At 34.0% G+C, this 50,828-nt stretch carries 48 protein-coding genes; 29 read left to right on the plus strand and 19 right to left on the minus strand.

The features are described from left to right. Positions 1-4: 4 nt before the first annotated feature. The 4 genes from HAW63_01680 to HAW63_01695 form a co-directional block, all read right to left on the minus strand. Positions 5-2,074: a hypothetical protein gene (locus HAW63_01680; GenBank protein MBE8162680.1), complete on the minus strand. Its 2,070-nt coding sequence runs from the start codon at positions 2,072-2,074 to the stop codon at positions 5-7. Between the two features lie 141 nt (positions 2,075-2,215). Then, positions 2,216-3,268, minus strand: a complete 1,053-nt coding sequence (locus tag HAW63_01685) for an aspartate-semialdehyde dehydrogenase (GenBank protein ID MBE8162681.1) — start codon at positions 3,266-3,268, stop codon at positions 2,216-2,218. Further along, positions 3,259-4,011, minus strand: coding sequence for a CDP-diacylglycerol--serine O-phosphatidyltransferase (gene pssA, locus HAW63_01690; protein MBE8162682.1), 753 nt, complete (start codon positions 4,009-4,011; stop codon positions 3,259-3,261). Before pssA ends, HAW63_01685 begins: the two co-directional genes overlap by 10 nt. Before the next feature lie 15 nt (positions 4,012-4,026). Further along, positions 4,027-4,641 (minus strand): hypothetical protein, encoded by a 615-nt coding sequence (locus HAW63_01695; GenBank protein MBE8162683.1) that lies wholly within the window; start codon positions 4,639-4,641, stop codon positions 4,027-4,029. 301 nt (positions 4,642-4,942) lie between these two features. Here HAW63_01695 and HAW63_01700 point away from each other — a divergent pair, with 301 nt between their 5' ends. Continuing rightward, positions 4,943-5,614: a thioredoxin domain-containing protein gene (locus tag HAW63_01700; protein MBE8162684.1), complete on the plus strand. Its 672-nt coding sequence runs from the start codon at positions 4,943-4,945 to the stop codon at positions 5,612-5,614. Between the two features lie 105 nt (positions 5,615-5,719). Here HAW63_01700 and HAW63_01705 read toward each other — a convergent pair whose 3' ends face one another. Next, positions 5,720-6,544 (minus strand): DNA/RNA nuclease SfsA, encoded by an 825-nt coding sequence (locus HAW63_01705; GenBank protein ID MBE8162685.1) that lies wholly within the window; start codon positions 6,542-6,544, stop codon positions 5,720-5,722. Positions 6,545-6,628: 84 nt separating this feature from the next. Between HAW63_01705 and lipA the strand changes: the two genes are divergently transcribed. The 4 genes from lipA to lipB are packed head-to-tail and all read left to right on the plus strand — an operon-like array spanning position 6,629 to position 11,034. Then, positions 6,629-7,537 (plus strand): lipoyl synthase, encoded by a 909-nt coding sequence (lipA, locus tag HAW63_01710; protein ID MBE8162686.1) that lies wholly within the window; start codon positions 6,629-6,631, stop codon positions 7,535-7,537. A 9-nt stretch (positions 7,538-7,546) separates the two neighbouring features. Continuing rightward, complete coding sequence (locus tag HAW63_01715; GenBank protein ID MBE8162687.1) at positions 7,547-8,863, plus strand: 2-oxo acid dehydrogenase subunit E2; 1,317 nt, start codon at positions 7,547-7,549, stop codon at positions 8,861-8,863. A 54-nt stretch (positions 8,864-8,917) separates the two neighbouring features. Continuing rightward, a complete protein-coding gene (lpdA, locus tag HAW63_01720; GenBank protein MBE8162688.1) occupies positions 8,918-10,339 on the plus strand; it encodes a dihydrolipoyl dehydrogenase in 1,422 nt (473 codons plus the stop codon). 5 nt (positions 10,340-10,344) lie between these two features. Further along, entirely contained in the window at positions 10,345-11,034 is a 690-nt protein-coding gene (gene lipB, locus HAW63_01725; GenBank protein MBE8162689.1) for a lipoyl(octanoyl) transferase LipB, read from the plus strand. A gap of 33 nt (positions 11,035-11,067) precedes the next feature. Here the strand turns inward: lipB and HAW63_01730 are convergent, their stop codons facing one another. From HAW63_01730 to HAW63_01740, 3 genes are all read right to left on the minus strand, one after another. After that, a complete protein-coding gene (locus tag HAW63_01730) occupies positions 11,068-11,889 on the minus strand; it encodes a hypothetical protein (protein ID MBE8162690.1) in 822 nt (273 codons plus the stop codon). Positions 11,890-11,986: 97 nt separating this feature from the next. After that, positions 11,987-13,393 (minus strand): sigma-54-dependent Fis family transcriptional regulator, encoded by a 1,407-nt coding sequence (locus HAW63_01735; protein MBE8162691.1) that lies wholly within the window; start codon positions 13,391-13,393, stop codon positions 11,987-11,989. 194 nt (positions 13,394-13,587) lie between these two features. After that, positions 13,588-14,553 (minus strand): hypothetical protein, encoded by a 966-nt coding sequence (locus tag HAW63_01740; GenBank protein ID MBE8162692.1) that lies wholly within the window; start codon positions 14,551-14,553, stop codon positions 13,588-13,590. A 66-nt stretch (positions 14,554-14,619) separates the two neighbouring features. Here HAW63_01740 and glmU point away from each other — a divergent pair, with 66 nt between their 5' ends. Beyond that, positions 14,620-15,990 carry a UDP-N-acetylglucosamine diphosphorylase/glucosamine-1-phosphate N-acetyltransferase gene (glmU, locus tag HAW63_01745; protein MBE8162693.1) on the plus strand — a complete coding sequence of 457 codons (1,371 nt, stop codon included), beginning with the start codon at positions 14,620-14,622 and terminating at the stop codon, positions 15,988-15,990. Between the two features lie 8 nt (positions 15,991-15,998). Further along, positions 15,999-17,858, plus strand: a complete 1,860-nt coding sequence (glmS, locus tag HAW63_01750) for a glutamine--fructose-6-phosphate transaminase (isomerizing) (GenBank protein ID MBE8162694.1) — start codon at positions 15,999-16,001, stop codon at positions 17,856-17,858. 99 nt (positions 17,859-17,957) lie between these two features. Here glmS and HAW63_01755 read toward each other — a convergent pair whose 3' ends face one another. Beyond that, positions 17,958-19,331, minus strand: a complete 1,374-nt coding sequence (locus HAW63_01755) for a methylenetetrahydrofolate--tRNA-(uracil(54)-C(5))-methyltransferase (FADH(2)-oxidizing) TrmFO (protein MBE8162695.1) — start codon at positions 19,329-19,331, stop codon at positions 17,958-17,960. A 77-nt stretch (positions 19,332-19,408) separates the two neighbouring features. Between HAW63_01755 and HAW63_01760 the strand changes: the two genes are divergently transcribed. From HAW63_01760 to HAW63_01855, 20 genes are all read left to right on the plus strand, one after another. After that, positions 19,409-19,831 carry a DUF721 domain-containing protein gene (locus tag HAW63_01760; GenBank protein ID MBE8162696.1) on the plus strand — a complete coding sequence of 141 codons (423 nt, stop codon included), beginning with the start codon at positions 19,409-19,411 and terminating at the stop codon, positions 19,829-19,831. Positions 19,832-19,981: 150 nt separating this feature from the next. After that, positions 19,982-20,626, plus strand: coding sequence for a hypothetical protein (locus tag HAW63_01765; protein MBE8162697.1), 645 nt, complete (start codon positions 19,982-19,984; stop codon positions 20,624-20,626). Positions 20,627-20,641: 15 nt separating this feature from the next. Continuing rightward, positions 20,642-21,646, plus strand: coding sequence for a 6-phosphofructokinase (locus tag HAW63_01770; GenBank protein MBE8162698.1), 1,005 nt, complete (start codon positions 20,642-20,644; stop codon positions 21,644-21,646). Positions 21,647-21,894: 248 nt separating this feature from the next. Then, on the plus strand, positions 21,895-23,202 hold the full coding sequence (locus tag HAW63_01775) for a sigma 54-interacting transcriptional regulator (GenBank protein MBE8162699.1): 1,308 nt from the start codon (positions 21,895-21,897) through the stop codon (positions 23,200-23,202). A 58-nt stretch (positions 23,203-23,260) separates the two neighbouring features. Then, the gene (kdsB, locus tag HAW63_01780) at positions 23,261-24,016 is read left to right on the plus strand and encodes a 3-deoxy-manno-octulosonate cytidylyltransferase (GenBank protein ID MBE8162700.1); all 756 of its coding nucleotides are present in this window, start codon (positions 23,261-23,263) and stop codon (positions 24,014-24,016) included. An 8-nt stretch (positions 24,017-24,024) separates the two neighbouring features. Further along, positions 24,025-25,734 (plus strand): CTP synthase, encoded by a 1,710-nt coding sequence (locus HAW63_01785; protein ID MBE8162701.1) that lies wholly within the window; start codon positions 24,025-24,027, stop codon positions 25,732-25,734. Then, complete coding sequence (locus HAW63_01790) at positions 25,731-26,750, plus strand: KpsF/GutQ family sugar-phosphate isomerase (protein MBE8162702.1); 1,020 nt, start codon at positions 25,731-25,733, stop codon at positions 26,748-26,750. Before HAW63_01785 ends, HAW63_01790 begins: the two co-directional genes overlap by 4 nt. A 104-nt stretch (positions 26,751-26,854) precedes the next feature. After that, on the plus strand, positions 26,855-27,604 hold the full coding sequence (locus tag HAW63_01795; GenBank protein ID MBE8162703.1) for a hypothetical protein: 750 nt from the start codon (positions 26,855-26,857) through the stop codon (positions 27,602-27,604). A 9-nt stretch (positions 27,605-27,613) separates the two neighbouring features. Next, complete coding sequence (locus tag HAW63_01800) at positions 27,614-28,327, plus strand: outer membrane beta-barrel domain-containing protein (protein ID MBE8162704.1); 714 nt, start codon at positions 27,614-27,616, stop codon at positions 28,325-28,327. Between the two features lie 3 nt (positions 28,328-28,330). Next, positions 28,331-29,827, plus strand: coding sequence for a tetratricopeptide repeat protein (locus tag HAW63_01805; protein MBE8162705.1), 1,497 nt, complete (start codon positions 28,331-28,333; stop codon positions 29,825-29,827). Then, the gene (locus tag HAW63_01810; GenBank protein ID MBE8162706.1) at positions 29,817-33,506 is read left to right on the plus strand and encodes a hypothetical protein; all 3,690 of its coding nucleotides are present in this window, start codon (positions 29,817-29,819) and stop codon (positions 33,504-33,506) included. The genes HAW63_01805 and HAW63_01810 overlap by 11 nt, the downstream gene beginning before the upstream one ends. Continuing rightward, positions 33,506-33,760, plus strand: a complete 255-nt coding sequence (locus HAW63_01815) for a hypothetical protein (protein ID MBE8162707.1) — start codon at positions 33,506-33,508, stop codon at positions 33,758-33,760. Before HAW63_01810 ends, HAW63_01815 begins: the two co-directional genes overlap by 1 nt. Further along, positions 33,760-35,256 (plus strand): AgmX/PglI C-terminal domain-containing protein, encoded by a 1,497-nt coding sequence (locus HAW63_01820; protein ID MBE8162708.1) that lies wholly within the window; start codon positions 33,760-33,762, stop codon positions 35,254-35,256. Before HAW63_01815 ends, HAW63_01820 begins: the two co-directional genes overlap by 1 nt. A 62-nt stretch (positions 35,257-35,318) precedes the next feature. After that, positions 35,319-36,014, plus strand: a complete 696-nt coding sequence (locus tag HAW63_01825) for a MotA/TolQ/ExbB proton channel family protein (protein MBE8162709.1) — start codon at positions 35,319-35,321, stop codon at positions 36,012-36,014. Positions 36,015-36,047: 33 nt separating this feature from the next. Further along, positions 36,048-36,506 (plus strand): biopolymer transporter ExbD, encoded by a 459-nt coding sequence (locus HAW63_01830; protein MBE8162710.1) that lies wholly within the window; start codon positions 36,048-36,050, stop codon positions 36,504-36,506. Between the two features lie 23 nt (positions 36,507-36,529). Then, a complete protein-coding gene (locus HAW63_01835; GenBank protein ID MBE8162711.1) occupies positions 36,530-37,039 on the plus strand; it encodes a hypothetical protein in 510 nt (169 codons plus the stop codon). 61 nt (positions 37,040-37,100) lie between these two features. After that, on the plus strand, positions 37,101-37,904 hold the full coding sequence (locus HAW63_01840) for an LPS export ABC transporter periplasmic protein LptC (GenBank protein ID MBE8162712.1): 804 nt from the start codon (positions 37,101-37,103) through the stop codon (positions 37,902-37,904). 42 nt (positions 37,905-37,946) lie between these two features. Further along, the gene (gene lptB, locus HAW63_01845; GenBank protein MBE8162713.1) at positions 37,947-38,669 is read left to right on the plus strand and encodes an LPS export ABC transporter ATP-binding protein; all 723 of its coding nucleotides are present in this window, start codon (positions 37,947-37,949) and stop codon (positions 38,667-38,669) included. A 71-nt stretch (positions 38,670-38,740) separates the two neighbouring features. Next, complete coding sequence (gene rpoN, locus HAW63_01850; GenBank protein MBE8162714.1) at positions 38,741-40,135, plus strand: RNA polymerase factor sigma-54; 1,395 nt, start codon at positions 38,741-38,743, stop codon at positions 40,133-40,135. A gap of 52 nt (positions 40,136-40,187) precedes the next feature. Next, a complete protein-coding gene (locus tag HAW63_01855) occupies positions 40,188-40,778 on the plus strand; it encodes an N-acetylmuramoyl-L-alanine amidase (GenBank protein ID MBE8162715.1) in 591 nt (196 codons plus the stop codon). 32 nt (positions 40,779-40,810) lie between these two features. Here HAW63_01855 and HAW63_01860 read toward each other — a convergent pair whose 3' ends face one another. The 10 genes from HAW63_01860 to orn all read right to left on the minus strand — a co-directional run bounded on the left by HAW63_01860 (position 40,811) and on the right by orn (position 49,740). Then, complete coding sequence (locus HAW63_01860; protein MBE8162716.1) at positions 40,811-41,896, minus strand: RluA family pseudouridine synthase; 1,086 nt, start codon at positions 41,894-41,896, stop codon at positions 40,811-40,813. A gap of 1 nt (position 41,897) precedes the next feature. Continuing rightward, a complete protein-coding gene (tsaB, locus tag HAW63_01865; GenBank protein ID MBE8162717.1) occupies positions 41,898-42,695 on the minus strand; it encodes a tRNA (adenosine(37)-N6)-threonylcarbamoyltransferase complex dimerization subunit type 1 TsaB in 798 nt (265 codons plus the stop codon). 12 nt (positions 42,696-42,707) lie between these two features. Further along, the gene (rseP, locus tag HAW63_01870) at positions 42,708-44,450 is read right to left on the minus strand and encodes an RIP metalloprotease RseP (protein ID MBE8162718.1); all 1,743 of its coding nucleotides are present in this window, start codon (positions 44,448-44,450) and stop codon (positions 42,708-42,710) included. Positions 44,451-44,493: 43 nt separating this feature from the next. Beyond that, positions 44,494-45,330: a phosphatidate cytidylyltransferase gene (locus tag HAW63_01875; protein ID MBE8162719.1), complete on the minus strand. Its 837-nt coding sequence runs from the start codon at positions 45,328-45,330 to the stop codon at positions 44,494-44,496. Beyond that, the gene (gene uppS / locus HAW63_01880; protein MBE8162720.1) at positions 45,331-46,092 is read right to left on the minus strand and encodes a di-trans,poly-cis-decaprenylcistransferase; all 762 of its coding nucleotides are present in this window, start codon (positions 46,090-46,092) and stop codon (positions 45,331-45,333) included. Positions 46,093-46,099: 7 nt separating this feature from the next. Then, positions 46,100-46,657: a ribosome recycling factor gene (gene frr / locus HAW63_01885; protein MBE8162721.1), complete on the minus strand. Its 558-nt coding sequence runs from the start codon at positions 46,655-46,657 to the stop codon at positions 46,100-46,102. Positions 46,658-46,670: 13 nt separating this feature from the next. Beyond that, positions 46,671-47,381, minus strand: coding sequence for a UMP kinase (locus HAW63_01890; protein ID MBE8162722.1), 711 nt, complete (start codon positions 47,379-47,381; stop codon positions 46,671-46,673). Positions 47,382-47,384: 3 nt separating this feature from the next. After that, positions 47,385-48,014, minus strand: a complete 630-nt coding sequence (gene tsf, locus HAW63_01895; protein ID MBE8162723.1) for a translation elongation factor Ts — start codon at positions 48,012-48,014, stop codon at positions 47,385-47,387. 36 nt (positions 48,015-48,050) lie between these two features. Beyond that, a complete protein-coding gene (gene rpsB, locus HAW63_01900) occupies positions 48,051-48,953 on the minus strand; it encodes a 30S ribosomal protein S2 (protein MBE8162724.1) in 903 nt (300 codons plus the stop codon). Between the two features lie 250 nt (positions 48,954-49,203). Next, positions 49,204-49,740 (minus strand): oligoribonuclease, encoded by a 537-nt coding sequence (orn, locus tag HAW63_01905; GenBank protein MBE8162725.1) that lies wholly within the window; start codon positions 49,738-49,740, stop codon positions 49,204-49,206. A 122-nt stretch (positions 49,741-49,862) separates the two neighbouring features. Between orn and HAW63_01910 the strand changes: the two genes are divergently transcribed. Both HAW63_01910 and HAW63_01915 read left to right on the plus strand, forming a co-directional pair. After that, positions 49,863-50,426: an NADH-quinone oxidoreductase subunit B gene (locus HAW63_01910; protein ID MBE8162726.1), complete on the plus strand. Its 564-nt coding sequence runs from the start codon at positions 49,863-49,865 to the stop codon at positions 50,424-50,426. Positions 50,427-50,468: 42 nt separating this feature from the next. Further along, positions 50,469-50,828, plus strand: a 360-nt coding sequence (locus tag HAW63_01915; GenBank protein MBE8162727.1) for an NADH-quinone oxidoreductase subunit C, incomplete at its 3' end; no start/stop codon positions are given.

Consider the following 50,828-nt stretch of genomic DNA (forward strand, 5'->3'; position numbering starts at 1 on the left):
CGTTTTAAAAACCCAGAGTTAATCCAGCACTAATCATGTTATTAGAAAGATCAAACTTTTTAGATAAACTTTTATACACTTTATATTCGGCAAAAATAAAAAAGCTATGCATGTTATAGTCATTTTTTAATTCTTTTTTAGAGCTACTCCAGTTCATCATATTAATGCCTAGGCCAGCAGCAATATGGCTGGCAGGGGCTAAGGCTAATTTTATTTTTGCGCCACTACTTTGTGGGCTTTCTACTATTCCAAAGGCAGTGATACCTCCCTTAATATAGGGGCTGATAACTGGGTTAGAACTGTATTGAAATCGATAAATTAAAGAAGCGTGGTTAGGAATTAAAAGAAATAGTAATTTTTCGTGCGACCTTTCTGAGCGGGTATTTTCTTTAAGGCCAGGGGCGGTGGTTGCCATAAAACCACTGCCTATGTCAAAGGACAGTAAACCAAAAGAGGAAGAAATATTTTTTTCATAACTAAGCAACAGCATAAAATGTTTAGAAGACCCGTAAACGTCAGAATAAGAAGCTTTGTCTCCTCTTAATTTTAAAGGTGTGAAGGGGCCTATTTGAAAAGAGTAAAATTCATATTTAGCAGAGGGGTACTGCGAGCTAAGTTTTAAATAATTATTTTTTTTTTCGTAAGTGGCTGTTTGTGCTTTAACTTTTTGCAAGCCTTGGGTAAAAAAACAAGTAAATAGTAATAAAGATAGTATCGAGCTTGTTTGTCGGCGTTTAAAAAAACGGGTTGCAATAATTAGTAATAAAAAAATACCAATAAAAAATAAGAAATAAGAAAGGTGTAAACTAATCCAAGCTAAAACAGCTAAAGGCGTAAGAAGTAAGCCAGTAAATATTTTTAATACAGGGTATTTTTGTAAAACTAAACTCCCTTGAGACCCCCACTTATAATATTGCTTAGTTAGCCAAATACCAGATTTAAATTTTAATAAAACAGCATTTCTAAACTCTCTAAATAGTTTAACTAACATGGCTTGGTTAGACCCATAGGTGGCGGTAGTTATAAAACAGTTTAAGTCTTTACTTAATATTCCCACCACTCCAGAAGGTTTAGTGCAGTAGGGGCAAGAATCACACTGGCTAGCAGTTAATTGACCAGTTCCTCCACAGGCCTTTTGAATTTGTTCATCAGAGGTAATAAATGCAATATTTTTTGCCTCGTCCATTACGGCTACTCTAAAATAGTATTGAATATTATTTTTAAGTGGGCCGATAATAGACTCTTCTTCTACCGTAGTGCTAATAGAAACCTCTACATTATTAGATAAGGGGGTAACTTTTTGAAAGCCTTCAGAAGAGTAAAACACTTTTAATGTATTAAAAACACTGCCTTTCCAATTAGGAAATTGGCTACTCGATTTAATGTGACCGATAAAGACTTTTTCATTTCCTGAAAATACTTTAAAATCACAAACTCCCGCCTTAGAACAATCTATGCTGCTAAGGTTGGCCTCTTGATCTTTGTTGGGGTTTTGAATTTTAATAGTAACAAAACCACCTTCTTGATTATTTATTTTTCCATCTTCATTAGAATCAATTCCTACTTTTATTAAAATAATTCCTGGCGATTCGTTACAAAACCCAGTTCCGCTAATAGCACATAGTTCGGTCCAATCTATGTAAACCTTTGTCAGTTGATTGGGTTCTACAAAGGCATTTGTATTTTCACGAAAAGCGCTTTGTTCAATTTCGACTCCATGTTCTGTAGTTACCAGTATAGGCCCTGGTGCGGGAGCGCTATTGACATAAAAAGCAATACCCAATAGTAAATTGTCAGAAATACGATTAGCATTGCAAGACTGCAAGGATGCTGTGCAACTGTTACAGGTGTTTAGTAATTCTCCAAAGCTATTGCCACCGTCGCTGTCGTCGTCATTTTGAGTAACACACTCCGACCCGCTATCGCTATGATTAAAGGCGGTGCCACCAAAAATAGTAACATTTTTATTTTTATCAATCAGAAGGCTAGAGGCTCCGGTAGTATTTTTCGTTACAAATAATTGTGCCTGAGCTATTTGCGGAAATAACAAACAAAAAAACCATAAGAGTTTCATAGTTTATTATGTGCATAGAGGGGTAATTTTGTCAAAAAAAGTCAGCGAAGTTAGAAGGGAAAAGTAGCCCTATTGCTCAGGCATCCCTTTCTGGGGGGTGAGGGGTTTTTTTGGTAGGGTGAGGGCTGAGTCGCAATAGGGCTACTTTGCCCTTCTAACTTCACTGATTTTTTTTGCTATTTGTACTGCATTTAAAGCAGCGCCTTTAAGGGTGTTGTCGCTGGTGATCCAAAGTAGCCACGAGTGGGGGTTGTTGGGGTTTCTTCTAATGCGGCTAATAAAAATGTTTGGTTTTTGATGGGCAAGATGGGTTAGAGGAATGTTTTTTTTCACTATGCTTATGTTTTTGTCTTTGCTGAGCATTTTTAACAGCTGTGCTTTGGTTATTTTTTTATTTAGTTCTATCCACACAGCTTCGCCGTGAGTATTTAGCGTGGGTACTCGAATGGCAAAGGCGCTAATGTTTAAGCGGGGGCTTTGTAGTATTCTTCGACTTTCGTTAATGATTTTTTCCTCTTCCTCAGAAAAGTTTTGTGCGTTTACTTTTCCGATACTGGGTAACAGGTTAAATGCTAAAGCGGTTTTTTTTGGAAAGCAAATATCACTTAATTTTAAATGGGCTTTGTGTTGCAAAAGGTTTTTTGTAATGGCGTAGGATTCAGTAATTAATTGCAACAAATATTTTTTTCCAGCACCACTAATGGATTGGTAGGTGGCCACTTGTAAAGATTTTATTCCCACTTGTTTTTTTAAGTGATGAATGGCGGCAACTAATTGTATTGTAGAGCAGTTAGGGTTAGCAATAATGTTTTTTTTATTAAGGTTTAGTTGATGAAAATTTACCTCGGGAACAATTAAGGGAACACTGTTTTTTTTGCGAAATGCCGAAGAATTATCAATAACCCATGCACCATTTTTTTTAGCAACAGGAGCCCATGCCTTACTTATTTTAGATCCTGCAGAAAAAAATACAAAATCTAAGTTTTCTAAATTTTTTTTTGATAATTGGTAAATAGGGTAGTATTTTTTATTCCAAAGTATTTTCTTTCCTGCATTTTTTTTTGATGCAAATAATTTTAGTTCTGATATGGAAAATTTTTCATCTTTCAATACATTTAAAAAACTATTTCCCACTAAACCAGTGGCTCCAACTAAGCCTACACGATACAAAGGTTGTGATTTTTTTAATGACATTCGGTTGTGGTTGGCTTTGTTTTATTTTGTAATATTTTTTTCCCCGTGTGCAGGGCCCCAAAAACAATTCCTAAAATGGTGTACAGTAAAAAAAAGCAAAAAAGCATAATTTCCGGAGAATAACTAATAGCAATAATTAAAAGAATAAAAAAGGCTAAATAGCGTGCAGGCCATTTTTTTTTAAAATCTACATCTTTAAAATTGCGATACTTGATATTGCTAATCATTACCACTCCCAACAGAAAACATAATATTAAACTAGGAATAGCAGTATTTAACTGTAGAGCAAAGTCCATAGTGAGTTTGTGGTAGGCTAGCACTGCACTGGCCACAATTCCTGCAGCAAGAGGAATGGGCAATCCTCGAAAGTGTTTAGAGCCTTCGGGCTCTTCTTTTACATTAAAACGAGCTAGGCGAATAGCTCCACAAGCCACTAAAAAAAAACAGCTTAACCAGCCAAATCTTCCTATTTGATGTAAGGAAAGTTGATACAAAAGTAAACTAGGGGCAATGCCAAAGCTAACTAAGTCGCATAAAGAGTCGTACTCTGCTCCAAAGGCCGATGTGGACTTGGTAAGCCGTGCTATTCGACCATCCAATAAGTCAAAAAAAGCGGCTACAATAATAGCATAAGCAGCAACAACAAAATGATTTTGTATAGAATAAATTACCGATAAAAAACCGGCAAATAAATTTAAAGTGGTTAAGGCGTTTGGAAGTATATATAAAGTTTTAGAATTCATTTTTATTTTTACCCATTAAATATTAAACAAGGAAAATATTCCCCATAAACCTACAGAGCTTAACACAGGAATTACAAAATTATCATCTATTTTAAAGTTTAAGCTTTCAGAAAGAGTAGCTACTAAAGCCGAAAGAATACTAACTATTAATAAGCGATCTAGCATTAAAGCATTTACGGAAAAATAAAGAAGCGATAAAAAAAAAGCAGATAAAAAACTGGCAATGCACCCGTGCAGGCTAGCGTTGGCAGATATTTTATGGTTTTTTCCATATAAAATACCAAAAAAACTAGCGATGGGGTCTACAAAAGCTAAAAATAATATGGCCAGTGTGTTTATTTGGTGGTTGAACAAGCTAGTAGAGATAAGTATTCCAAAGAGAGTGTAGCTAATACCCGAAAGTTGTGTTTGTTCATAATCTCTAATAACAGGTTTAAAAAAAACGATGCCAATTTTTTGTAATTTTTTAGAGTAACGCTTACAAAAGTCTACACTGATAAAAAGAATGGTAGCGGTAAATAAATACTGCGCAAATACAGGGTAGCGAAGGTACTCATACCCTGCTAAAATTACTAATGTTCCAAAAAGATGGAAAAATTTTCTTTGTATTCCGAGTTCTGTTCTATTCATACATACACACTAAATTAAAAGTTCTTTTTTAACTTTATATAGGCAAAAGAGTTCTTAAGCCACAGTAAATATTGCAACGCATTAATTGCTGTGAATTTTGAAAAGCATTGAATAAATTGAGTAAGTAGAAAACTTTTGACTCTTTTTTTAAAAAAGGGTCTACTTTCAAGGTATATTAATAGGCCGTAAAGTGAGAATAAATACAGGAGAGATTATGAAATATGGAATTTTAGCAATAGCTTTATTTTTAGGAGCTTGTAGTGGAATAGTAGAAAACACTTTAAAAAATAACCCAGAAATCGTGTTTAAAGTTATTGAAAACAACCCTAAGCAATTTATGGATTCGGTAAACAAGGCGGTTCGTTCTGCAAGAGCTGTGGCTCGAAAAGAAGCAGAGGGCAAGAAAGCCAATCAAAAAGCAAAAGAATTTGCTAATCCTAAAAAACCAGTATTAGGCAAGGATAGAGTTTATTTTGGAAACCCTTCGGCGCCGATTACTATTGTTGAATATTCTGATTTTCAATGCCCTTACTGCTCTAAAGGTTATAGAACTATGAAAATTTTAGAAAAAAAATATGGAAAAAAATTGCGCATACTATACAAGCATTTGCCTTTAGACGAATTACATCCTCACGCGCGAATGGCGGCTCGGTTTTTTGAAGCTATTGGAATGCAAAGTGCAGCAAAGGCGGAGAAGTTTCATGACACTTTGTTTGCCAATCAATCTAGTATTAGAAAGGGAAAATCTTATTTAATAAAAGTGACCAAGCAAGTGGGTGCCAATGTGGCTAAAGTGTTAAAAGATATTAATTCTAATAAAGTGAAAAGCCGAATTAAAGCAGACATGGCAGAAGCTCGTAAGTTTGGTTTTGGAGGAACTCCTGCTTTTGTAATTAATGGAGTATCTTTAGCAGGAGCTTACCCAGCCCCTGCGTTTATTTCTATTATTGAAAAACATTTAAAAAGCAAATAGTCGCTGATTAAAAGTTATTGGCTATAAAAATAAAAGCCTCAGATGCGTTTGCCCCAAAGGGCGTCAGCATCTGAGGCTTTTATTTTTATAGCCACTTTTAAACCACTACCAAATTATTTTTAAAGGCTTTGTGGTGTTTAGGCAAATTTCATTTGGGTTTAATAGGCAGGGAAAAGCGCTTACTTTTAAACATTGGTCGTAAGCAGCTTTTAAGGCTTGGCTGTACTGAGGGTCAATGTCTTTAGCCGGCTGAAAAGAATGGCAATCACTGCGCTGAACCACAAATACCATTTCTACAGTGTGCCCTTGTTTTTGTAATTCTAATAATTCTTTAATATGTTTTAGTCCCCGGGTGGTTTTTGCATCAGGAAAACTGGCAATACTATTTTTTGCCATGCTTACATTTTTAACTTCAATAAAATGAAACTTTTCTTCGTGTAACCATTGTTGTTGCCAAGGTATTTTTTCTAAAAGTATTTTTTTAGATAAATTTTTGGTTAGTTTTAGTAAGCGCTCTTTATTTTTGTGAAAAACAAAATCTATTCTTGTGCCTTCGCTGACCTTTACTTCTCTTTGCCCCCATTGATAAGGGTAAAAAAAATCCATCTTGATTGGCTTTTGTTTTTGGTAGTTTTCCCATTGCTCCCATAGTAGGGAGTTAGCTAGGTGAGTGTTTACCCCCACCCAAGTGGCTTTTGCCTTTATCATTTGTAGGCTATATTTTAATTTTCTTTTTGGATCTTTAGAGTAAGAAAGTAAGGCCTTTTGAGGGCAAGCTTCCTTTTGTGTAAACACTTCCTTTAAACTTCCTGTATTAGCTATATGGGCGGTAACGGGAGTTTTTTGAGAGTCTAACAAAGTGCAATCCATAAAAAAGCGTTTGTATCTTTTTAAGCATTGTGCGGGGATTAGTGGGCTAAAAAATTTCATAAATAAAGGTATATAGTAAACCTACAAACTGGTCTATACAGTTTGTTTTGACAACTTGGCAGAAAGTCCTTTAGGGTAGCAAATATGATTAAAAAAACTCTTAAAAAACCCAATTGGCTTAAAGTTCCCATCCCTTCGGGAGAGCGATTTTCTAATATTAAAAAGTTAGCAGGATCTTTAAGTTTAGCTACAGTTTGCCAAGAGGCTCGTTGCCCTAATATCGGGGAGTGCTGGCAAGAGGGCACGGCGACCTTTATGGTTATGGGAGACACTTGTACTCGCGGTTGTCGTTTTTGTTCTGTTAAAACAGGTAACCCTAAGGGAGTTTTAGATCAGCAAGAGCCCCAAAAATTAGCTTATGCTATTCAAAGCATGGGGTTAAATTATGTAGTAGTTACTAGTGTAGATCGTGATGATTTAAATGACGGTGGTGCTCAACATTTTGCAAACTGCATTACAGAAACCAAAGCCTTAAACCCTAAAACATTAGTAGAAGTATTAACTTCTGACTTTGCGGGTTTTGAAAATAGTTTAAAAACAGTATTACAAGCAAGGCCAGATGTTTATGCCCATAATGTAGAAACAGTGGAACGCTTGCAGTCCGCTGTGCGTGACCCTAGAGCAAATTATAAACAATCTTTGCAGGCCTTAAAGTTTGCAGCAAAATTTAATAAAGGTCAGTTTACTAAATCTTCCATTATGTTAGGATTAGGAGAAACCGATGAAGAAGTGTTGCAAACTTTAAAAGATTTAAAAGCGGTTGGCTGTCAGTTTGTAACTTTAGGGCAGTATTTACAGCCAGCAAAACATAAATTATCTGTTCAAGAGTATGTTAGTGTAGAAAAATTTAATCACTGGAAGAGTGTTGCCGAAGATATGGGATTTTTATATGCAGCCAGTGGCCCGTTAGTAAGAAGCTCGTATCGCGCGGGTGAATTTTTTATGAAAAGTTTATTAAAGAAACAAAAAAAAGATTTAAACTGTTTGGTTTAAGGGGATAAAATGAGCAAAGAAAAAGTATTACTACCCGACTTAGGAGAAGGTGTTGAAGAGGGAGAATTGGTTCAGTGGTTGGTAAAGGTAGGAGACTCTATTGTGGAGGATCAAACTATTGCCGAAGTAATGACCGACAAAGCCACTATGGAAGTTCCCACAGCAGTGGCAGGAGTGGTAACTTCTTTAAATGCTAAAGAAGGGGATGTTTTGCATGTGGGTTCTTTGATGATAGAATTAAATGGCTCTGCAAAAGCCACTACTAAAACATCTACATCAAAAAAAGGAACAGCTACTGCTTCTGCTGTAGTGGATCATCAACCAAAAGTGGTTAACTCTGTTAAAGGTATAGAAGAAAAAAGCAAAGATGCTGTGATGGTTAACGAAAGCCCATCTTCGGTTATCGCCCAAGAAGAAAGAAAAGGTATTTTTCCTCCTCCTGTTGCAGGGCATGTGTTAGCAGCGCCCTCTACTCGAAAATTAGCCCGTGATAATAATGTAGATTTAAATAAAGTTGTGGGAAGTGGTTTGGCAGGAAGAATTACTCGAGAAGATGTAATAAACTTTTTTAGCGCGGGCAAAGGAGCGGCGACTTTTAAAAGTGTAGACTTGTCTCAAGCGGTAGAAGCAGAAGAGCGAGTTCCTTTGCGAGGCATTCGTCGTAAAATTGCAGAGCAAATGCAAAAAACCAAACACACAGTTCCTCACTTTACTTTAATGGATCAGGTGGGAGTAGATTCTTTAGTGTCTTTAAGAACCGAGTTAAAAGATTGGGGATTAAAAAAGCACGCTACAAAAATTACTTACCTGCCCTTTGTAATAAAAGCTTTAGTGGCTTCTTTAAAAGCTTTTCCTGAATTTAACGCTTCTATTGATGATCAAAAAGAAGAAATTGTTTACAAAAAACATTTTCATATTGCTTTTGCGGCCGACACACCTAATGGGTTACTAGTTCCAGTTATTAAACATGCCGATAAAAAAAATATTGTGCAGTTAAGCCAAGAAATTACTACTTTAGCTGTTAAAGCTCGCGAAGGAAAATTATCTAGAAGCGAAATGACAGGGGCTACTATGACGATCACTAATATTGGTTCGGTGGGGGGCACTTATGCTACACCCATTATTAACCACCCCGAAGTGGCTATCTTAGGAATGTATAAAATGACCGATCAGCCCAAGTGGGAAAATGCTTCTTGGGTTAGAGAAAAAGTCATGAACTACACAATTACTTGTGACCATCGTTTAATTGACGGAGCAAAAGCGGCACAATTTTTAAAATTTTTCTTAGATAAAATAGCCTCGCCAAGCAGTTTATTATTAGAGTAAAGGCTGTTTACTTAAAAACATTTTTTAAGTAAGAATAGTAAAGGAGATAAAACAGTGAAAGAAAAATGGGATGTATGTATTATTGGTTCAGGCCCTGGCGGATATGTGTGTGCTATTCGTGCAGCACAATTGGGGCTGAAGGTTGTTATAGTAGAAAAATCTGCTGTGGGAGGAGTTTGTTTAAATGTGGGTTGCATTCCCTCAAAGGCCATGATTACAGCCGCGCATTTTTTACATCGCGCTAAACACGATGCTCCGCAAATGGGTTTTAATATTCCAAAAATAGATTTAAATTTTAAAAAATTAAAATCTTGGAAAGATTCGGTATGCGACAGAATGTCTAAAGGGGTTAATCAATTACTTTCGGGAAACAAAGTGACTCTTATTAAAGGAGAAGCTAGTTTTACAGACTCTAAAAAATTAAATGTGAAAATTTCTAAAAAAGAAACAGTAACTATTACTGCAAAAAACTTTGTAGTAGCTACAGGCTCAACTCCCATAGAAATACCAGGTTTTTCCATTGATGAAAAAAATGTTTTATCTTCCAGCGGAGCTTTGGATTTAGAAAAAATTCCAAAATCTTTAGTTGTTGTTGGAGGTGGGTATATTGGTTTAGAAATTGGTTCGTATTTGCAAAAATTAGGAACCAAGGTTTCTGTTTTAGAAGCAGGCGATGTACTTTTAAAATCTGTAGCCGATAAAGACTGCGTAAAAGTTTTACAAAGAAGTTTAAAAAAATCAGGAATAGATTTACATTTAAGTGCTTTTGCAAAATCTTTTAAAAAACAAGGAAAAGACTTAGAAGTTTCTTTTTCTCAAGAGGGAAAAACAAAAAAAATTAAAGCAGAAAAGATTTTATTAACTGTGGGAAGAAAACCTAGAGTGAATGAAATGAATTTAAAAAAAATAGGTTTATTAATAGCCGACCATGGCGGATTAGCGGTGGACTCTCAGTGCAGAACAAACATCACTAATATTTTTGCCATTGGTGACATTTCTCAACCCCCTTTGTTAGCTCACAAAGCGTCTTATGAAGGAGTGGTAGTGGCCGAAGTTTTAGCAGGAAAAAACAGCATTTATAATCCAAAAGTGATACCTTCAGTTATGTTTGTTTCGCCAGAAATTGCCTCGGTAGGCATGAGCGAAGCAGAAGCTATACAGAAAGGTTACGAAATTACCGTGGGAAGTTTTCCTTTTGCAGCTAATGGCAGGGCGGTTTCTTTAATGGAAACAGAAGGTTTGGTTAAAATGGTATCAGAAAAAAGCACGCATATTATTTTGGGTGTGCATATTGTTGGCCCCGAAGCTAGTCAGTTAATTTCCGAAGCCAGTATTGCCATAGAAATGGGAGCTAGAGTAGAAGACTTTACACAAACTATACACCCTCACCCCACTTTATCAGAACCCATCATGGAAGCTGCAGAAGCTAGTCTTGGGCACGCTATTCACATTATTCAAACCCCTTTAAGAAAATAAGTCTTTTGAATCCGGTTAATTTTAATAAAGAAGGTTCACAGGCTCTTTTGCATTTTGAGGATTGGGGGTTAGTTAATTACGACACTGCGGTTAATCGACAATTACAATATGTTGAAGAAATTCTTTTAGGAACTCGCCCCGAAACCATTATTTTTTGCTCCCATCCTCCTTTAGTAAGTTTAGGAAGGGGAACGAAAAAAGAAGATCTTGTGTCTTGGAAGGGGCAAGTGGTGCAAAGCTCTCGAGGGGGGCGGGCCACTTATCACGGCCCTTCGCAAATTATAATTTACCCTTTAATTAATTTAAATAAAAAAAGACCGCATTTAAAAGAAAAAGATATTCATGCGTACTTAAGGTTGCTAGAAAAAATTTTAGTTAGCTCTTTAGAAAGCTTAGGCTATGTTGGTTTTTGTGGAAAGCTAGCCTTAAAAAAAAACACAGAAGGTTTAGAAAAAACGGGTTTATGGAAGGGGGAGTTAAAAGTGGCCTCCATTGGTATTGCTATTAAAAAATGGGTAAGTTATCACGGCATTGCTATTAACTACACAAAAGATAAGCAGGCCTTTACAGGAATTAAGGCTTGTGGCTATTTGTCAGACACAATAACCTCTTTAGAAGAAATAGAATCTAAGCTGGTTACAAAAGAGAATTTAATTAAAGCCTTGTCAGATAATTTTAATACCTTTTTACAATAACTATTTTTTAAGAAAGCTTGGGGTTTAAAATAATTAAGAAAGCTCGGGGGTTAAAAAAAAGTTTACTCTTAGTTGGTTAGGGGTAGATTGGTCGCATTTTTTTTTAAGCTGGTTAGCGCGCTCCCGCAAAGCATCGCGGTCTCTAGGGTCAATTCTATTTAAAGCGTCTTGGTAGTCTTTTTCTACTTGTTCTTTACACAAGGCTCTTGCTTGGTCGTCTTGAAAAACAGGAGACAAAGCAAGGGCTTCTTCGTCGCACAGGGGAGCGTTAGAGTTTTGTTCTTGGCGCCCATCATAAAGAGCTAAAATATTATAAGTTTCTGTTTTATATTTTTGCGTAGCACTATGAATAGAAAAACGGATTTGGCAAATTTTTTCATTGTCTACTAAATTTACTGTGGCGGTGTTTGTTGTTTGGTCGGGATGCAAAATTATTGCCGTTAAAGAGGTTTCTGTTTTTTTACTAAAAACCACTTTTTCTATGTCTAAGCCTGGGCAAGTTATAAAATTGTCTTGCTCGTCCAAGCAATCCACGGCCTCGGGGTATTTAAAAAAATTAGACTGTAATAAAACACTGCCAGAAACGTCAGGGTCATAGTCATTATAAAAATACAAGGATTGTCCCACTAAACGCTTAAAGGATTTTTTACAATCAATATTAGATTTATTGGGTTGTGAGGGTTCTCGAATAGGCCAATTTACTTTGCCTTCATTTAATGGACGACATTGAGCGGGTTTGTTTAAAAGGGATTTTAATGCATTTAACTGCTCGCTGTTAATTAGCGAAGCATTAAAGCTTTGCTGAGAGCAGGCTTGAAGAAAACAGAAAAAAATAGTTAGTGTAAACAGCTTCATCACAAGGTGATTTTACCATATATCGATAAATAATAATAAAATTTTAAAAAAGACTATAAAAAATACAATTTGTTTTATACAAAAAATACCAGCGAGATTACAATGATTTTGAGGGCGATATTAAGGGCGGTTTCGAAATTGAGGTATTAATCTGCATTTTTTTTATTTTTTCAATTAGGGTAGTTCTGTTCATCTGTAACAATTTTGCAGCTTGGTTTTTATTTCCTTCTGTCATTTTTAAAGCTTGGATTATCCATTGCGTTTCGTAATGTAAAATATGATTTTTTAAATCAAGACCTTCTTTGGGCATATTAATTTTTATACTACAGTATTCGTTTTTGTTTAAATATTCTGAGGGAAGGTGTTTTAGTAAAATCACAGAAGTGTTTTGTAAAACCACTAGCCTTTCTATTAAATTTTCTAGCTCCCTAATGTTTCCTGGCCAATGATGAGTCATTAGCTGTTTGATAACAGAAATGTGAATTTCTGTTTTAGGCTTATCGTACTGTTTTGCAAACTTAGTTAAAAAATAGTGAACTAAAAGGGGGATATCTGAGGTTCGTTTTTTTAAACTAGAAATATGTATAGGAACAACATTTAGTCTATAATATAAATCTTCTCTAAATTTCTTTTGTTTAATTGCTGTCTTTAAATTTATATGCGTGGCTGTTAAAATTCGTAAATTGGTTTTTATTTTTTTATTAGATCCTAGTGGTGAAAATTCTTTTTCTTGTAATACTCTTAGTAACTTTACTTGTAAGTTTAAAGGCATGTCTCCTATTTCATCTAACAATAGCGTGCCCCCTGTGGCTAACTCAAAAAGCCCTTTTCTGTCACGGTCCGCTCCTGTAAAGCTGCCTTTAGCGTGACCAAATAAGTTGCTTTCTAAAAGGTCTGGAGGAAGTGATGCGCAGTTAATAGCATAAAAATTTTTAGCTTTAAGGTTTTCGGGGTTATGAATATAACGAGCAATAAGTTCTTTTCCCGTCCCGTTTTTTCCAGTAATTAAAGTGGTGGTATTTACTTCAGAAAGCTTTTTAGCCAGCTCTAATATTTGCAAAATTTGAGGGCTATTACCAATAATAGGAATACTATTATTTTTTAAACTGGCTGTTAATTTGGTATTTTCTGTTTTTAAATCAATTTGATTAATTGCTTTATCAACAAGGCTAAGTAGCTCTTTTAAATGAAAAGGTTTTTTAATAAAATGAAAAGCTCCTCTTTTGGTGGACTCTATGGCTGCATCAATATCGGCATGCCCAGAAAGCATAATGCTTAAAGTGTTTGTGTTTTGAAGGTCAGATAAAATTTGAAAGCCATCATTGTCGGGTAAAAAAAGATCCACAAGGGCTAAGTCAAAATGCGTTTTTGTATAATTTTCTTTAGCCTCTTTATAGGTGCTAGTGGCGACAATTTTATATTGAGGGTTTTCTAAAGCTCTTTGTAGGGCAACAATTAAACTAGGGTCATCATCTACTAATAAAATGTGATACTGTTTCTTCATAGGCCCTTTGTTTAATTTTCTATTTTGTATAGAGGAAAAGTATTTTTATAGTAACGGATTTATAGTATTTTCTCTAAAAAAAAGTAAGAGACTGGACTGAAAAAAACCCATTGTCTAGTTTTTACAAATTAGTAATCTTTGCTTTGGCGTTTAAGATTTTTTTATATAAGACTTTGGTCTCGTTAGCGTTAAATCTATTTTTTCGCAAAAGACAGTAAATGTTTTATAATTTCTGAACATTTTAAAATGGCTTTTCGTATTTCTAATAAATCTTCTTTTAAAGGCGAAACTTCTTCGATTTGCTGTAAAACTAAATCGATATAAATTAACATACTACCCACGGGGTTATTAAGTTCGTGAGCAATGCTGCTACTAATTAGCCCTAACTCTACTTTTTGAGATTGTGTTAAAAGTTCTTTTTCTATTTTTTTTTGCTGACTAATATCACGAAAAAAATATAGCGAAATATCTTCTTGCGAATGAGTATTAATTTTAAAGTTTTGATTTAAAACCTCATAGTAATAAGTGGTGTTTTTTTCAAAATTAGTGTTTGTTTTATTTTTAACTCCCTGTATTTCAAAAACATTAAAATTGTTTTTCGCACTTTTGTTAATTATTTTATAATGTGCAAAGTGCGCTTTAAAAAACATTTCGAAAGCATCTGCTCCAATAAGTAAATCTTGAGTTTGTTTGCTATGCTCTAAGTATTTTTGATTAGCGGTATAAATTTTAGCCGTTTTATCGGTTAAACATAAAGGGGTAGATATACTATCAAAAATTAACTTCCATTGGTTAAATAATTCTTTTTTTTGCGACTTACTAAAAACTTTGGCAATAACAACATTAATTGATTTTTTTATTTTTTTTAAATGAAAAATATTTTCTTCGCTAAAGCCATTGCGTTTTAAAAATTTTAATCGTATTTTTTGCTTAGAATTTTGCAGGCTAAGATTAATGTAATAGGTAGACTTGGTATTTGCCAAATTATGCCCATCTAAAGAAATAGAAAAATTATCTAATGCAAAATAGTCGCAAAATACCTTATGAAAAGAAACCTCTAATTGTTTAAGGTTGCTTTCTGTAAAGCCAAGCAAAAAAAGGTTTTTTTCTAATAAAAACAAAGGGGTGAGGGTATAATCATTGTTAATATCGGCTGTCATGCTAGTAGGTTAGCAAAGAACTGCTTGTTTGCCTATAAGACAATTTTTTGTTATGAGTAACGGCATATGTCAAAAGTGGATTATAGCAAAGTGACCGTTATTATTTTAGCTGCAGGCAAGGGGACGCGAATGAAGTCTAACCTGCCGAAAGTATTGCATCCTGTAGCGGGGCTTCCTATTTTATATAGAACTTTAAACCAAGTAAAATCTTTAGGGGTAACCGATATTCGCGTAGTGCTTGGCTATGGCCAAAAATTAGTAGAGCCATTAGTAAATAATTTTAGAGCTAAGGTTTGTATACAAAAAGAACAAAAAGGAACAGCCGATGCGGTAAAGTCTGCTAACTTAAGCACTGCTCAAAAGACAGTGATTATTTTAAATGGAGACCATCCGTTTATTAAAGCACAAGAGTTAAGTGCTTTAATGAAAAAACACATTCAAGAAGAATCCGAATTTTCTGTTATTACTTCCATAGTAGACCAGCCTGGCGACAGAGGGCGCATGATTTATTTTGAAAATAAACCTAAAGCCATTGTAGAAGCCAAAGATGCTAGTGCAGAAACTTTAAAAATTAAAGAAGTAAATACAGGAATGTATATTACCCAATTAGCTATATTAGAAAAATTTTTACCAAAACTAAGCCTCCACGCAGGCTCTAAAGAATGGTACTTTACAGAAATTTTAAGTTTAGTTGTAGAAGCTAATCATAAAGTGGCTTTTTTAAAATCCTCTGAAGACTTAGCTTTTGGAGTAAACAGCCAAAAAGACTTAGCCATAGCTACTGGCAGAGCCTTTGAAAATAAAAACAAAGCTTTGATGGATAAGGGAGTGGTTATCTTAAATCCCGCCACTACTTTTATAGAAGAATTAGTGGAGGTTGGGGCAGGAACTGTTATTTATCCAGGGGTGCACTTAAAAGGGAAAACGGCCATTGGCTGCTTTTGTGTATTAGAGCCCAATGCTTTTATTCATTCTTCGGGTATTGAAAACAGTGTGCAAATAAAAATGGGGTCTTATATTGAAAGATCTTTAGTAAAAGAAAAAGCGATTATTGGCCCTTATGCTCACTTGCGCCCAGAAAGTCACATTGGAAAAGGGGCAAAGGTGGGAAACTTTGTAGAAACTAAAAAAGCCGTGTTGGGAGAAGGGGTAAAGGCTTCGCACTTAAGTTATTTAGGTGATGTTAGCATAGGTGCTAATACTAATATTGGTTGCGGGGTTGTAACTTGCAATTATACTTTAAAGAAAACTAAAGAAAAAACGACTATTGGAAGCAATGTATTTGTGGGTAGCAATACGCAATTAATTGCACCAGTTAATTTAGAGGACAATTCGTGTACGGCAGCAGGGTCTGTAATTAATAAAGATGTACCCAAAAACGCTTTGGCAGTAGCTAGGGCAAAACAAATTAATAAAGAAAATTTTAAAAAAAAGTAAAGGTTAATATGTGTGGAATTGTTGGCTGCCTTGGGGTAGAAAACTCTAAACAAGTTTTACTAGAAGGTTTAAAAGCTTTAGAGTATCGAGGTTATGATAGCTCGGGCATTGCTGTTTTTAATCACAAAGGTAGTCAGGTGGTAAGGGCCGTTGGAAAGTTAAATCAATTACAAAAAAAAGTAGCAACACAAGAAATATTGGGCAGTTATGGTATTGCACATACTCGCTGGGCCACTCATGGAGGGGTAGAAGAAAAAAATGCACACCCTCAAGTCGTGGGCTCTATTAGTATTGTGCATAATGGAATAATTGAAAACTATCGCCAACTGAAAGCCGATTTACTAAAAGAGGGTGCTGTATTTCAATCAGACACAGACACAGAGGTGATTGCACATTTACTAAATACTTATTACGAAAAAGAAAAATCTTTATTAATTGCCGTGCAAAAAGTAAAATTACTTTTACAAGGTTCGTTTGCATTATTAATTTCTTCTACTAAAGAGCCAGAAACTTTAGTGGCCTTAAAAAGTGGCCCACCTTTATTATTTGCTCAATCGGATAAATCGTATTTTTTTTCTAGCGACAGCTTAGCTTTTCAAAACTATGCTACTCAATTTTTCCCACTAGAGGATGGAGAAATTATAGAAGTTAAATCGGGTCAATTTTCTGTATTTCGCGACACCGATAAAAAGCTTAGCCAAAAAATAGATAATAAAAGTTTAAATTGGCTTCCTGTTTCTAAAAACCCACACTCTTTAAGCAAGCAGTCTTATAAACATTTTATGTTAAAAGAAATTTTTGAACAACCACAGGTAAGTGTTCAGGCCATTTCTCAATATATAGATCAAGATAAATTACAATTACTTTTGCCTTGTGATAAATTGCAAGAAAAAATAAAAGCCACTAAAAAAATTTTTATCATTGCTTGTGGAACTAGTTTTTACGCAGCCATGGAAGCTAAGTATTATATAGAAAAATTGGCAAAAATTTCTGTAGAGGTAGACACAGCTAGTGAATTTAGATATCGCCACACCCCAGTGGATACCAGCGATTTGGTTTTGCTTATTTCTCAAAGTGGAGAAACTGCAGATACTTTGTCGGTATTAAGGTTGCTAAAGAAAAACGGAGTTTCGGTTATTAGTTTATGTAACACAAAATCTTCTAGCATTGATCGAGAAAGTGATTTTTCTTATTATATGAATGCAGGTGTAGAGGTGGCAGTAGCTAGTACAAAGGCTTTTGTAAACTCATTAATTATTTTAAATATTTTTTCAGGGCAAATTGCAAAATTAAAAAATATTTTAAATGCTAAAGAAGAGGAATCTTTTGTTCGTTCTATGTTATCTTTACCTCGATTGCTTAGCCAAACATTAGATGCGGCAACGGCTATCAAAGACAAGGTGCAGTTTTTTAATAAACATAAAGGCTTTTTGTTTATGGGAAGAGGTTTTAGCTTTCCCATTAGTTTAGAAGGAGCATTAAAATTAAAAGAGCTGGTTTATTTACACGCAGAAGCGTACTCCTTTGGCGAAATGAAACATGGCCCTTTGGCGTTGATAGATAAAGACATGCTGGTTATTGCCCTTATTCCACAAGATGAATTTTACGAAAAATCTTTAAGTAATTTAGAAGAAGTGTGTGCTAGGGGAGCCGCTGTTTTTGGCATTGGTTCTGCAAAAGATACAGAGTTAATTCGCCTGTCTTGCGAGCATTTTTTATTACCCACTATTAAAGCCGATGCTTGCTGGTCTTTAAACCCTATTTTAGCTAGCATCCCTATGCAGCTGTTAGCCTATTATTTTTCTGATTACTTAGGCCACGATGTAGACCAGCCTAGAAATTTAGCAAAATCGGTTACTGTAGAATAAATAGAATAGCCATTTTTTTTAAGAGACATTTTTATACAATGCACTTCTTGCATATGCGCAATAATTTTCATAAAATTTTTTTACACTACAAAAAGGTTGTTATAAATTTTTTGCCCATTGATTAAAATAGTATTGTGCATTTTTAATTTGTAAGTCTCTTCGGGCTTGTTTATTTTTTCGTCCCTTTAGTTTTTGTTCTGTACTAAGTAAATTGCCTTGTAAACGAGCAATATCTTTTTCCGTAAGAGGTTTAAATAAAGAAAAATTAATGTTTGTAGGTTGAAAATGATCTTTATCTTCGGTAATTGCATTTAGTAATGCACCAAAGGCAGATTGTGGAGGAGGTGTGGTAAAAGAGTTTCCTTGGTCAATGGACAGGGCAGCTAGCAAACCCATGCAAGTGGATTCAAAATAGCCTTCTACTCCTGTAATTTGTCCTGCAAAAAATAATTGTGTGTCTGCCTTACTGCTTAAATTGGTATTTAATTTTTTAGGGCTGTTAATATACAAGTTACGATGAATACTTCCCAGTTTTAAAAAGTCGGCATTCTCTAAGCCAGGTATCATTTTAAAAATGCGTTTTTGTTCGGGGTAATTCATTTTTGTTTGAAAGCCCACCATGTTGTAAGCTGTTTTGTCTTTGTTTTCTGTACGCAGTTGTACTACAGCAAAAGGTTTTTCTTTGCTATGAGGGTTTGTTAAGCCTTTAGGAGAAAGGGGGCCAAAGCGCAAACTAAGGTCACCTCTACTAATAATAACTTCAATAGGCATGCAAGCGTCAAAGTAAGGTGTGTTTTCTATTAATTTTAAATCTTCTTTTTCAAAATTTTTAAAAGCTAAGGTGTCTGCTTTTTTAATTTCTTCAATAAGGTTAAAATATTCCTCTTTATTTAGGGGGCAATTAATATAATCTTTTTCTATGTCATCAAAGCGGTTTGCCAGCCAAACTTTATCCCAATTGATAGACTCTGCATCGACGATGGGGGCAATAGCATCAAAAAAATAAAGAGAGTCGGTGTTAAAGTGCTGGCTTAAAGCGGTTGCTAAATGCTTATTGGTTAGTGGGCCAGAGGCAATAACGGCGGGCCTTTTTAGCTCTTGCAAAGAAGAGATGGTTTTTTGCACAATAGTTATATTGGGATGTTTGTTTAGTTGGTTGGTAATTTCGTTAGCAAATTTTTGTCGATCCACGGCCAAGGCCATTCCTGCGGGAACTTGATGTTTTTTTGCAATTTTTAAGAGTAAAGAGTTTAGTTTTTCGGCTTCCCACTTTAATTGACCAGGGGCCGAATAGGTGGTTTGGCTACCAAAGGAGTTAGAGCAGACAAGCTCTGCAAAGTATTTAGTTTGATGAGCGGGGGTCATCTGTTGGTCTCTCATCTCATATAAGGTAACCTTGTAGCCTTTTTGGGCTAATTGAAAGGCACACTCACTGCCAGCAAGGCCTGCTCCCACTATGGATACTGTTTTCATGCCCATTCACCTTGTTTTATGGTTTTTGCATAGCAATAATTATTGATTTACTTACTTTGTATGTCACACCTATATGTATGTCTAATAAAAAACCAACTACAGCAACACCTAATACCTCTTTAGCATTTAAAAAGCCATTTAGACCTTCTAGAGTATCCCGCTTAGAAACATCTGCCCATGTTTTAGAGTCCACTTTTAAGGGCAAAAGTTTTTTTTCTCAGGGTTTTATTCGTTGGAGAGTTTGGGGGTCGTGGTCTAATATTGTGGGCGAAGAGTTGGCAAAACACACAGAACCAGTGTTTCACCGCGATGGGTGTTTAAGTATTTGGGCCGATACACCGGCCCTGGCTCAAGATTTGTCCTTTTCTTCAGAGCTTTTAAAGCAAAAAATTAATGAATTTGTAGAGTCAGAGTGGGTTAAAAGCCTGCGCATCACCTCTTATAAAAAGCAAAGCTCTGTTAAAAAAGAGATGATAAAAAAACTACAGTCACTTTTTTAGTTTCATTGTTAAGCAAGAGTATAATAAAAATGTCTATTTTCTAGTCATTTTTTATAAGCAGTACAATTTTTATAGCCTTTTCCTTTTAGTTATCTTTAGTCTAGCTAGACTCTGGCCGAGTAATTTTACAGTAATAGAAAGGGGAAAATTATGAAAACCTTATTTTTGAAATTATTAATGGCTAGTTTATGTTTAGGGACTGTTGCTTGTGGGCAAATAGAGTTGATGTCATTAGACGAAGCAGGCTTTGTAGCTTCTTCACCAGAAGCTAGAGTAAAAGCTACTGAAGCTAGTGCAGAAAATTTTATTGGAGCTCATAAACTGGTAAATAAAAAATTTGGAAAAAAGCAGATGACACTAATTAAGTCTTTAGCTAATTCTAGTAACCCTTTTGCTTTAGCTCAATTGATTTTGGATAAAAAAACGACCTTGTCCGAGTTACTCACTTGGGCAGATACATTAATAAATGCTATTAATGCGGTGAGCTCTCCAAATACTGCTAAAAAAATAGCAGAAATTACCGCTTTAAGAAATGCTACAACTGACAGAGACATAAGAAGAAGGTACACAGAGATTATAGTAAGAATGACAGCCGCAAGCTCTGTAACTAGAGTAAATGTTACCTCTTTAAAAAGACATGTTGAGGGAGGGATTCGCTCTACGAAAAGAGCTCAAGAATTTATGGTAGGTGGAAGTATTTGGGTGACTGCATTTTTCTTACTATTTGCCACAGATATTTATGACAAAGTTATAGATATAGAAATCACTTTACAGTATTTAAAAGAAAATTTATAGACAATGTAGTAAAACATGAAAAATAAAGTTTTAGGAGTATATACTAGTGGAGGAGATGCTCCAGGAATGAACGCTAGCTTAAGAGCGGTTGTGCGAATGGCTTTGCATTACGGTTGGAAAGTGATTGGCATTGAACAGGCTTATAAGGGCATGGTAGAAAAACAATTTAAACCTTTAGGTTTAAGTGATGTTGCACAGATTATTCAAAGGGGCGGAACGGTTTTACAAAGTTCTCGTTATCCTGATTTTTTAAATAAAACGGTTAGAGAAAAAGCTTATAATAATTTAAAAGAGCAAAACATTTCCTCTTTAGTTTGCATAGGAGGAGATGGGTCTTTTAAAGGCCTTTCTGCTTTACACAAAGAGTTTAATATAAATGTGGTGGGTATTCCTGCTACCATCGATAACAACATTTACGGAACCGATTTGTCTTTGGGAGTAGATACCGCTAGTAATGTGGTGCTAACGGCCATAGATGATATTCGAAACACAGCCGACAGCCATGGAAGAGTTTTTTTAGTAGAAGTTATGGGAAATAATTGCGGCTTTTTAGCTTTACATACTGCCTTGTCGGGAGGGGCAGAAGATGTTTTTTTACCAAAAGATAACTTAAAAAGCAAACTACCAAAAGTGGTAGCCAATATTCAAAAAAGAAAAGCCCGAGGAAAGAAGGGGCATATTTTAGTAGTGGCAGAGTCTCCTAAAAAAGAAGGATACTCTCACCAAGTGGCTAAACAGTTAAGAGCTCTTGCCCCTAGTTTAGATGTTAAAGTTTTTATTTTAGGACATATGCAAAGGGGAGGGGCACCTACCTGTTTAGATCGTTCTTTGGGTTCTCGATTTGGTATTAGAGCGGTGGAGTTATTAGAAAAAATGTACACCACTAAGAATATAGAACAATGGGCAGTGGTTTTAAAAGAGGGAAAAATATCTGAGCTTATTTTAGACGAAGTGATTAACCAAAAAAAAGCATTAGAAGAAGATATTTTAAGCGATTACATTCATATTTTAGCAGGTTAGTTATTTAACAAGTTCGGTATTCGGACATATTTTTTTAAGTATTTCGGATATTGGTTATGAGGTGGGGGTTTTAATAAACAAAACGAAAACGACACTATTTTAAAGCAATAGTATTGTATGATTTTAGTTAGAAGAATTTCTTTTTTATCTAGTTAAGGTTAGAAAGGCTATATCTATTTATTTGAAAAATAAATAGTGTAAATATAAACCGGCGATATAAAAAAGATTTTTAGCCAAAGGATAAAAGCATGTACACTAAAACTTTAACACAAAACCAAAACTTACCTCATATAGGAGGCGTAGCCAGCTTACTAGTAAAACAAGAGGGACACAAAGAGCAAGTTGTAGAAGTGGGTGAATTTCTTACTATTGGAAGAGACACGGTAAACCAGGTAGTGTTTGATGATCCTTTTTTATCTTCTCGTCACGCCAGATTAGAAAAAAGAGAAACTGGGTATTTTATAAAAGATTTACAAAGTCATAATGGCATTTATGTTAATGGAGTTAAAGTGGGCGAAGCTGCTTTAGAACATTTTGATAAAATTCATATTGGCAAAATAGAATTTACTTTTTTGATGCAAAAAAATAAAGTAATTTCTGACTCCTTTATGGAAAGTAAAAATGAAAACTGGAATAAAGTTTTATTAAGTATTCCTAAAATTGCTAACAGTGACTTTGCTGTTTTAATTTATGGGCCTTCTGGTAGTGGTAAAGAAATTATTGCACAAAACTTACATAAAAATTCTAAGCAAGGTAACTTTCCAATGATTAATGTTAATTGTAGTGCTTTAAACGAAAGTTTAATTGAAAGTGAGTTGTTTGGTCATTTAAAGGGGAGTTTTACGGGCGCTCAGCAAGATAGAAAAGGCGCTTTTGTTATGGCCTCGGGAAGTACCTTATTTTTAGATGAAATTGGTGACTTACCTTTGTCATTACAGCCAAAACTTTTAAGAGCTTTAGAGAACCAAGAAATTAAACCTGTTGGGGCAGACAAGCCCATTAAAACAAATGTTAGAATTATTGCAGCAACACATAAAAACTTAGCTCAAGAAGTGGCAAAAGGTAACTTTAGAGAAGATTTATTTTACCGATTAAATGTTTTAAAAGTTACAGTACCTAGTCTTACCGAAAGAGAAGAGGATTTTGAATCTTTATTGTATTTTTTTGCCAAAAAATTTAAAGTAAGATTTTCTTTTATGGCCATACAAGCATTAAAAAAACAAAAATGGCCAGGTCAAATTAGAGAGTTAAAAAATACTGTAGCAAGGGCTGCGGCTTTGTTTGGAAAAAGCGAAGTTACCGAAGGGCATTTGCCAGATATTATTTCTAGCGAAGATTTAAGCTTAGATAAAGACAATTTTTTTTCAAAAACTTACGACAGTTTAGAGCCAACCACTCTTAAGGTGTTAGAGAAAAAGGCGATTTACGAAAGATTGTCTGCTAATTTTGGAAATCAAAGAAAAACAGCAGACGAGCTAGGTATCCCTAAAAGCACTTTGCACGACAGAGTAAAAACTTATGAAATTGATGTTAAAAAATTTAAAAAAAATCGCTAAAAACGGCTAGAAAGCCGAGGGTTTTACAAAGCCCTTTTGTTGGTGTAATAAGGCAGGTATGAAAGTTGTTGGAGTAATTCCTGCTCGCTTAGCTTCGGCTAGGTTTCCATCGAAATTATTACATATAATTGCGGGAAAGCCACTTCTTCACTGGGTGGTAGAAAATGCTTTAAAGGCAAATTCTTTAAACTCTGTAGTAGTGGCCACCGATAGCGTAGAAATTAAAAACAGCTTGCAATCTTTTTCCGTAGATGTGGTTATGACCGATTCTAATTTAGCCTCGGGCAGCGATAGAGTATGGGCTGCGGTTAAAAATACTTCGGCCGATATTATTGTAAATATTCAAGGTGATGAAGCCTTGTTAGAGCCTGTCCATATTGACAAGGCGGTTAAATCTTTATCTTTGGCAATTACAAAAAATAGTTTGGCAGTAAGTACTTTAGCAACCGCTTTGCCTTTAGGAGAAGAAGACAATCCTAATAGTGTTAAGGTAGTTTGCAATCATCAAGGCCAAGCTATTTATTTTAGCCGTTACCCTATACCTTATTCTCGCACAACAAGAACAAAACAAGATTCTTCTTTGCAGCACATAGGTTTATATGCCTATACTCGCAAGGCCTTACAGCTATTTTGTTCTAAGCCTCCTGTAGCTTTAGAAAAAGGAGAGCGGTTAGAACAATTGCGATTGCTGTATTGGGGAGTTCCTATTTATGTAGAGCAAATAGAACAAAAATTAATTGGGGTGGACACTTTAGAAGATGCTAAAATGGTAGAAGCCATTTTATTAAAAAAAGAAAACAGCAAAAAAAAATGATTTAAATTATGAGTACAAAAACAAAAGTAAAAACACAAACAAAAATAAATAAAAGTAAAAAAGCCAATAAACATACAAAGTATATCTTTGTTACAGGAGGGGTGGTGTCCTCTTTAGGAAAAGGTTTAACTGCTGCAAGCTTGGGTTCTTTATTTAGGGCAAGGGGTTTTAGTGTTAGCCTTATGAAGTGTGACCCTTATATTAATGTAGACCCTGGCACGCTTTCACCTTTTCAGCATGGAGAGGTGTTTGTTACTGAAGATGGAACAGAAGCAGATTTAGATTTAGGTCATTACGAAAGATTTTTAGATTGTAATTTAGGAAAAAACCACAGCATTACTACGGGGCAAGTGTACGAAAAAGTTATTGCTAATGAAAGGCGAGGGGATTATTTAGGCGGTACGGTACAGGTTATCCCTCATATTACTGATGAAATTAAGCGGCGTATTTATATGGCTTCAGAGTCGATACCTAAAAAAGCATCGTCATTAAAAACTAACCCCCCAGTGGATATTTCTATTGTGGAAATTGGGGGAACAGTAGGAGATATAGAGGGGCTTCCTTTTTTAGAGGCCATTCGACAAATTGGTTTAGATTTAAACAGCAATCAAGTGGCCTTTGTGCATCTTACTTATTTACCATACTTAACAAAGGTGGAAGAATTAAAAAGTAAACCCACTCAGCACTCTGTAAAAGCTTTAAGAGAGATTGGTATTCACCCTAATTTTTTAATTTGTAGGTCAGAAAAAAATGTCTCTTTAGATGTTAAGAAAAAAATCAGTGCTCAATGTAGTGTTAGATTAGAAAATATTATTTCAGCCACAGACTCTAATAGCATTTACGAAGTGCCATTAGCTTTAGTTAGTAATAAATTAGACTTACAATTACTTAAACATTTTAACATAGCTCCAAAAACTTTAAAATTACAAAAATGGAAAACTTTAGTTGCCAATCTTAAGGCGCAAAAGAAAGAAGTGACTATTGCTGTTGTTGGAAAGTATGTACATTTAAAAGAAAGTTATAAATCTTTGCACGAAGCCTTAGTGCATGGATCTGTTGCCAATAAAGTAAAAATAAAAATTAAATATATAGATTCCGAAAAAATTACTGCTAAAAATATAAAAACTTTGTTAAAGGGAGTGGGAGGAGTGTTGGTTCCGGGAGGTTTTGGTCATCGCGCTATCGAGGGAAAATTAGTGGCTATTAATTATGCTAGAAAAAATAAAATTCCTTTTTTTGGAATTTGCTTAGGTTTGCAAATGGCTATTATTGAGTTTGCAAAAAATGTTTGCAATTTAAAATCAGCAACTAGTGAAGAATTTATAACTAAACCTAGTGATAAAAAACATTGTGTTATTGCTTTAATGGAAGGGCAAAAGAATCAAGAAAATAGAGGTGCAAGTATGAGGTTAGGGGCTTACTCTTGCCAGCTACAAACCTCTAGTTTAATTTCTAGTATTTATAAAAGTAAAAATATTTCAGAAAGGCATCGTCATCGTTATGAGTTTAATAATCAATACCTACCTACTTTAAAGCAGGCGGGTTTAGTGTTTTCGGGTGTTAATAAAAAAATGAACTTAATAGAGGCAATAGAATTAAAAAATCACCCTTGGTTTATAGGCGTTCAATTTCATCCCGAATTTAAATCTAGGCCTTTAAAGCCTCATCCTTTATTTGTTAGTTTTATTAGTGCTATTTTAAAAAAGGAAAGTGTATGAATGACAAAGAAATTATATTAGCAGCACAACAAGTTTTGCATTTAGAGGCCAGTGCCGTTAACGACCTTAGCCAAACCTTAGGGGCTGATTTTTGTAAGGTGGTTAAGGCCATTGTTGCTTGCAAGTCAAAAATTGTATTTTCTGGAATTGGTAAATCAGGGCAAATTGCTAGAAAGTTAGCTAGCACTTTTAGTTCTACGGGAAGCCCTGCTATTTTTTTACACATGGCCGAAGCCATGCATGGTGATTTTGGTGTGTTGTCTAAAGAGGATTTATTAATTGTTATTAGCTATAGTGGCGAGGGCACAGACTTGGCGGCTTTGTTAAAATATGCCAGTAGAAAAGCCATAAAACTGGTAGCTATTACTGGAAACAGCAATAGTATTTTGGCAAAAAATTCTAGCTGGTGTTTAAATATTCAGGTAAAGCAAGAGGCTTGTCCTTTGGGCCTAGCGCCCACCTGTAGTTCTACGGTAAGTTTAGCCTTGGGCGATGCCTTGGCCGTAGCGGCTTTAGAGCTTCGCGGTTTTAAAAAAGAGAACTTTGCAGAACTGCACCCAGGGGGCAGTTTAGGAAGACGCTTGTTAACTAAAGTTTCGGACTTAATGCACACCAAAAATCTTCCTTTTGTAGATGTCGAAGAAAATTTTTTATCGGTTATGTCTTTAATGACTTCCTCTAAAGTTAGAGGAGTTGTTGGGGTGTTAAAAAATTCTCAATTAGTGGGTGTGATTACCGATGGAGACATTCGTATTTTTTTACAAAAGGTTACAGGAGATATTCGGTCACAAAAAGCTAAAGATATTATGAGCACCTCTCCTAAAAATATTGCGTTTAATGTGTTGGCCGAAGAAGCTTTACACGCTATGGAGCAATTTAAAATTCAAGCACTATTTGTGTATAGCAGCGCCTCTTCTAATGAAGTTAATGCCAAGGGGGTTACTCTTCCCGATAAAGCTTTGCAAGTGGTGGGGTTAATTCATTTACAAGATTTGTTACAAGCTAAAATACTTTAGTCTAGTTACTAAGTAATATTTAAATATTTTTTCTTTCATCTCTAGACTAGTCTAAATACTTTGCTTGCTTGCTTGCTAAGAGTTTTTTGTATTACTCTAAGTATGTGAAAACTATTAGTTTTATTTTATTTATTTTGTTTTTTGCTAAAACTTCTCTTCAAGCCAAAGCCTTAACCTTTGATTTAGACTTTTTGCCAAAAGAAACCGTGTTGCCTTTGGTAGAAGACAGAGTATTTGTTAAAAATAAAACCATTTTATTAAATAATCAATTAAGCTTAGGTTTTGGTGGAGGGGTTTTGTTAACAGAAGCTTTGTTTAATAATGCCGCCGGTTTTTTATCTTTAACATACAACTTTACCGAACTTCATGGGGTATCGCTAAATACTTTTTATAGAGTGCCAGGATTGTCTGATGCGGGTAAAAAGGCAGATCAGGCTTCTGCAAAATTTTCCTTAAAATTAGTTCCTCAACTAACCGCTTTGCACTATGCGATTTATAAATATACCGCCTACTATGGAAAAATTAGTTTAAGTCATGATTGGGTTATGAACTTAACAACATCGGTAAACATGGGAGGGGGGGTTGCGCAATATAACGATGCTAAATTCCCATTAGTGGCACTAAATGCCGATCAAAGTTTTTATTTTAGTTCAAACTTTGCGTTTAATGTATCTTTAGGTTTATTTTTTTATAAAGGCCCAGATTTTTTTTGCAAAGACAAAGGGGAATCTACTGCAGACCAAGCTTGCGTAGATCGGCCACCCGATCCCGTTCGTAGAATTACCTCTAAAGAATTACCTAAAGAGTGGAAAAACCACACCTATTTACAAACGGGATTGATTTATTTATTTTAAGGAGTATTTTTGTTAAAACTATTTTTTATTTTTTTATACCTTTCTTTAATTCTTCCTTCGGTTAGTTTTTCTAAACCTAAAGAACATTGGCTTCATGTGGATGGAGAAAAAAACTTTTCTAATATTATTGTTATATCTAAAAAGTTTTTAAAAAAAACAAACAGGCTTGAGGTTTTTACTTATGGAGCTACCAGCATTAACAATGCCTTTTATTTAAATGCAGCGCCAGGCTTAGATATAACCTATTATTTTAAAGAAAAATATGGAGTTAGTTTTTCTTATTTGTATTTTTTTAACTCCGCCAAAGAAATAAAAAGTAAGTTAGATCGATCTACTCTTAGGGCGCAATTAGGGTTTTCGCCAAAACAGTTTGTGGGAATGTATTTTCATTGGTCGCCCATTTATGGAAAGTTAGCTTTTTTTAATAAAAAATTAATCCCCTTTGATTTGTACTTTGCCTTAGGCTTGGGGCAGGTTAGTGCAGAATATAGAGAGCGTAATGAGGGTGGGGAAAAAGAAAAAATCACACCTTTTAAAAGCCTGTCTTTTTCTGCGCAAATGGGGCAGCAATTTGCTTGGAGCCCCGATGTAGCTATCCATTGGAAAATTTTATGGAACGCTTTCCCTCTACCTTCGGGTGGTAAGATAACAGGTGTTGCTAATGATATTTTATTTGGGCTAGGTGTTAGCTGGTTCTTTGGTGGTAAAAATACAGGCAGGTAAATTATGAAAATAAAAATGTTAAATAATATAATTATTTTTTGTAGCTTACTGATATTTACGTCAAAAGCTTTTTCTGCAAAATCTTTTTCTACTCGCACAACAGCTATTAATAAAATTTCTTATTTAATTAGTTCGGGCAATAGTAAAAAAGCTTCTGTTAAACTTTTGTCTTTGTTGCGATTTAAAGAATATAATAAATCTAAGCCACGAGTGTATTTTTTATTAGGCTTGGCCTTTGAAAAGTTACAATTAAAACGCTCTTCGGTTTGGGCTTTGTTAGAGTCTATAAAAAGTTCGAAAGGTAAGGGTAGGTATGCTCAAACTAGTTTAACTCGACTATTGTTAACCGCCAATTCTATAGAAGATAACCAGTCTATTAAAAAAGCATTGTCTGTAATGTCTTTAACCAGATTTCCCTCTAAATATCGAGCAAAATTATATTATATTTTAGCAAAAAACTATTTTGAAAAACGCAATTTTAGTAAAGCTGTTCGTTACTTTTTTAAAATTAAAAGAGGCAATGCTTTGTACTTTTTGTCACGATACTTTTTAGCTAATTCATTAGTGGAGCAAGGAAAGTTTACGCAAGCTTTACGAGTATTTAAAAAAATTGTGCAAGCAAGCAAGCCTTATACTAAAATGCATACGGCAGCTTTACTGGGACAAGCTAGAATTTACTATCAACTAAAACGATGGAAGCGAGCGTTAAAGTTATATTATAACATACCTAGGGATTCTGAGTTTTGGGTAGAAGCTTTGCAAGAATCTGCATGGACCGAGCTAAGGTTAAATAAGTTAAATATGGCTTTGCGACATTTTCAAACGATTCACTCTTCTTATTATAAAAGAAACTATATTCCAGAGTCTTTAATTTTAAGAGCTGTGGTTTATTTAAAGCTATGTAGGTACGAAGAGGTAAAGAAAATTTTAAGTATTTATAATCAGGAGTATAAAGGTGTATTAAGCAATGTTTCTTGGTTATTAAGAAAAAAGAGAGCTTTGTACTCTTTTTATATTAAACTATTAAGAAAAAAGAATGTAGAATCTTGGAAGGCAAAACTGGCAAGCTCGGGCCCAATTAAAAAACTATTTCAACAAATTATTGGATTAGCTAAAGAAAGAAAAAAATTAAGAAGACTATTTTCTTCAAGATCCTTAGCGGCTAGGCCCGTATTTAAAAACATTAAATCAAATTTATTGTACTCTAAAAGCTATTTAAGAATTGCGGGAGAGTTAGAATTAGTTAAAATGCGAAAAGAATTAATTAATTTAAAAAAACAAAAAGATTTTATTCGTTATGAATTGTTAAAATCAAAGCAAACCAGTATAAAGAAAAAAATTGCAGAAAAAAAACTAGGAATTAAAAAAGAAGAACAAGAAGAGGATAAACGAAACTATTATATTCAAAATGGATATGAATATTGGCCATTTCAAGGAGAATATTGGTTAGATGAACTAGGTAATTATTACTATATTGGGGGCTCTAGCTGTGCAAGATAAAAGGCCTTTGCTAATTAGTATTTTAATAACGATTTTTTTAAACCCTTTGGCGTACGGAGGGGGTAAGTCTTCAGTTAAGTTAAATAGAAAAACAATTCATCTTTCTAAATTTTCTAAAACACAAATAGCTACAAAGTCAAAAATACAGTTAAAAGACATTAGGCCTCCTGTATCTAGGCAATTTAGCTTTCCTCCAGGAACAGATTTACAAGAATTAGAAACGGTTACTGACGAAAGTATTAAATACCTTTTTAATTTAGCAAAACGATACAAAGCCGACAGAGACAGAGCAGATATTTGGCTGCGCTTAGCTAAACAATATTTTGAAAAAAGCAAATTGGTTAAATTAAAATTACATGAACGCTATCACAAAAAAAGAAGGCACAGAAAAAGAATCAATTTTAACTCTTCTTATGTTTATAATAAAAAATCTTTAAAACTGTACTTATGGTTTTTAAAAACCTTTCCCAATGAAAAAAGAAGTGAAAAAGTTTATAGCTTTGCTATAAAAAATTATTTGTTGTTTGACCAAGTAAAGAAGGCCGCTGCTTTATACACTACCTTTTCTAAAAAATATTCCAGCAGTTTATTAAAAGAAGAATTAAATTTTTTAATTGCCGACTATTATTTTTCTAAGTTCTTTTGGAAGCAAGCAAAAAAGTTTTATAAGCAAGGTTTAAAAAGCCGTACAAAAAGGCTTAAATATTTAATTTACTATAAATTGGCTTGGGTTAATCACAAAATGGGAAAATATAAAACGGCATTTTCTTATTTAACTTTAGTTTTAAAAAATACTCAATCGGGCAAGTTGTTTTCTTTTAAAAAAATAGCCATTCGTGATTTACCTTATTTTTATAGTAGGTATGGATCAGGCTCATCAGCAAAAAAAATGTTTTCAAGATACATGTCTAACAAACAAATGAAAAAGTCTTTAGGGTTATTAGCCAGCTATTACTTGTCAGACGGAAGGCGCAGTGATGCTGTTTATATTTGGAGGCAGCTAATATCCATGAACCCTATGGAAGAGGGCAGCTTTGAATATGCTTATAAAATTATTCAATCCTATAAGTATAGCCAAATAGTAACTAAAAATATTCTTTTAATAAAAAGGTGGCTGTCTAATTATGGGCTTAATAGCCAGTGGCTTAATCGAGATTATAAAAACCGCAAAAAATATGTACAAAAGCAAGAAGAATATCTTCGCTATTTAATAGCCACTTTTTATAATAAAAAAGCGACTAAAAATAAAGCTAAGCGAATGCGTAGTTTATTGTCTTTATACCCGCTATATTTAAAAAGTTTTTCTAACCAAAAATGGAATAAAAAAAAGCTGCTAGAAATAAAATTTTTATATGCAGACTTATTGTTTGATAAAAAAAAATATGCAAAGGCTCAAGGCCAATATAACGAAATTGTTTCTTTTGGGCAGTCTTCATTTTATAAAAAAGCACTATATAATAAAGTTTTATGCTCGGAAAAAAGAATTCTTTCTTACAATCAAGTAAAAAAAAGAACTCGTAATTTTTCTAAGATATTACCTATTTCAGGAGTAGAAAAATTATTCGAAGCTTCTGCCCTACATTATTTAAGCTCTTATGCAGATTTAAATTTAGAATATCGTTTAGGTTATTTTTATTACAATAGATTGCAGCTGGCGCTGGCAGATAAAACCTTAAATAGTTATTTAAACCATGCCGCAAAATCTAAGAGAAATAAAGTGGCTAGAAAGCAGGTGATATCTTGGTTGGTAGACATTTATAGTAAACAAAAAAAATATGAAAAAATTAAAACGCTATTTGAAGCAAATACCGCTGTGGCAAGGTCTAAAAAATTTCAACATCAAAAAGACAAAGTTTACTTTAAGGTGGCTGAAAATTTAGAAAAGCAAAAAAAGTATTTAAAAGCTATTAAAGAGTATGAAAAAATTGATTTAAAAAAATCATCGTTAGCCACACCAGCTTTATTTAATCGAGCCAATCTATATCTTAAAATTAAAGATATAAGCAAGGCTGCGTTTTTTTTACAGAAAATTAAATTTTCTAAAAATAAAACTTTATATAAAAAAGCAAAATTGTCATTGGTTTCTATATACAGAGAAAAAGGTTTGTATGTTAAGGTTGCACAAGCTTTAGAAAGCATGGCTAAAAATAAATTTAGAGAATCAGCAACTTGGTACTATAATGCAGGAATTTTAAGAAAAAGTTTAAAGCAGTATAAATCAGCTATAAATGATTTTAATAAATTTTTATTACTATCAAAAAATGTAAGAAAAAAAAGAAAAGTAAAACTTTTGTTAGTAGATTTATATATAGCTACTAATCAAGTTAGTAAGTCTATAACTCTTTTAAAAAAATATTATCGCACTAGCACCAGCAGTAAAGAAAAGTATTTTATAGGCGATAAAATAATAGGTTTGTACAAAAGGCTAAATAAACCTAGTAAAGCAGGTTGGTGGCAAAAAAAGTTATTTTCAAGCTATGTAAAAAACAGAAGAACTTTTAATAAGTACCCCAGAATTTTACAGGTAGTGGCAAAAATAAAATATACTTATGCCAAACAAGCCTTCTCTAAATTATTACAGCTTAAATTTAATAAAAAATTAAAACTACAAACACTAACTAAGCAAAAGTTAGCTCTACTAGAGAAAGTTCAAAAAGAAGCTAAAGCAGTGGCTAGTTTAAATAATTCTGACTATTTATTAAAGGTGTTAGTTTTAGAGGCAAGAGCAGAATCGCATGTGGCTAATTTTTTTACCAGCCTTCCTGTTCCTAAATCTTTAAAGGGAGATGACAAAAAAGCGTATATTAAAGGTGTAAAAAAATTTACAGATCCTATGTTGTTGCGAGGAAAAAAATTATACGAGCTAACTTTAGAAAAAGCATACGACTTTAAAATTTACAACACAACCGTAGTGTTTGCATATAATCAAATAGCTAGCCAAGAAGATTCTGTAAAAAAACCGTATATATCTTACTTCGAAAGGCTAAAAGTTAATTTTACCACTAGTGGGCAATTTTTATATAAAGGTAAATACAAACAAAAATTTACCACTTTCATTGCTATGAAAAAATTTGCCTTATCGGGCATTGCTAATGAAAATGGTAACCAAGACTACTGGTATATTTTATCTGCCTCTTATATTGGGCGAGGTTTTTTAGATTTAGCAGATATTATTTTAGAAGACAAAGGCTTGTTAAAGGCCAATGCATCGGCCTATTACAATGACAAAGCAGTGTTAGCCTTAAAAAGAGGAGAAATTTCCGAAGGCGTTGCATTTTTAGAGAAAATTTCTAAAAATACTTTATTGCAAAACAGTTATGCAGGTATTAATTTAGCCTTTGTTTATGCCAGCTACTCTGAGTTTGCAAAAGCAAAGGGCATTTTCGATTATTTTAATAAAAAAAGTTATGCTTTTTCTATTATGGATTTAAACAATTATGCCATAGTGGCCGAGCTTTTGAAAAAATTTAATAAGGCAAAAAAACTATATAAAAAAGCACTAACAATAGACGCAGAATACTCTTTGGGCTTATTTAATTACGGCTATTTTTTATTTCAAACTAATCAAAAAGGTGCAGATATAAGCTCTCTTTTAGAGCGGGCTAAAGTATGGAATAATGACAAAAGGCTATTAAAATTAATAAAACTACTAAACAATAGGGTGGGGAGAACTATTTAATGCCTAAGTTATTATTGTTGTTTGCATTTTTATTTTATTCTTCTGTGCTTTTTGCTAAAAAACCTAGCAAAAACGACACCATTCGTTTTTCTGAAGAAACCATTGAGGGGGAATTTAACACCACCGATTTGTTTTATTTATTAAAAGAAGATTCTTTAGATAACCGCTATTTATTTAAATTAAGAAATCACTTTAAGCCAGAAATGAAAGCAACAGGATTAAATTTAGAAAAATCCTTTGGAGGCTTTAATTAATGTTTAAAAATAAAAGAAAATTTAAAAATACTTTTGCTCCATCTAGTGAAAATGATTCATGTTTAGATATAGTATCTCCTAGCTCAGGTAGTGTTATAGAGGTTTCTACTTTTTGGAAAGAAAGACTACTTCAAGTTTATTCTTTTCCTAAAAAAGGTTCTGTGTATTTGTCTAATAAAAAAGATGGAGCAAATTTTGTAATAGCTCCAAAAGAGTACTCGGCAAAAAACAAAGCAAGATTACTAAAAATAACTAATAAAGCGGTAGAATGTTATCCCGTTAAGTCTACATTTTCTTATTACTCAAAAAAAGGCGAAGTTCCTTATTCCGCTTTGGTAGAATCTTCGCAAATAGTTCAAAAATCGAAACAAACCTGTATTATTTTAAAGCAAGGTGAGTTAGTTCGCCTACATTCTAAATCCAGTGATTTTCAAATTACAATTAGTTACAAAAAGCCATCTTCTTCTGCTAAGGCTGGAGCATTAATTAGTATGAGCTTATCAGAGCTTAGCGTATTGGCACTATCTTTTGTAGCTTTGCTATTTTTGTTTTTATACAATACGGCCATAGAAGAAAAGGCTGCTAAAACTCCTTTAGAAGTTAAAAAATTTGTTAGTGTTAGTTTTAAAAAAAACAAACCCACTCTTATTAAAAAAACAGTAGTGGATTCGGGCATAAACAAGCCTAAAAAAAGTACTGCTAAAAAGAAAAATCCTAAAAAAAGGATTGTTGTTAAATCAAAACCTTCTGTTGTAAAGCACAAAAAAGTTTCTAAAAAAGGGACCGCTTTTAAAATTAAAAAAGGCAAAACTAAAGCCAGTGTTTTGGGTCGTAAATCAGGCGGACTAAGAAAGAAAAAAGTAGATGTTAAATCGGTAGGAATCTTAGGTGTTTTTGCTAAATCAGGTAAGCAGAAAAAAATAGCAAAGTTGGGCGCTGGGTCGGGTGGCCTATATGGTTTAGCTCGATCAAAAGTTAAAGGTTCGGGGGCGGGTAATTCTTCCGACCGTTTGGCTACGCGTTTTGGTTCTGGGTTAAAAAGAAGTAAAGGGGGAAGTCCAAACTCCACAGTAAAATTAGGTTCGGGGATTGGAACTTACGGTTCTCCTAATGGATTGTCTGGAGGGAGTATAGACTTGGGTAGCCCTAGCAAAGTTAGTATTTCTTATGCGGGAGATGTAGGAGATGATTTTGTTGGTGGAGGAGTAGATTCTGCTGGTATTTATCGAGTTATTCAAGCTCATAAAAATGTTATTCGATTTTGCTACCAAAAAGAACAAGATTATTATCCTTCTTTAGGAGGTTTGGTAAGTTTATATTGGAAAATTAATAGCAAAGGGCGAGTAGTAAATGCAAATATTAAAAAATTAAGTTCTTCTAAGATGAGAGGTGTGGGAAATTGCATTGTTAAGAACTTAAGGTCTTGGATTTTTCCAAAGACACCTAAAGGAAGCTTTCAAGCAGTAGAATTTCCATTTAGGTTTAAAGGCAAATAAAGTAAATAAAGTAAAAAATAGAATAATAAAAAATAGAATAATAAAAAGAAAAGGAGAACAGCATGACAGAAGAGGTAACAGCAGCAGTAGTAGGTCACTGTAGTACGCAGGTTAATTTCATTGCAAAACATTTTTGCGAAGGTGGAATAGCTATGTACTATATTGCAGCCATCGGCATAGTATCTTTATTTTTAGTTATAGAACGCTTTTTGAGCTTGCGAGCTTTAAGTATTTCTAGAGAAAGTATTAACACAGGGGTTTTTAGTGCAATTTTATCTGGCAATCTTAAGTCTGCCATTGCTTTTTGCGACAGCAACCCAAGGCCTTTAACAAATACTTTAAAAGCGGGTTTAATTCAGGTTTTAAATAAACGACCTGACGAAGAAGTGCAAGTGGCTATGGACGCCAGTGTGTTACGCGAAATTCCTAGAGTAGAGGGGTGGTTTAATTTCTTAGCCGTATTGGGTAACATGTCAGTGTTAGTAGGTTTGGTGGGAACTGTTGTGGGACTAATTATATCTTTTGGAGGTATAGCCCTAGCCGATAATTCTATGAAAGCTATTTTACTTTCTCGAGGAATTTCAGAAGCCTTAAACTGTACAGCCTTTGGATTGATGGTTGCCATTGTTGCTATTTTATTTCATGGATTTTTTAGTATTAGAATTTCTAAAGAAACCAGTTTAATATTAGAAAAAAGTATGGAAGTTATGAATTTAGTAACTTCTAACAGAGATAAACTAAAAAACACAATGGCCTAGCAAGGTAAGTGGCTGCTTATAAAATAAGGAATTATGGATATTCAATCACATATTCGATCTAATAATATTAATGGGGAACTAAACATTGTTCCTTTCATTGATTTATTAAGTGTTTTAATTATTTTTTTATTGTTTACTTCTGTATGGTCTCAACTATCTATGATAGAGCTAGGCAGCTCTATTCATGGTAAACAAACAGAAAGCAACGCTAAGAATATAAAAAATAAATCCAGTTTAAGTTTGTCGGTTTTAAAAAAAGGATATTTATTACGCTTTTCTGGAAAAAGCATATTTATTTCTAAAAAAAATGGAGAATACGATAGTGTAAGGTTAAAATCTTTATTAAAAAACTATAAAAAGAAATTTCCAAAACAAGTAACGGTAGCGATTAGTATGCCTAATCAATTAGAATATCGATTTTTGGTAGAAGCTATGGATTACTTGTTATCAGAAAACTTATCTAACCTAACTATTTCTGCCGAAGCATTTTAATATTAACTGAAGGGAGTTGCGCTATGCCAATACATGTTCCAGGTTATAGAAGCCAAAAATTACAAGCTAATAAAGAAGAAATTAAAAGCACTTTGTCTTTAACTCCTTTAATTGATTTGTTTGTAGTTCTAGCTGCTTTTTTATTACAGCAGTTTTTGCAAAATGGCGAAGCAGTAGAGCTTCAAGATAGTGTAGCCTTACCTCAAGCTAGTATAGTAAAGCCTTTAAGGCCTTCTTTGGTTATAGTTTTATCTAAAGAAAAAATTGCAGTAAATAATACAAAAGTAGCCACTTTTGATGATTTAAAAAACCAAAAACAATGGATATTTGCTCCCTTACTAAAGGCTTTAAAAAAAGAAATTGTCTTAACTAAAGAAAAAGACAGCAAAAAAGCAAATAATAATATTAAAGTTACTATTCAGGCAGATAAAGATATAGACTTTTTATCTATTAAAAAAATTATGTATACCATTACCGAATCTGGATTAAGTGAAATGAGTTTTGCTGTAATTAAAAAAATAGAAAATAAATAACTTTCTTTTAATGAAAAAATTTTCTGGCCTTTTTATATCTGTTGGCATATTTTGTGTTTTTTTGTGGAGTATTTTTTATTTACTAGAAGAGCGAAAAAACTCTTGGAATATTGTTATTAAACAAATAACTCACGACAAAGTAATTACATCTATCGAAGGCTTTAGTGCCTTTAGAAAGTACAAAACATATTTAGTGTCGGTGTTGGCAAAAACAGCTATAGAGAATGATAGTAATGAAAACAGGCGCTGGGTATTAAAAGATATTACATTAACTGTAAAGTGGATTGCAAAATCTAAAGCCTTAAAGCCTAAAGTGTTAATTTTAAAATCGCAATCTGCAATTTTTGATAAAAGCATAGGCTTACTAAGATTTACGGATACGGCTTATATCAGTTTTTCTAAATACAATGTAGAAGTACAAGATTTGCAATATGACTTTAAAACTTCGCAGTTATTTAGCAACACAAAGGTGGCAATTAAAAGTAATACTTTTTACATTACATCTAAAGGTTTAAAACTTAATTTAACCCCTTTACAAATAAAATTATTTTCAAAAGTAAAGTTGCAATTTACCAATCAACTTTCCGGAAGCAGTATTACATCAGAAAAGCTAAGTTATAATTTTAAAGATCATTTTGTATTTAATAAACAAGTAAAAATTATTCATAAAGCTTATAAAAGTTTTTCTAATCAATTAATTTTTAATAATTCTAAAGAACAACTACAATATGCCTTAAAGGGAAATGTATCTATATTTATTGGAGGGCATAACTTTAAGGGGCAAATGATTTTATTTAACCCAATAGACCAAAGTATAGAAATTAAAAAAGGAAAAATTCAAGTAGATGAAAGTTTAAATTTTTAAAGATTACTGTTGTGATAGATAATAGTTTGCTAAGCTAAAATAGTGTTTACTTTAAAAGTACAAAATATATCTAAATCTATAAAAAAAATTAATATTCTTTCTGACATATCTTTTAAATTAGAAAGTGGAAAAATATTAGGTCTGTTAGGGCCCAACGGGTCTGGAAAAACCACTTCATTTTATTCGGCACTAGGCTTAATCTCCATAGATGCTGGGCAGATTTTATTAAATGACGAAGACATCACTCATATTCCTTTTTACAAAAGAGCAAAAAAAGGTTTAATTTATTTGCCTCAAGAACCCAGTGTTTTTGCCGAGTTAAGCGTTAAAGATAATTTAAAAATTGTTTTAGAGTCTAAAAAGCTGTCTCGCATTGAAACACACGAAAAATTAGAAGGCCTTTTAAAGGAATTTGGTTTATTAGCTAGCATAGGCAAGAAAGCTTACCAATTGTCGGGGGGAGAGCGTCGTAGGCTTGAAATTGCACGGTGTTTAGCTTTGGACCCTAAATTCTTATTTTTAGATGAGCCTTTTGCTGGACTAGACCCTGTGGTGATTTTAGAAATTAAAAGTTTTTTAGAAAATATCCGAACTAAAGGTGTAGGGATTCTTATTACGGACCATAATGTACAAGAGACGCTTAAAATATGTGACTCTGTTGTAGTGTTAAGAAACGGAAAAGTAATTGCCTCGGGCTTAGTAGAAGATGTTGCAAAAATAGAAGAGGTAAAGGAATTTTACTTAGGATCTAATTTTCGCCTATAAAATAGCGAAAATAGATTTAAGTAAAACAACCTAACGAGGAGATTGATATGTCACAAAAATTAAAAATGTCTATGAAGTTGTCCCAACAACTTAAAATGAGCCCACAGTTGCAGCAAGCCATTAAGTTACTACAAGTATCTAGGTTAGAGCTAGCTTCTTCTATTCAAAATGAATTAGTAAATAACCCTTTATTAGAAGAAATGGTAGAAACCATTGACCCCGAAGAGGCAAGTAGAAAAAAAGAAAGTGTAGAGTCGGATTCTAATTTAGAAGAGTTAGGTGATGTTTCTGATTTTGAAACTGGAGCAAACTCTGATTTAGATTGGAGAAAACTAAACAAATCGGTTTTAGCTTTGTCTATGCAAGGAAAAGATGACTTAAATTATGAGCAAATATTAAGTAAGTCAGTTAGTTTGGCAGAACATTTAGAGTGGCAGGTGCAGGTATCTATATTAGATAAGGAGCAAAAAGAATTAGCTTATTTATTAATAGACTCTATTGATGATGATGGATACTTAAGTACGGCTTTAGAAGAAATATCTAAAAGCAGTGATGTAGATTTAGAAGATCTAGAAGAAGTGCTGCTACATATTCAAGAAATGGACCCTCCTGGAGTGGGAGCAAGAAACTTGCAAGAAAGTTTAATTTTACAAGCGAAACATCATCAAGAAGATACTCCAGATATTTTAAATATTATTAACAATCACTTTTCTGATTTAGAAAAAAAAGATTTTAAAGCCATAGCGCAAGCATTAAACTATGATGTTAAATTAACTAAAGAGCTGTGTGAAATTATTTTAAATTTTTCGCCACAGCCAGGACAGGCCTTTACTGTTACCTCGGCAGGGACTTATGTTAGTCCAGATATTTATATTGCTAAAAATGCAGAAGAGTATGTGATTTTTTTAAACCAAGAGGGGTTGCCCAGTTTGCAAATTTCTCCTTCCTATAAGGATTGGAAAAATGATAAAAAAATGAAGTCGTATGTAGACGAAAAATTTAAGTCAGCAGTTTGGATTATTCGCTCGTTATACCAGCGACAAAAAACTATATATAGAGTAACCGAATGCATTTTAAAAAGACAGTTAGATTTTTTTGAAAAAGGACCAGAATATTTAAAGCCTATGATTTTAAAAGATGTATCTCAAGAAATTGATGTACATGAATCTACAGTAAGTCGTGTTGTAAGTAATAAGTATGTGCATACTCCAAGGGGCTTATTATCTTTAAAATATTTTTTTAATTCTGCAGTAGCTTGTACTGATGGTAAATTAATTTCTAGTGCTTCGGTAAAAACAAAAATTAAAAAAATCATTGCTAAAGAAGATCCTGCGCGACCTTTTTCTGATCAAAAGTTAACTAAATATTTAGAAACAGAGGGTATTCAAGTAGCGCGAAGAACTGTTGCTAAATATAGAGAGCTATTAAAAATTTCACCGGCCTCTAAAAGAAAGAAAAGTGCTTAAATAAATGCTAATTAACTGCGAGCATCTATCTCCTAATTTTGACAACAGGGAGATGGATGCACACTTTATAATTCTTCATTATACGGCTTGTTCGTTAAAGGAAGCCTTAAATATTTTTTTAGATCCTAAAGCAAAAGTTTCTGCACATTTCATTATTGACACAGATGGAACAATCTATAACTGTGTTCCTGTTAATAAAATAGCTTGGCACTCTGGAAAAAGCCGCTTTTGTGATCATAAGGGTAAGAAGTGGGAAAGCTTTAATGATTTTTCTATTGGTATTGAGCTGGTTAATTTTAATGGAAATTTGCTACCTTACTCAAAGTTACAGTATCAAAGCTTATTTATGCTAGTTAAACATTTACAAAAAAAACACCCTCTATTAAATGATCCCGACCACATATTAGGGCATGAACATATTGCTGGCTTTCGAGGAAAAGCAGACCCAGGTTATTTGTTTGATTGGAAGCAGTTATTTTCTACCTGCTATTCAAAGCAATCAAGCTTTCCTAGAGAGGCTGTTATCAGTAGTAGTTTGTTAGAAAAATATACAAAGCAGTTAGTTTTAAAAAAAGATACAGATATTAATTTTAAAAATTTAAATTTGGTTTTAGAAAAAGATATTTTGGAAAACAAAAAATAAGGTAGTAAAAAATAAAATAGCTTATCTATTTTTTATTCTACTAAGTTACAAAATTCCAAAGCTTTCATTAAGTCTTTTAAATTTTCTGGAACACCTATTTTAAACCGTAGTTCTTTTTTGCTTACAGGGTGGACAAAGCCTAGTTCGTAAGCGCACAAAGCCAGCCTGTCTAAATTTTTTATTAAATTTTGCATAGGTATATCTGCAACAGACTTCCATCGATTAGACCTTCCGTACAAAGTATCACCCAATATAGAGTTTCCCTTTTCTGACATATGCACTCTAATTTGATGAGTGCGGCCTGTTTGCAATTGACACTCCACTAAACTAACTCCACAAGCATGTTCTTTTAGCATTTTGTAATGAGTAATGGCTTGCTTAGCATTAGTCTTTTTATTCTTTAGTGTGCTTTGTTCTTTATCGGTCTGGATTAAAGAGGTTACTAGGGGTGAATCATTAGAAACTACCGCCATACTGTTTTTAATATTTTTAGTAATGCTAGCAAATTTTTTTCGGTTTCTAGGGTCTCGTTTTAACCAGCTAATAATACTGCCTTGAGGAGGGTAGGCTTGACCAAAAACTAAAGCCCAGTACTTTCTATGAGTGGTTTTATTTTTAAATTGCTCGGCTAAAAAAGCATGGCTTTTATTATTTTTTGCAATCACTAATAAACCACTAGTTTGTAAATCAATACGGTGAACAATACCGGGCCGCTCTTCATTAAAACCCATGGATAAAGAATGGCAGTGGTGTAGTAATAAATTAACTAAAGTGTGTTTTTGATGTCCTATGGAGGGGTGCACAGCAATTCCAGAGGCTTTATTAATTACCGCGAGATGTTCGTCTTCAAAAATTATATCTATGTCAGCATTCCAAGGTTGCAAGTGGGTTTCTTTTTGTTGTAGAGGTATTTGAACAATAAGGATGTCGTTTTTTTTAACAGTATATGCAGTTTTTAATACTTTTTTGGTTTGTTGATGCACCACAGAGTCATTTTTTATTATTTTTTGTGACAAAGTTCTAGAGTCTATTTCGGGTAAATTGCTAATAAAAACATCTAGTCGTAACCCAACATCTGTATCTTTTACGCTTACGATAATTTCTTTTGTTTGTGCCATATTATTTTTTACTATGTAAAAGCTCTTCTGCAGAGGAGCTTCTAATATACAAGGGTAATAGATTTTTCCAGTTTAGTGTATTTTTTTGTTTTTCAGAGCTTTGTAAAAATAACTCTACCATAGTTAAAGAGCAAGGGTGGGTAATTTTAGGATAAATTTTTAGCTTTTTTTTAAAAGTATTAGAAAAATACTGTTGAAATAAAGGGTAGGCGTCTCCTGAAACATGCCAAAGCTCTATATTATGTAAACTTAGCAGTGTTTCTAGCTCATTATAATTAACGACTTGTTTTTTTAAAATAGACTTAAAATCAAAAACTGTATAGGCAGCTAAATATATTTTTTTGCTAAAAGCGTGAATTAAGGGAAGCAAAGCTTCTTTGGGTTGATTTGGAGTTAAGGGAAGTGCTGTTTTTTTGGAGGGATTTTTTTCTGTTTTTAATTCTTGTTTTTTAGCAAGGTCGCTTTTATTTTTTTGTGCTAAACTTTCTAAAGAACTAACTGCAACCAAAGGAATATTTAAACTAAAAGACAGGCTTTTTACAAAATTAGCACTTACTCTAATGCCAGTAAAGCTGCCAGGCCCAACACCACAAATAATTAATTGCAACTGATTTAAAGTTACTTTTGCTTCTTTTAGGGCCTCTTGAAAGAAGACGGTAATAACTTCGGAGTGTGAATATTTTTGTTCTTTATTACTTATCCATTGTTTGTGTGACAAACAGTGATAAGTATTTTTTTCCACTTGCACAATGCTAAGGCTGCCATAAGAAGAACTGGTATCTACAGATAATAAAAGCATAAAAATATTTTTTTATAAAAAGCGCATAACATCATTGAATAAAGCATAAAGCATTAAACTCATTAGTAATACAAAGCCAACCCCTTGAGCAATCTCTATTTTACGCAAGCTTATTTTTTTGCCTCCACGAATAACCTCTATTATATAAATAAACAGGTGTCCACCATCTAATACGGGGATAGGCATTAAGTTTAATAAAAACAAGTTAATAGAAATAATAGCCATTAATCTAAAAAAGGCATACCAGCCCACCTCTAAAGAATCTTTTGCCATTTTACCAATGCTTAAAACTCCGGCTAAGTTTTTTGAAGACACTTTATTTTGAAACATACGAGCTACGCTTAACATAGTTAGCTTGGTCCACCGCATGGATTCCGACCAACCATAACTAATAACATTCCATAAACCAGTTACTTTTCTAGAGGTGAAGTTTATATTTAGCTCTAGCAGGGGAGCAATGCCCACCATAAATCGAGTTTCTGTTTCTCCCGTGGGCAAATTTATTTTTGTTGCCTTAGGGCTAATCGTGGTGTGTTTTAATTGATTACCTCTAATAAACTGTACAGATAAAGGCTTTTGTCCTTTTTTAAAGGATTTAATTATTTTTGGAGCATCTTCCCAGCGATTTAACGCTATGTTGTTGATACTAAATAATTTATCAGTGGCTTTTAATCCGGCTTTTTGAGCGGGGCTATTTGCACTAACTAAACCTAAGCATAAGGAGCAGGGAGTCACTTGTAATGCGTTAAAAATGTTTTCGGTATTAATTTTATTTCGTGCAGTTTTTTTAGCAATAGCACTTAGCAAAGATGTTTTTTTTATTAAAAGCCTGCTTGGTACAGGTGGTAATTGTAAATTAAAAGCGGCAACGCCTCTTTCTGTTTTTAAGCTAATATTTTTTGTGTTGCTAAGTATTAGAGTTACTAATTCTTGTTTTAACTCCCATAAATATTTAATCGGCTTTTCATTAATGGCAACTATTTTTATAATGTGTAGTGGGTTTTTTTTCGTTTTTGCAGAGTTTATTAAAGTAAATAGGGGGGAGGTTTTTTTTACCCATATAATAGGGCTTTGTGCAGTAAAGTGTACCCCCTTTAATAAACCCACTTTTTCTTTTTCCGCTACGGGGTTGGGGTTTTGAACTTCTGTGGGGGTAAAAATAATTTCTTTTTTAAAAGAGTTTTGGCGCTTAATGACAGCGGTGATAGCTTGTTTAGGGTGGTGTTCTATATATTGTCTAATTTCTAAAAAGTTAGATACTTTTTTTTGATTTAAAGATAAAACTTTATCTCCAGATCGAAAACCGGCTTTATAGGCGGCAGACTGGTGTGGCACATCGCCTAAATTAGCGGCAGGCACTTGTTCGCCAAAATAGCCTAAGCCTGAAAAAAGAAAAGCGGCTAAAAATAAATTCATTAAAGGGCCAGCTAGTACAATGGCAATTCTTTGATAAACATTTTTGTGAGTAAAAGCAAGATGCTTACTGCTTTCTGGTATTTCTGTTCCAGGAGCTTCGCCATACATTTTTACATAACCACCTAAGGGGATAAGCGATAGGCAGTAACAAGTGTCGCCTTTGGTATATTGTAAAATCTTTTTACCAAAGCCAAGACTAAAAACTTCTATTTTAACACCACAAAATTTAGCCACAATAAAGTGACCAAATTCGTGAATAAAAATTAAAACCCCTAAAAGTAAAATAAAAGGGCCAATGCTAGAAAACAAACCGACAACGCTATTAATAATAATATCCATGATAATATTGTGTAGAAAAAAATAGATGGGGGCAACAGAGAAATTAATTTTTTACCATAACATAGACCAGCGTCCAAGATAGGGTAAAGAATAAAGGGGCGGTTAGTAGTAAACTGTCGGCTCGGTCTAATAAGCCGCCGTGCCCGGGTAAAAAAGCTCCCGAATCTTTTTTATTACTACTTCTTTTTAGGGCAGACTCTATCAAATCGCCCACTTGCGCCATTACCCCTATAAGCAAGCAAAAAGGAATGCTTATTAGTGGTGATATTTCTGGAAAGTAATATTGAAGGCCTGTAAAGCTAATTACTGCACCCATTAGCAAACCGGTAAGGGCTCCCGAAATACTTTTGTTAGGAGAAATATAGGGTAATAACTTAGGCCCTTTAAAGAAGTTTCCTCCCAGGTAGGCAAACAAATCTATAGACCCTACTGTAATTAACATAATAATAAATAAAGATAGGCCCATTGGAGAGTTAATCAAGCGAATACAACTCACAGCACCTATTAGAAAATAAGAAATTAAAAATAAACTTTTAAATATCATTTGCAAAGTATGCTCAATAGAATTTTTATTTTTTGACTCTAAAAAACTAAGTAAAATGTGCAAGCTTACTAAGCCTGTAAAAAAAGGAAGAACCATATAAATGGGAGTAACCGAAGCCAAAAACAAACCCACACTGATTAGTATAAAGCTGGTGTAATAAAACATTTTAGATACTGTATTGATGTCAAAAAGTAGTCGATGCACTTCTTTGTTCAGCTGTAAGCTAAAGATAAATAAACAAATACTTAAACCATATAAACTATAAAAATAATAGCTTAAATAAAAAATGCTAAGAACGACCGCCGCGCTGATACTTCTAATAATAAAATTTTTCATTTATTCCTTATTACTGGTTAATGTTCGACTACCAAATCGTCTTTTTTTATTTTGAAAATCATTAATACAGTTTTGTAAATCTTCAGGTTGAAAATCGGGCCATAGTTTATTCGTCCACATAATTTCACTGTAGGCAGAAGACCACAAATAAAAATTAGATAATCGTGTTTCGCCACTAGTTCTAATAATCAAATCAGGGTCGGGTGCAACGGAGGAATACATAAAGTGATTTAATTTTTCTTCATCTAAATGATCTGCAACAGTTTTTAGTTTTTCAGGGCTAATAGGGTTTTCGCTTTCTATAAGTTCGGATATTTGTTCTTTTATATAGGCTTTACAGGCTTGTGTAATATCTAGTCTTCCTCCGTAATTAATAGCTAAAACTAAATGTAAGCCTGTGCAAGCTTTGCTTTTTTGTACGATAGCCTGCAATGTGCTTTTTGTTTTTTGAGGTAATGGGTTTAAGTCTCCTATAAGGTGCAGTTGTATATTGTTTTTTAGCAGTAAGGGCAATTCTTTTTGTACGCTATTGTCTAGCAACTTCATTAGTAGGTTAATCTCTGATTTAGGGCGATTCCAATTTTCTGTACTAAAAACAAATAAAGATAAATATTTTAATTGTATTTTTGCACAATATTCAATAATAGTTTTTGCTTGTTTAAGACCTTCTTTGTGGCCAGTAATAGAGCTTTTGGAGTTTTGGTTTTTTGCCCAACGATTATTGCCATCCATGATAATAGCAATATGGTTTAAGTTATTCATAGTGTTTTTACACCGTCATTAATTCTTTAGTTTTCGCTTCTCCTAACTGGCTAATTTGATCAATATAATCATTGGTAAACTTTTGAACTTCTTCTTCAGACTGCTTGCGCTCATCTTCGGTAATAGTTTTACTAGTTTGTAATTTTTTAAATTGTTCATTGGCATCACGGCGGGTATTTCGAACACTCACTTTTACTTGTTCTAAAGTGTTTTTCATTTGTTTTACTAAGTCTTTTCTTCGCTCTTCGGTTAGCTCGGGCACTTTTATTCGAATCATTTTGCCATCATTAAGGGGGGCCATTCCTATGGAGGAATTTAAAATAGCGGCCTCTATATCTTTTAATACAGTAGTTTCCCAAGGGGTAATTGTAAAACTTTTGGCATCGGGGCAGGCTAAGGTGGCCACTTGGCTAAGGGCAGTGCTTTGCCCATAGTAGTTAACCATAATTCCATCTAACATAGATACATTGGTTCTGCCTGTTCTAATTTTTTGCAAATCGTGTTTTAAAGCCTCAATGCTTTTGTTCATATTATTTTTTGTGGTGTCTAAAATTTCTTTTGTCATCGCTGTAACCCTTTTAAGAAATTAGTGTACCTATGTTTTGATTTTTAATTACCTCGGCAATATTTCCAGGTTTATGTAAATTAAAAGCAATAATAGGCAAATTGTTTTCCATACATAAAGTAATTGCGGTGTAGTCCATGATGTTTAATTTCTTGCTTAGTACATCCGAGTAAGAAATAGTTTTAAAAATTTTGGCATCAGTATTGGTTTCGGGGTCTTTGTCGTAAACGCCATCCACCTTGGTAGCTTTTAATAAAATATCGGCATGAAGTTCGGTAGCTCTTAAGGCCGCGGCAGTATCGGTGGTAAAGTAGGGGCTGCCTGTTCCGGCACCAAAAATTACAATGCGCTTTTTATTTAAATGTCTATCGGCTCGTCTACGAATATAGGGTTCGGCAATAGAAGACATTTCAATAGTGGTTTGTACTCGAGTGGCTAATCCGCGTTTTTCTAAAGCATCTTGCAAGGCTAAGCTGTTAATACAAGTGGCCAGCATTCCCATATAGTCCGAGCTTGCTCGGTCCATGCCTTGGGCGGCGGCCGAAACCCCTCTAAAAATATTACCTCCACCAATAACAATACCAATTTGGGAACAAATTTGGTGAGCTTTTGCAATATCTTCTACCAGTTGATCCAAAACGCGTAGGTCGATACCTTGCTTTGCACTTCCCGCTAAGGCTTCTCCACTAATTTTTAATAAAACACGGTTATAAGTTTTTGGCATAATTTAGTTTAGTTGTGCTTTTACTTCTGCAGCAAAGTCTTCGGTCTTTTTTTCTATTCCTTCTCCCAATTCCCATCTTACAAAACGGCGTATCACAATATTTTCACCCAAAGTGGCAATGGTGTTTTTAAGAACATCGTCGATAGTTACATCGGGGTCTTTTACAAATTTTTGGTTCATTAAGCAAACTTCAGATAACCATTTATTAACTTGCCCTGTTAAAATTTTTTCTAAAAACTCTTCTTTCTTTCCCTCTTCTAAAGCTTTGGCTTTTAGTACGGCTTTTTCTTTTTCGATGTCCTCTTTTGGCACCTGGGCTTCGGTTACATATAAAGGTTTTTGAGCAACAATATGTAAGGATAAATCTTTACAAAAAGATTTAAAGCTTTCGTTTTTTGCCACAAAGTCGGTTTCTGAATTTACTTCTAATAAAACTCCGATAGTTCCACCAGCATGAATATAAGAGGTAACACTACCTTCGGCAGCAATACGGTCTGATTTTTTTCCCGCAGAGCTTAAACCTTTTGCTCTTAACCACTCAATAGATTTTTCAAAGTCACCCTTACTAGCTTCAAGAGCTTTTTTACAATCTAGCATACCAGCTTGGGTTTTATTTCTTAAATCTTTAATCATGTCTGTTGAAATTGTCACTGCACACCTCGGCTTTAATTATTTTTTTGTCCACTCACTTTGTTTTTTTAATTTATCTAATTCTTCTTGAGTAGCTTTGTCGATAGTTTCTGTTTTTGTACTTTGTAGCTCTTCTTCAATCTCTACAACTTCTGCCATACCAGCAGCTACCATTTTTCGACCCGTAACACTTTCTTCTTTTTGTTTTTGTTTTTGAGGGGCGTTTTTTTCGTATTTTTCTTGAGCCGCTTGTTCTTTAAAATCTTTTCGGCCTTCGCTATAAGCATTAGCAACGGCTTGAGAAAATAAAGTAATTGCCTTTATGGAATCATCGTTTCCAGGAATAGGGTAGTCAATTAATTCTGGATTAGCATTGCTATCTACCACTCCAATAATTGGCAAGCCTAATTTGCGAGCTTCTAGTACGGCAGTTTTTTCTTTTACCGTATCAATAATGAAAACGGCATCGGGAGCTTCTTTTAGTTCTTTAATACCAACTAAAAAATCGTCCATTTTGATGTATTTTTTTTCAATGCGCAGTTTTTCTTTTTTAACAAATTGATCGAGCTGACCTTTTTCTCTCATTTGGTCAATTTTTTTAAGCCAATCAATACTGTTTTTAATGGTAGCAAAATTGGTTAAAGTTCCACCTAACCATCGCTTTACTACAAAGTATTGTCCGCAAGATTCGGCAGCGGCTCGTACCACGGGTGCGGCTTGAGTTTTAGTTCCTACAAAAACAATTTTTTTTCCTTGCGAGCCCAATTGTTTTACAAAGTCTAGGGCCACAGTGCTGTGGCGCAAAGTTTGTTGTAAATCAATAATGTGGGTGCCTTGTTTTTCTGTGTAAATGTAAGGCTTCATTTTTGGGTTCCATCGGTCGGACTGATGACCAAAATGCACCCCTGCTTCTAGCATTTCTTTAATACTTATTTCTGACATATTGTCTCCTTAGTTTGCCTCTCTATCTTCGGGTCTTTTTAGGGACACCAAGGTTTTTAAGATAGATGTGTTTTATGGTTTTGCGTTTCTGTAATTAAGGCCTTTTGCTTGGGCAACCCTTCGGGCTGAGTCGCAAAAGGCCTTAATCACAGAAACGCAAAACCATAAAATAGTTATCATTTTAGGGGGAGGGGGGCAAGGTTTATTTGGTTATAGGAGGGAGGGGCTGGGCTGTGAAAATGAAGAACCCTTATTCTTCCTTCTTTTTTTTAAAGTCACAAAAGCTCATATAATGTTGAAGCTCGGCAATAGACTCTTTAGTGTCATCTAAAGCTCTATGGGTGTTTTGTTTTTTATACTGAATATTATGGTTATTAAAAAAAATTAACTTCCAAGAAGATACATCTAATAATCGGTGGTGAAGCCTTTGCTCTAAAGATTTCATATATTTTTTTATAAAATTTCTATCATGATAGATGCTGTTGCCGGCTAAGAAAATTTTTTCGTTGGGTTTAAAAAATTGGTCTAGAAATTTTAGCAAGCTTTCTTCCACCTGTTCTAAGCTTTCTTTGGAGTTTAAAACGGAGTTCCAAAGTCCGCTGGCTTGATGATGGGTGGTGTTCCATTCATCCATGCCTTGTAGGCGAAATTCGCCGTGATGAATCACTTTATTAAAGCTGGCAACCTCTTCTAAGTCTTTATTGGTGACAATAGCGGCCACCTCTAAAATCACATCTTTATCGGGGTCTAAGCCACTCATCTCTAAATCTAGCCATAGTAATTTCATAGTTGGGACTACCTAATTGTTTGGTTTTTTCTGCTTGTGTAGTATAACTTAGCATAGTACAAAAGAGACGGTAAGTATTTTCTATATTTATTGATATTTAAAGCTATGTATTAAGGGTTACTATGGCAGAAAAAACATTACAAAATTCTACAAAAAAATTAGGAAGCCAAGCTTCGCCAAGTAATATTCAGGCCGAAGACTCTATGGTGTTAACCACGCGCTTAGATAAATTTGTGGCTTGGGGAAGAAAAAACTCTTTATGGCCTTTGCCTTATGGAACGGCTTGCTGTGGTATCGAAATGATGTCGGTAATGGGACCAAAGTATGACTTAGCCCGATTTGGGGCAGAGGTGGTTCGTTTTTCTCCTCGGCAAGCGGATTTATTATTAGTGGCGGGAACGATTGTAGAAAAAATGGGGCCCATTATTAAGCGCATTTACGAGCAAATGTTAGAACCTAAATATGTTATTGCCATGGGAGCTTGTGCTAGTTCGGGGGGTTTTTACCGATCCTATCATGTGGTGCAAGGGGTGGACACGATTATTCCTGTGGATGTGTTTGTTCCAGGTTGTCCTCCTACTCCAGAGGCGGTTTTAGATGGAGTTATGTTGTTGCAAAAAATGATAGCAGAAAATCAAGCGCGGCCTTGGAAGTCGCAGTGGCAAAGTTTACAAAAAAAGAAATAGTATTTTGGCAGAGGGGCAGAGTTATAAAAAGGGTTTTTAATAATGATAAGTGAACCAATCATAAAAAATTTATTATCTGAGTGCTTTGCGGGTACCAACACAGACATAGAAAAAATAATAATTGCTCAAGAGCTAGGGCAGTGGATTATTTATATTTCTCCCGATCAGGTTTTAGCTTTTTTTACTTATATAAAAAAACAAAAGCGCTTTGATTTTTTAATGAATATTTCTGGGGTAGACTACTCCGACAAAGCCGACACGCACATTACTCAAAAATTTGGAGTGGTGTATGAATTATTCTCCTCTTTAGATATGTCTCGACTACGAGTGAAGTTAGGGGTAAACGACTCCGAAGAAGTGCCTAGTATTACCTCGGTTTGGAAAGTGGCCAATTGGTTTGAA

The organism is Pseudobdellovibrionaceae bacterium, assembly GCA_015163855.1.
GTDB lineage: Bacteria > Bdellovibrionota > Bdellovibrionia > Bdellovibrionales > UBA1609 > JAAOIH01.

Coding starts and splice junctions, on each gene's coding strand:
- HAW63_01680 (MBE8162680.1), bottom strand. CDS start 2,074: ATGAAACTCTTATGGTTTTTTTGTTTGTTATTTCCGCAAATAGCTCAG.
- HAW63_01685 (MBE8162681.1), bottom strand. CDS start 3,268: ATGTCATTAAAAAAATCACAACCTTTGTATCGTGTAGGCTTAGTTGGA.
- pssA (MBE8162682.1), bottom strand. CDS start 4,011: ATGAATTCTAAAACTTTATATATACTTCCAAACGCCTTAACCACTTTA.
- HAW63_01695 (MBE8162683.1), bottom strand. CDS start 4,641: ATGAATAGAACAGAACTCGGAATACAAAGAAAATTTTTCCATCTTTTT.
- HAW63_01705 (MBE8162685.1), bottom strand. CDS start 6,544: ATGAAATTTTTTAGCCCACTAATCCCCGCACAATGCTTAAAAAGATAC.
- lipA (MBE8162686.1), top strand. CDS start 6,629: ATGATTAAAAAAACTCTTAAAAAACCCAATTGGCTTAAAGTTCCCATC.
- HAW63_01715 (MBE8162687.1), top strand. CDS start 7,547: ATGAGCAAAGAAAAAGTATTACTACCCGACTTAGGAGAAGGTGTTGAA.
- HAW63_01730 (MBE8162690.1), bottom strand. CDS start 11,889: ATGAAGCTGTTTACACTAACTATTTTTTTCTGTTTTCTTCAAGCCTGC.
- HAW63_01735 (MBE8162691.1), bottom strand. CDS start 13,393: ATGAAGAAACAGTATCACATTTTATTAGTAGATGATGACCCTAGTTTA.
- HAW63_01740 (MBE8162692.1), bottom strand. CDS start 14,553: ATGACAGCCGATATTAACAATGATTATACCCTCACCCCTTTGTTTTTA.
- glmU (MBE8162693.1), top strand. CDS start 14,620: ATGTCAAAAGTGGATTATAGCAAAGTGACCGTTATTATTTTAGCTGCA.
- glmS (MBE8162694.1), top strand. CDS start 15,999: ATGTGTGGAATTGTTGGCTGCCTTGGGGTAGAAAACTCTAAACAAGTT.
- HAW63_01755 (MBE8162695.1), bottom strand. CDS start 19,331: ATGAAAACAGTATCCATAGTGGGAGCAGGCCTTGCTGGCAGTGAGTGT.
- HAW63_01760 (MBE8162696.1), top strand. CDS start 19,409: ATGTCTAATAAAAAACCAACTACAGCAACACCTAATACCTCTTTAGCA.
- HAW63_01765 (MBE8162697.1), top strand. CDS start 19,982: ATGAAAACCTTATTTTTGAAATTATTAATGGCTAGTTTATGTTTAGGG.
- HAW63_01770 (MBE8162698.1), top strand. CDS start 20,642: ATGAAAAATAAAGTTTTAGGAGTATATACTAGTGGAGGAGATGCTCCA.
- HAW63_01775 (MBE8162699.1), top strand. CDS start 21,895: ATGTACACTAAAACTTTAACACAAAACCAAAACTTACCTCATATAGGA.
- kdsB (MBE8162700.1), top strand. CDS start 23,261: ATGAAAGTTGTTGGAGTAATTCCTGCTCGCTTAGCTTCGGCTAGGTTT.
- HAW63_01785 (MBE8162701.1), top strand. CDS start 24,025: ATGAGTACAAAAACAAAAGTAAAAACACAAACAAAAATAAATAAAAGT.
- HAW63_01790 (MBE8162702.1), top strand. CDS start 25,731: ATGAATGACAAAGAAATTATATTAGCAGCACAACAAGTTTTGCATTTA.
- HAW63_01805 (MBE8162705.1), top strand. CDS start 28,331: ATGAAAATAAAAATGTTAAATAATATAATTATTTTTTGTAGCTTACTG.
- HAW63_01815 (MBE8162707.1), top strand. CDS start 33,506: ATGCCTAAGTTATTATTGTTGTTTGCATTTTTATTTTATTCTTCTGTG.
- HAW63_01820 (MBE8162708.1), top strand. CDS start 33,760: ATGTTTAAAAATAAAAGAAAATTTAAAAATACTTTTGCTCCATCTAGT.
- HAW63_01825 (MBE8162709.1), top strand. CDS start 35,319: ATGACAGAAGAGGTAACAGCAGCAGTAGTAGGTCACTGTAGTACGCAG.
- HAW63_01830 (MBE8162710.1), top strand. CDS start 36,048: ATGGATATTCAATCACATATTCGATCTAATAATATTAATGGGGAACTA.
- HAW63_01835 (MBE8162711.1), top strand. CDS start 36,530: ATGCCAATACATGTTCCAGGTTATAGAAGCCAAAAATTACAAGCTAAT.
- rpoN (MBE8162714.1), top strand. CDS start 38,741: ATGAAGTTGTCCCAACAACTTAAAATGAGCCCACAGTTGCAGCAAGCC.
- HAW63_01855 (MBE8162715.1), top strand. CDS start 40,188: ATGGATGCACACTTTATAATTCTTCATTATACGGCTTGTTCGTTAAAG.
- HAW63_01860 (MBE8162716.1), bottom strand. CDS start 41,896: ATGGCACAAACAAAAGAAATTATCGTAAGCGTAAAAGATACAGATGTT.
- tsaB (MBE8162717.1), bottom strand. CDS start 42,695: ATGCTTTTATTATCTGTAGATACCAGTTCTTCTTATGGCAGCCTTAGC.
- rseP (MBE8162718.1), bottom strand. CDS start 44,450: ATGGATATTATTATTAATAGCGTTGTCGGTTTGTTTTCTAGCATTGGC.
- HAW63_01875 (MBE8162719.1), bottom strand. CDS start 45,330: ATGAAAAATTTTATTATTAGAAGTATCAGCGCGGCGGTCGTTCTTAGC.
- uppS (MBE8162720.1), bottom strand. CDS start 46,092: ATGAATAACTTAAACCATATTGCTATTATCATGGATGGCAATAATCGT.
- frr (MBE8162721.1), bottom strand. CDS start 46,657: ATGACAAAAGAAATTTTAGACACCACAAAAAATAATATGAACAAAAGC.
- HAW63_01890 (MBE8162722.1), bottom strand. CDS start 47,381: ATGCCAAAAACTTATAACCGTGTTTTATTAAAAATTAGTGGAGAAGCC.
- tsf (MBE8162723.1), bottom strand. CDS start 48,014: ATGATTAAAGATTTAAGAAATAAAACCCAAGCTGGTATGCTAGATTGT.
- rpsB (MBE8162724.1), bottom strand. CDS start 48,953: ATGTCAGAAATAAGTATTAAAGAAATGCTAGAAGCAGGGGTGCATTTT.
- orn (MBE8162725.1), bottom strand. CDS start 49,740: ATGAAATTACTATGGCTAGATTTAGAGATGAGTGGCTTAGACCCCGAT.
- HAW63_01910 (MBE8162726.1), top strand. CDS start 49,863: ATGGCAGAAAAAACATTACAAAATTCTACAAAAAAATTAGGAAGCCAA.